Origin of the sequence: Psychrobacter sp. (assembly GCF_041554015.1) — a bacterium.
Classification (GTDB): domain Bacteria; phylum Pseudomonadota; class Gammaproteobacteria; order Pseudomonadales; family Moraxellaceae; genus Psychrobacter.
The window spans coordinates 1-55,783 of sequence record NZ_JBFFMS010000014.1 but is presented as its reverse complement, the minus strand read 5'-3'; the positions used below and the strand labels follow the sequence as shown (position 1 = coordinate 55,783).

The following is a 55,783-nucleotide window of genomic DNA, read 5'->3' as shown; positions in this document are numbered from 1 at the left end:
GTGGATCTCCTTGATGTCAGTCTTCCTGACCGACGAGTAGTGATTAATAAGTAAATTGACTGCACAGGTTATTGACTTGTTTATTCCGCTGTGCGAAACTTAGTTTCATAATTTAAATCTATTTAAGCAAAGTTTTACCGCGCTGTAAACCTTTATCAAAAAAAATGAGCATAAAATGACAAAAAATGTATCGGCAGCTCTGCCACTACTCGATCGAATGACCACTATTCTTGAGCAAAGTAAGGACGATAACGACCGGCAGTTTGTCACCGCACTGGGGCGTGGACTGACTTTATTGGCAGCCTTTGAACAGCATGAGCAGCTCAGTCATCAGCAATTGTGTCAAATGACCACATTGCCAAAAGCGACCATCACCCGTCTTATTCATACTTTGATGACGCTTGGATTTTTACGCATGACCGAGCATGGACAATATCAATTAGGCAGTAGCGCGGTGAGACTCAGCGCAACGGCGTGGAGTCGTCACGACATGGTGGCGGCAGCTGAGCCGTTGCTACGACAGTTTGCCAGTAGCAATGAAGTATCGGTGAATTTAGCAACCGAGGTCGAAGGAGAAATGCGCTATCACGCTTGTTGTCGTAGCCCTGCTCGCCTGTCAGTCAATTTGCAAGTTGGCTCGGCAGTGCCCGTCGCCCGTACTGCTATTGGGCGCGCTTTTTATGCCGCCAGCTCGCCAGCAAGACAGAGTGTGATTCTTAGTAATTTACAACAGCACTTATCTACAGAAGATTATAAGCACGCGCAGTTGGCTTTATCTGACGCTGCAGAGCATTATAGAGCGCATGGCTATACGGTATCAGATGGTGAGTTTTCTACCGATATATTGGCTGTGGCCGTTGGCGTCTTTGATGTTGCCACTGGACAGCATGCGTATTCGCTCAATGCCAGTGTGCCAAGTGCTAACTGGCAAGCAGATGAATATGCGGCGACGATTGTACCTAAATTACAAGCACTGGCAGAAAGGATCGGCAGTGGTGTTTAAGTGGGTATGGTCTTTCTAGAAAAAAATTCGCGTCAGCTGCTGAGAATACCTATCATTTTTGCGCAAGTACAAACTAGCTTAGCAGAGAAGATGCATACCTTGTATTCAAGTGGTTTGTATTAAAGGTTAACAAGCGTTAAACTTTAACGTAAATATCGATAATAATAAAAGTATTGGAGTCAACCATGAAACTCGCCGAAGCCCTACTGATCCGTAGCGATATGCAAAAAAAGCTCGCCCAAATCAAGGGACGCATTCGTAGCAATGTCAAAGTCCAAGAAGGTGATACGCCAAACGAAGACCCGAATACGCTGATGATTGAAGCCAGTCAAGTCATTACTGAATTGTCCAGTTTGATTGAACGTATCCACCGTACCAATGCCACTGCAATGACCGATAAAGGTCAATCGATGCTGACACTATTGGTTGAGCGTGATTCGCTTGAGATGCGCCATAAGCTATTGACTGAGGCGATTGCCGCCACTGATACCGAGGTTGACCGTTATAGCCCTCGCGAGATTAAATGGCATCTTATGGTTTCGGTTGCAAGCTTACAAAAGCAAGCGGATGACATCGCTATGAAGCTGCGCAAAATAAATATTGTCATTCAAGCCAATAACTGGCACATTGACCTTGTTGAATAATTGCTGTTGAACCATTAACATTAGAATTTTCTATGTGCTTTATATCAGCGCATAGACTGCCCCTTTGGAACCGATTGGGCGAGTATCAGACCCCGTACTCTCGCAGCAGGGGGTTGAAAACATACTGCAGCGGCTACTGTGCGTTGCGGGCAGACGCTTTTTTTACACCTTATGCCCCGTACATATCACAGCTTACAAGGTACTTTTTAGACTTTACCACCAGATACTGACAGTCGGTTTCAATCTTATAACCTATCTAATCAACCTCAAATCATCTTGATCGCCAAAATTTATGGTCAAGACGATGTTCTGCTTGGCATAAATGGACTCCATCTCTATCGTAATATGCTTTTTAGCCTTTAAATAGGTTAAAAGTGCGGTTACTCTGCGCTTATTAGCCCTTCGTTACTCAATTAATATGGAGCCGTGATATCATAGGCGTATGATACACACCTTAAACTTGAGCCCCGAAGTGCATTTGGTCTGCTTTTGTCATTTTAACGGCTAGCACCCTTAGCTTTTAGCACTTTTACTCATTTAAAAAAGTCTTACTTAATCACTCTATTTTGAATCATGAATAGCGGCAAAGTTACGAAATAACTTTCTGCCGCATTTTTTAATTCCTATGTTTTATTGTTGAGCCTTGCTATGCCCAAATCTAGAACCAATTTGAACCCTGAACCTGAACACAACTCCCCTTATATCACTGGTGTTTTGCTACGCTATAGCACCTTTGGCGCCGCGATTTTACTGTTTTTAGCAGGATTATTGCTCGTCAACTGGGTGCTAATCATTATCGGTGGTATCGCCGTCGGGCTAGGTATTTATGACTTATTGCAATCTAAGCACTCTATCCTAAGCAACTATCCAATCGCAGGTCATATCCGCTATGTACTAGAGGACTTCCGTCCTGAGATTCGCCAGTACTTGCTCGAAGATGACAAAGAACAAGTGCCGTTTTCGCGTCAGCAGCGAGCTTTGGTCTATCAGCGTGCCAAAAACGTTAGTGATACCAACGCCTTTGGTACGCTGGACAATTTGTATGCTCATGGCAAAGAGTGGTTTTTGCAATCTGCTGTCAGTGAGCCGCTAAAGAATAAAGACTTTCGTATCATTGTTGGCGGTGAGCGCTGTAAGCAGCCTCATGATATGTCGGTATTTAATATCTCAGCGATGAGCTTTGGCAGTTTGTCTGCCAATGCCATTATGGCGCTCAATCAAGGCGCAAAAATGGGCGGCTTTACCCATGATAGTGGCGAAGGTGCTATCAGTCCTTATCATCGCAAGTTTGGCGGCGATTTGATTTGGGAATTAGGAACAGGTTATTTTGGTTGCCGTGATGAAAACGGCAATTTTGACCCGCAGTCCTTTGCCGAAAAAGCGGTCGACCCGCAAGTGAAGATGATTGAAGTCAAACTCTCACAAGGCGCTAAACCTGGTCAAGGCGGCGTATTACCAGCAGAAAAAATCACCCCTGAAATCGCTGAAACCCGTCAAGTGCCTATGGGACAAGACTGCGTGTCACCTTCGTCACACTCAGCTTTTAGTACGCCTCGCGAACTGGTGACGTTTTTACAGCAGCTACGGGATTTATCAGAAGGTAAGCCTGTTGGCTTTAAGCTTTGTATCGGTCAGCCTTGGCAGTTTATGGCCATCGTCAAAGCCATGCTTGAGGCAGATAACTATCCTGATTTTATCGTTATCGATGGCGCAGAAGGCGGTACAGGTGCCGCGCCTGTTGAATTTATGGACAGCGTGGGTATGCCATTGGTCGATGGTTTTTTATTCGTTCATAACACCTTGGTTGGCGCAGGTATCCGTGATCAAATCAAGCTTGGCGTGAGCGGTAAAATCGTCTCAGGCTTTGATATTGCTCGCCTATTGGCGTTGGGCGCTGACTGGTGTAACTCGGCGCGCGGCTTTATGTTTGCTGTCGGCTGCATCCAATCACGCTCTTGTCATACCAACACCTGCCCGACTGGTGTGGCAACCCAAGACCCATATCGTCAAAAGGCGCTGGATGTACCTAGCAAAGCTGAGCGCGTGGCAAGTTATCATAAAAATACATTGAAATCGCTTGCCAGCATCGTTGGCGCAGTTGGCTTACAGCATCCAAGCCAATTGCAGCCTTACCACATTGCACGCCGTTTGGATGACGGGCAAATCAAACTGCTATCCAAGTTCTTTTATTTTACCGATAAAGGCGCTTTACTTGAGCAAAACGCGCGCTCAGAGGTCTTTAATCAGATGTGGGTCATGGCAGATCCGTCATCATTCTTAGCCAATAATGATGCACTGATTGCTTATAACAAAGACTCACGTGATATCGGCAAAGAAACCAGTGCACCCACAGAAAAAACAGTTGGAGAGGTAGACGTCAATATTGATGGTGGTAAAATGATTGGCAATGTCAATAATACCGTCCGAGATTTTATACCGCCTACTGTTTAACCATTTAACAGTGTTTGGCTATGACAATCACGTAATTTACTTCCTGATAAAAGATAGATGATTGATGCCAACCACTGTTTTCAAAAAATCGCCTCATGTATTGGCAATGATGCTTATAACGCTCATGGCACTTATGACTGTTGGTATAAGTGCCTGCCAGCAGACAGAGCGCCCGCAAATGGGTTCTGACAATGTATCATGTCAAACTCACAGCACACCATTTGCTTATAGTGCCTGTCATATTCAATCTGATTTGCTGACAGATAAGCGTTATTCATTAGCGTTATTTTGGCAATCCTCTGACAGTAGCGCGCCGCTATTAACTTTTGATAACTTATTAGCGGCACTACCTGCTGACCAAACGCTGCATTTTGCCATGAATGCCGGTATGTACAATGAGCATTACGCGCCCATTGGCTATACCGTTATCGACGGTGAAGAGATACGCGCATTAAATCTCAAAGAAGGTGGCGGCAACTTTCACTTATTACCAAACGGCGTACTGTGGTGGGATAAGTCTGGCAGGGTACAAATTACTGAAAGCAATGCCTTAGCTGAGCAGCTAAAAGATGGTAGCGCGAAGCCTTGGTACGCGACCCAGTCCGGTCCTATGCTGGTCATCAATAATGAGATACATCCACAATTTGACCCTGATAGCACCTCACTCAAGATTCGTAATGGCGCAGGTGTCTGTAGCGATGGCAGCGTACAGTTTGTCAGTAGCGATGCGCCTGTGACATTTTATCAATTTGCGGCGCTATTTAGGGATGACTTAAGCTGCCCGAATGCCCTGTTTTTAGATGGCGGTATTGCCTCTGCTTTATACGCACCTACGATCGATAAGCATGATAAAAAAGAGATGGGTGTGATGATCGGGCTGATTAAGTCGGCACAGTAGAGTAAGTATTCATCAAAAATTACAGGCACTATTATTCTTAATAATAGTGCTTTTTTTGTGCTTACTTAACCCTTCTTATAGCGTCTATAACTGGTAAATAACAACTCCAACAAGCTCAACTTACATCCTGCTTACTTTCCTGCGCTTTGATAATCATTGGTTAACAATAATGCCTATTAAAGCAGTATCGTTTACATAGCTGCTATACAGGTAGCAGCTATGTGCTACAGACTAGCTAAGCCCCTTAGGCTATATTACCTAGCAAGAAAAGCTTACTAGATTTCTTAGCGGTAATAGCAGTATGAAATATTAAAATATGTATTAAAAATGCAAGCGGCTACACAGTGTTGCGAGCAAGCGTCAATAGTAAGTAAATACACTGGTTTAGAGGACAGGCTAAGAGTTGATGGCAAAAATGATTTTTATTTTATTGTCATGTAGATTTTAGCAAATTATATCATTTAACAATAATATCAATAAGGATAATGGTTCATGGATAATATCAATCGTACAGTAGTAGTCAATGACAACGCTGACCCTATCACAGGTGAGCCAGGCTCACATCCAGTTGGTACCGCGCTTGGTGGCACAGGCGGTGCAGCAGCAGGCGCGGCGATCGGCGCTATTGGTGGGCCATTAGGTATGCTAATCGGCGGCGCTATTGGCGCTATCGTCGGCGGCGTCGCAGGTAGCTCAGTCGGTGAGATGCTAGACCCCACAGTAGAATATGAATACTGGCAAGAAACTCATACCACGCGCCCTTATTATCACGAGGATTATGATTACGATACCGATTATCATCCAGCTTATGCAGTAGGTTATGCAACCCGCGCGCATTACCCAAATACGACGCGCTTTGAGGAAGTGGAAGCTGAGCTTGAACAGCGCTGGTATGAGGTAAAAGGCGATTCTCGCATGACGTGGCTCCAAGCAAAAGATATGGTCCGTGATGGTTGGGATAAGACTCATGCCCGTATGAATGGTGAAAACTATGAGCCAAAAGAGTATATCCATTATGCAGGTCATAGAGAGCCTATTGAGCCTATCCATCACGATGCAGATAAGCCGCATCCAGTAGCGACTGGCACAGGCGCACTTGGTGGCGCAGCTGCAGGCGCTGCCGTCGGTACAGCTGTTGGCGGTCCAGTTGGTACCTTGGTTGGTGGCGCTGTTGGAGCTATCGCTGGTAGTAAAGTTGGACACGAAGCAGGTGAGATGGTCAACCCTACCGATAGTTTAGAAGCTCATGAAAAGCCGCATCCTATTGCTAGTGGTACTGGTGCCCTAGGCGGTGCAGCAGCAGGCGCTGCCGTCGGTACGGCAGTCGGTGGCCCTGTTGGTACTGTGGTAGGCGGATTAGCAGGTGCAGTTGCTGGTGGCGCTGGTGGTCAAGAGGTGGGCGAAGCCGTTAATCCTACTAATCATAATGAAGTACAACGAGAAGCCAATCCTGTCAGTAGTGGAACAGGCATGGTCGGCGGCGCAGCAGCAGGTGCTGCGATCGGGGCAGTTGGTGGTCCAGTCGGCTCAGTAGTAGGCGGGGCCGTTGGTGCCGTTGTCGGTGCTACAGCTGGTAACGCAGTTGCGAATGCCTTTGAAGGTAATATGCAAGAGGACACTTACTGGCGTACTCAGCATACGACAACCGATTACTATAACCCACAATATGACTACGATACCGACTATCGTAATGCCTATGGTTATGGTTATGCACAGCGCAAGCAGTATGGCAATGAGCAAACGTTTGAGTTAGTAGAGCAAGATCTGCAAAGAGACTGGGCGGCATCGCGTGGTCATTCACGTTTAGAATGGGCAGATGCTAGATTTGCAGTACGTGATGCATGGAACCGCCCTGTGATGTAAAAATGGGTTAAAAGCTACCATACCCCTTTCACAGATAACAAAAGGTAAGACAAAAACAGCCTCTATTAGATATGGAGGCTGTTTTTATTTTGACTTAAAAATCTAAGGTAACGATGATGCTATCGTGCTAGATAGTTGGTCATCTCCTCTACCCCATGTAAGGTCATCGGATACATTTTATTGTCGAATAGTTTCCTAATCTCAACGATGGTTTGGGTATATTGCCAGTACGCAGGGTTTTCAGGATTAAGCCACGCGACTTTATCAAAGTGCGCGAGCACCCTTTTTAACCATACAATACCCGCCTCATTGTTCATATACTCAACACTACCGCCGACCGTCATCAGCTCATAAGGCGACATTGATGCATCACCGAAGAAGATAACACGGTATTCGCGGCCGTATTTATTAAGCAGCTCAAAGGTTGGCATCGGTGCGCTATGGCGACGATTATTGTCTTTCCAAACATAGTCATATAAACAGTTATGAAAGTAAAAAAATTCCAAGGTTTTAAATTCATTTTTCGCCGCAGAAAATAGCTTTTCTAATGCTTCCACATGGATATCCATACTGCCGCCGACATCAAATAGCATCAGTACCTTGACGCGGTTACGGCGCTCAGCCTGCATATGAATATCGAGCACGCCTTTTTTGGCGGTGCGTTTAATAGTTTCATGAATGTCTAGCTCATCCGCGCTACCTGTACGGGCAAACTGGCGCAGGTTGCGTAGCGCCATTTGAATTTGACGGGTACCAAGCTGGCTGTCGTCATCAAGATTGCGATATTTACGCTGCTCCCAAACTTTTGCCGCGCTGCGTTTACGCGATTCACCGCCGACACGCACACCTTCAGGGTGATCGCCATAGGCACCAAATGGCGATGTCCCGCCTGTACCGACCCATTTACTACCCCCTTGATGGCGCTCTTTTTGCTCTTTTAGACGCTCTTCAAGCGCTTTCATCAGCTCCTCTAGCGAGCCGTATTTTTTGAGCAAGCGCCGCTGTTCTTCGGTCAGATTTTTTGGGTCGAGCTTTAGATCAAGCCATTCTTTTGGGACGTCCGTCAATTTAGCCAATAGCTCATCTAAATCAAGGCTGTCGACCCCTTCAAAATAATCTGCCATGGCGCGGTCAAACTTATCAAAATGGCGCTCGTCTTTGACCATACAGAGGCGAATCAGCCGGTACATATCCTCGCGACTGGCAAAGGTAGATAGCTCTGGATTTTCAGGGTGCGGCTGCATCATCAGCCCTTGATCTAGCGCGGCATTTAGGTCGAGTAGCTCACGGGTACTGACGGGCACACCGTAAGTACGCAAGGTATAGAATAATTTAATAAACATAAAAGTCGCATCGCTTATTGGCTGATAGGTGACGAATAAAGCCGTTTGTTTATTTAATCATAAGCTTCAATCATAAGCTTTAATCATAGTAAATACTCTGTTGCTTAACGACGCATCATATTAGCAAAGCGCTGAAGCAAGCTTACGTCAGCTTCATTTTTAAGCAATGCACCATATAATGGCGGAATAGACTTTTCACCGCGCAAGTTTTCTTCCAGTTCTTCTTGTGCCATGTCATCGGCTAATAATAGCGTTAACCAATCAACCAACTCTGACGTCGATGGTGGTTTTTTAAGCCCTTGTATATTGCGCAGCTTATAAAAGATATCTAACGCATCATTGACCAGCTTTTCTTGTATATTAGGAAAATGCACCTCAACGATTTGACGCATGGTTTCTTCTTCTGGGAAATCAATATAATGAAAGAAACAGCGACGTAAAAACGCATCCGGCAGCTCTTTTTCATTGTTTGAGGTGATAATCACTACAGGACGTTGCTCAGCTGTAATGGTCTCGCCGGTTTCATAAACATAAAACGACATCTTATCCAGCTCATGTAGCAAATCATTGGGGAACTCGATATCAGCTTTATCAATCTCATCAATCAGTAATACGCTACGCTCTTGACTGGTAAATGCCTCCCATAGCTTACCGGGCTTGATATAATTGCCAATCTCATAAACCTTGTCATCACCCAGTTGCGAGTCACGCAAGCGTGATACCGCATCGTACTCATACAACCCTTGTTCAGCTTTGGTGGTTGACTTGATATGCCACGTAATCAGCGGCATACCCAAACTCTCTGCTACTTCTTCAGCCAATAATGTCTTACCGGTGCCCGGCTCACCTTTGATAAGTAGCGGTTTTTGTAGCGTCATCGCCGCGTTGACTGCCAGTTGCAAGTCGTCAGTAGCGATATAGTTTTGCGTACCGGTAAAGCTGTTGGTTTTTTTATCAGTCATCATAAAATCTCAGTTATTGTTATATGCTAAAAAGAGTTATAAAAGGTGGAATAATAAGGAGCTCAATACTGCATTTAGGTTAGCACAGCTATATTGATTGGCAAAATACTCATGCGTTCGCAGTTATGTCTGACATAAAAAAAGACACGCAGGGTGTCTTTTATACTCATCAGAAAAGATATCAATCAACAATCAATGCGCTACAATAAAAAGCAAAGACCATAACATTGCGCGTTTAAAACATTAACGCTCATTTTTCTCAGAGATCGTGTTATCTTTTTTTAGATTAATAGCTGAGTCAGTATCTTCTATCGCTGCGGTCGCATCAGATTTTGTCGCCAAGTAATCGCCCGATGCTAGCTGTATATTGGCTTGGGTATCCTGTGCAGTACGACTGCGAGCTTTATGCAAACTTGACTCAAACGCACCGCGAATAAGCTGCCAAACAAAACCCACAAATAGACCGACGAACAATACTACCAATATTGGTAGCATATTGGCCACTGCACCCGCCATATCCTTCATCATAATCGCATAAACGACGCTAATACTAGCCGGTGCAATCACACTTGGATCACCAAGGGCAGTACCTGGGGCCAATAAAACTGCAAACAATATCATCCAACTCATACCACCGAGAGGTCGTGGTAGCATACGCGCGACCAGTAACCAAAGCACCAGCACGATAATGACCCCACCAAGATAAGCATACATTGGTAAGTCTGCAGGTGGTACATCCTTTACCAATTGCCCCCACCAAATCGCTAATTCACCGAGAATATCGCTGATAGCTTCTAATGGTAAGTTATGTAAGATATTTTTTAACCAGTCCATGCGTGTCTTATTACCTGCGTTTGTAAATAATGCGGAGCTTGGGTGATTGATAGAGCCAATTATGACTATAAACCGCTAGTTTATCACGACTATTTAGCAAAATGCATGACACCAATCATATCTGCATCTATCTACTCTATTTAAAAAAGCCCATTTCAACAAAGTAGACTCAGAATTTGGATATCATAAAAGGTATTTTATAGCCATTAAGTATTATAAATACTGTCTTGAGCTTCGCGGGCGCGCAACTCCGCTTGTCGGCGCATGACATCTTGCGGTGGAAGCTGCACAAAATACCCTTGCGACTGTAGCTTTGCGAGCACCTCTTCTTTATCTACTCGGGCAAGTGTCGGTGTCGCTGCCAAATCAAGATGCATCACAAACTGACTGCGACCAAGACCTGCGCGGAAGTCTTTGGGCAGCACACCCAGCCAATCCTTGATCTCGTCCGTATCATTTGGATAATCGGGACGGGCGATATAAACATACATATCATCGTGTTTGGGAAACTTATAAATATCGCAATGCATAACAATAACCTATCAGAAACTATCGCTATAGATTAGCATATTTCGAGCTATTATCAGTAGCGACTTTACGTTTGGCTATAGTAAATCCGCATATACCTGCCAAATAGACGCTAAAGGAAAACTGACATAAACATATCCTATATGCACCGTTTGGAAAAAGTAATGATTGCAGCCATTTATACACATTATTGCCATGCGTTTTTATAAAAACGTCAGCGCTCAAGTATGTCTTCTACAGAATTCCCCTTATAAATCATCGTTATGACTAACATTATTCACTTTAATGCGCTCGATGGCTTGTAAAAAAGCTGTGAACCTTTCATAATAAAAGCGTTTTTCAGGAGAGAGTCTTTAGCCAACCGTTTGTGATGCTCATGACAATGCGCATGCGCTGACCGCCGCTATATGACCACCGAAGGCGCATCCACCCTGCCAATCGCTCAGGTAAAAGGACTGAAAAACACATGTCACAACGGTTTATTTGTATCGCGCTGATTGGCGTATTGCCCTTTAAACCTTAGGCATAACAAATCTGGAGAGCGGTCAAGACGGGCGACGTCTTACCCACCGAAGGGGAGAAAACACAACTTCATTGTTCTTTTAAAGACGCAAAATGAGGGATTGTGTTGAAAATCTCAGGTCACAGGACAGATGGGGCTTTTATCCAAACTGACGTTTAGCGTTTGTTTGGCAAACAGTTCTGTCTTTTTTATGTACTACCCTTGGTTTCAATACTTGCACCCTGCAATATTGTTTCTCGCTACTATGATCAGGCACATCAGCCTTGATACTTTGATACTGGTTTTTACTACTGGTTATCGAATACAACTGATGTCCACATAAGGATTTGTTATGACCGACACTCAAAATATCACTACCCAAGCCCCTAAGCGTACACCCCTTTATCAGTCTCATGTCGATAGTGATGGCAAACTGGTGGATTTTTCTGGTTGGGAATTGCCAATCCATTACGGTTCACAAATCGAAGAGCACGAAGCGGTACGTACCGATGCTGGTATGTTTGATGTCTCACATATGGTCGTCGCTGACGTTAAAGGCGCTGACGCTAAAGCATGGCTACAAAAGCTGCTGGCCAATGATGTCGATAAACTCAAAACCGTCGGTAAAGCGTTATATTCTGGCATGCTCAATGAACAAGGCGGTGTCATTGATGATTTAATCGTTTACCTAATGAACGAAGACGCTACTGAATACCGTATTGTGTCAAACGCGGCGACCCGTGATAAAGACATGGCACAATTTGACAAAGTCGCTACCGGTTTTGACATCAGTATCACTGAGCGTCCAGAGCTTGCGATGATTGCCGTACAAGGTCCAAATGCGGTTGAAAAACTGGCGCAAACCAAACCTAGCTGGGCAGATACCTTGGCGGGACTTAAGCCTTTCGTCGGTGCTGATTTAACAGACATCGAAGGTACAGATTGGTTCGTTGCTCGTACTGGCTATACCGGTGAAGATGGCGTCGAAGTCATCATGCATGGTGATGATGCTCCAGCGTTCTTTGAGCAACTAAAAGCCAATGGCGTTAAGCCTGCTGGTCTTGGCGCGCGTGATACCTTGCGTATGGAAGCGGGCATGAACCTTTATGGTCATGACATGGATGAAGAGGTTAGCCCTTATGAGTGCAATATGGGCTGGACGCTGGCGCTAAAAGACGAGCGTGATTTTGTCGGTCGTGACGCTTTGGTTAGCAAGCGTCAGCAGTCAAAAGATGATAACACCGCTATGAAACAGGTCGGCTTATTGCTAACGACACGCGGCGTATTGCGTGAAGGCATGACAGTCACCATCAATCAGGGTACAGACAATGAGCAAATCGGTATTATTACCAGTGGCACCTTCTCCCCTAGCCTAAAAAATTCTATCGCCATTGCCCGTGTTCCTGCCAGCGTATCAGATGATGATAGCGTTCAGGTCGATTTGCGCGGCAAAGGTAAGTTTGTCGATGTACGCGTGCTTAAGTTACCGTTTGTCCGTAATGGCAAGCAGCAGTTTGACTCATAGGCATCATAAATTCTATTATTAGCTTTCCTTATTTTTATTAATTTCACTTATGTTTGTTAACCATCCTCTATCACTTAGGAGAGAGACCATGAGCAATATCCCAGCAGAATTAAAATACATCGCCAGCCACGAGTGGTTACGCTTAGAAGACGACGGTACTATCACTGTTGGTATCACTGACCATGCTCAAGACCTACTCGGCGACGTGGTATTTGTTGAATTACCAGATGTCGGCGACATCATCGCCGTTGATGACGAAATCTCTGTTGTTGAATCGGTAAAAGCGGCGTCTGACGTTTATGCGCCTATCTCAGGTGAAGTCGTTGCTATCAACGAAGCACTAGAAGATGATCCAGAAATCATCAACTCTGATCCATATGGCGAAGGTTGGTTCTTTAGAATGAAGCCTGACAATATCGCAGATTACGAAGCATTGCTCACCGCTGATGAGTATGAAAGCGAGCTGTAATATCAGCTTTATGCTCTCGCTGAAAAGTGGTATTTGACTAAAACAAAATATCGCTATCTGTACTCTTAAACAGTGTGGCTTATAAACAGTGTAGCTAAAAAATGCAACTTGCTATGACAGATATTGGCGTCAGCTGATATCTGTACGCTTTTTCCCAAAATGCTCATCGATCAACTTATTATGTCCAATTGATATCTGATATCTGATATCTGATGTATTTATATCAATGACTTATCAGGCGCTATTGAAAGACATACTAATACTGCCCCAAGGTGATCACTTAATCTCCAGCATGGATTCTCATATGCCCTCTGACACTGACAATCAAGCAAACCTTCAATCAAGCGCTCAAGCAAACCTTGCCACGCCTGATAGTACGCCGCAGCTGCAAGCGTTTCGTGAAGTGGTTGAATCACGTCGTTCTGTTCGTCGCTTTACCGACACAAAGATCCCTGATGAAGTGTTAGCAGACTGTTTGCGTTTGGCCATGCTTGCGCCAAACTCGAGCAATCTACAGCCGTGGGAATTTTATGTGATTGATGATGCGGATAAGCGCACGCGCGCGGTCAAAAACTGCATGAACCAAAATGCTGCAAAAACCGCCGCTCGCTTAATCGCAGTCGTTGCTCGCACCGATGTCTGGCATGACCATGCCAAGCAGATATTGCGTGAATACCCTGATAAACCAGTGCCTAAAAAGGTCAAGGATTATTATACCAAGGTTGTTACTCTGGACTTTTTACGAGGCCCTGCCAATGTAGTATCAGCAGCAAAATGGAGTGCCACTCAGGTCGTCAGACGCATAAAAGGTCCGATCAAATCGCCTTATTATACCTTCGAAGACACCAAAAACTGGGCCACCAACAATACCGCTCTTGCTGCCCAAAACCTGATGCTTGCCCTACGCGCGCATGGCTTTGATAGCTGTCCGATGGGCGGCTTCGATGAGCCTGCTATGAAACGCCTGCTTAATCTTAGTAATGAGCAACATATCATTATGATGATTGGTGCTGGTGAACGCGCTGATAATGGTGTTTACAATACCCAGTTCCGCTTTGAGCAAGAGCAATTTGTCCATTACGTATAAAATTGTCAACCGTCATTAATGATTATTACCCGCTATTTTAGCCATCCCTTTATTACTCCCTTAACCAAGGATTGTCATGACTATCTCGCAAAACCCAACGTTTGATACTTTTAAAGGTTTATTCAACGAAGCTGAATTTGTCTATCGTCACATAGGCTCAAATGAGACCAAGCAAGCTGACCTGCTCAGCGCCGTTGGTTATCAAGACATGGCAAGCTTTATTAATGATACTGTGCCTGAACCAGTACGTATGCACAAAGAGCTAGATTTACCAGTGGCCATGAGTGAGCATGCCGCGCTTGCCAAATTACGTACGATGGCAGATGACATCACCGTTAATAAGAGCTATATCGGCCAAGGCTACTCGCCTGTACGTATGCCAGCGGTGATTCAACGTAACGTGCTTGAAAATCCAGGTTGGTACACCGCTTATACCCCTTATCAAGCAGAGATTGCCCAAGGTCGCCTAGAAGCACTGCTAAACTTCCAGCAAGTGTGTATTGATTTGACTGGTTTAGAGATGGCTGGCGCGTCATTACTTGACGAAGCAACGGCGGCGGCAGAAGCGATGGCCATGTCAAAGCGTGTGAGCAAAAGCAAATCAAACCAGTTTTTTGTTGACGAGCGCATTTATCCACAAACGCTAGACGTGATTAATACCCGTGCCAAGTATTTCGGCTGGGATGTGGTGGTTGGTGATTTTGAACTGGCCAAATCAGGTGATTATTTCGGTGCCATTTTCCAATACGTTGGCGTTGAAGGCGACGTCAAAGACTTAACCGACGTTATCGCGGCGGTGAAGAAAAATAAAACTTATGTAAGTGTCGTCAGCGACATCATGAGCTTGGTGCTATTAAAATCACCAGCCGATATGGGCGCAGACGTGGCACTCGGTAGTACTCAGCGTTTTGGTATTCCGATGGGCTTTGGTGGTCCACATGCCGCCTACTTTGCGTTTTCTGATAAAGCCAAGCGCTCAGCACCTGGCCGTATCATTGGTGTCTCTAAAGACTCACAAGGCAATACTGCGCTACGTATGGCATTACAAACCCGCGAGCAGCATATCCGCCGCGAAAAAGCCAACTCAAACATTTGTACCTCTCAAGTCTTGCTAGCTAACCTAGCCGGTATGTACGCCGTTTATCATGGTCCAGGTGGCGTCAAGCGCATTGCGACGCGTATCCATGCCTTTGCCACTGCCTTTGCTGATGTTATTAAAGGTGCTAAGAATAGCAACTTAAACGTGGTACATGATCAGTTCTTTGATACCATCGTCGTTGACTGTGGTTCAGAAAAGCTGGCAACGCAGATTTTTGAAAACGCCGACAATGTTGGTTATAACTTATGGCGCTTAGGCGACAGTAAGCTTGGTGTTGCCTTCAGTGAAATCAGCGATCAAAAAGACTTTAGCGTTTTGACCCAATTGTTTGTTGATAAAGCACATGACCTACCGGAAGACGCACGCGTTTCTCTTGATAGCGCCCATCTGCGTACTGATGCTATCTTGACCCATCCAGTATTTAACTCGCATCATACCGAACATGAAATGCTACGTTATTTAAAATCGCTTGAAGATAAAGATTTGGCGATGAACCGTAGCATGATTTCACTTGGTAGCTGTACTATGAAACTGAACGCCACCAGTGAGATGCTACCGATTACTTGGCCTGAATTTGCTAACGTGCATCCATTTGCGCCGCGCGATCAAGTCACCGGCTACATTGCCATGATTGATAGCTTACAAGACCAGCTGAAAGCGATTACTGGTTTTGACGATGTATCTATGCAGCCAAACTCTGGTGCTTCAGGTGAATATGCTGGTCTCTTAGCCATCCGTCGTTACCATGAATCACTGGGTGAAACTGACCGTGATGTGTGTCTAATCCCTCAATCAGCGCACGGTACTAACCCTGCGACGGCTATGATGATGGGTATGAAAGTAATCGTGGTCAAAACCGATGACAATGGCAACGTTGATATCGATGACCTAACCACTAAGTGTGAAGAAAATAGCGCCAATCTAGGGGCTTTGATGATCACCTATCCATCGACGCATGGCGTGTTTGAAGAAGGCATCCGTAAAATCTGTGACCTTATCCATAAACATGGTGGTCAAGTTTATATGGATGGTGCCAATATGAACGCACAGGTTGGCATGATGCAGCCTGCCGATGTTGGCGCTGATGTACTGCACATGAACCTGCATAAAACCTTCTGTATCCCGCATGGCGGCGGCGGTCCTGGCATGGGCCCTATCGGCATGAAAGCGCACTTAGCACCCTTTATGGCCAACCATACGTTGAGCCCTGTGCATAATGCGCAAAACGACTGCTCGGCGGTATCAGCAGCCCCTTATGGTTCAGCAAGCATCCTACCTATCTCATGGATGTATATCGCCATGATGGGCCGTGATGGTCTGCTAAAAGCGACTGAGCTTGCACTATTAAATGCCAACTATGTTGCCAGTCAGCTGAAAGATCATTACCCTGTTCTTTACACCGGCAAAAACGGTCGCGTCGCGCACGAATGTATCATCGATATTCGTCCGCTAAAAGAAGAGACTGGCATCAGTGAAAGCGATATCGCTAAGCGCTTAATGGATTATGGTTTCCACTCACCAACCATGAGCTTCCCAGTAGCGGGCACCTTGATGATTGAACCTACTGAGTCTGAATCTAAAGAAGAATTGGATCGTTTTATCAGTGCGCTACAATCTATCAAAGCCGAGGCGATGAAAGCCAAAGCTGGTGAAGATGGTTGGACGTTAGAGGACAACCCATTGGTCAATGCGCCGCATACCGCTGCGATGGTCACCAACAGCGAATGGACACACCCATATAGCCGTGATACCGCGGCATTCCCACTGCCTTACATTCGTGCGCATAAGTTCTGGCCGAGTGTGGCACGTGTCGATGATGCTTATGGTGATAAGAACCTTATGTGCTCTTGCCCAAGTATCGAAAACTATATGTAGTTTTCAAACAAAGATAAACAGTTGATATAAAAACAAACCTCCAAGTCAGCAGCTGATTTGGAGGTTTTTATTTTACATATAGATTGTCAACGTTTTTCGCTGTTGCTTAGGCTTAACCACCCAACCAACCTTTATCTAAACCACATTCTATCCAGCTCACTTTTACCTGATCTGTAATGTTAGCATTAGGATAAGTAAATGCCCCGCCACCAAGATAAAGCTCATCGCCAATTTTATAGGGTTTTCCTTCAAACAACAGAATCTTTTTATCTACATCCCACGAAAATGAATCATCCGCTAATACCAATAAATATGTATTGTCTTTCGTCGTTAACTCTTCACTATCCCTAGTCAAAGCAAGACAGTTATTAACAACTGTTAAATATCCAGATACCATAGCTGTAAACCGACCGTTATATTTAGTTGGTGACCAAGTAGCAATTTGGAGAGGTGACTCAACTACTAACGGTTGGCTCACTATTGGTACGCTTGCCAGAACAGACACAGGTTTTTCTAACTCTTGACTAACGCATCCTGATAGCGATAGAACCGCGAATATAAAGAAAAAACACCCTAGATAATTTGACAACCTTTACCCCTAAAGAGTTAATATAAAAGAACCTGTCTGCCCGTTTATTTTAATAAACAAGTATCGATGATAGATCTTATCATATTACTGATTTGGACATTTCTATGCAACAAAAAGCTTCGAGTCAAAAAAGCCGCGTCATTCTGCTCCATGGTCTACATCAAACCGCTTGGATCATGCGACCACTTGCCAAACGCTTACAAGCAGCAGGTTTTGATACCTATCAATTCGGTTATCGCAGTATGCGTGACGGCATCAAAACCAATAGCGCACGCCTTAATAAATGGCTTGAAAAAAACCATCATCCTGATGAACCGATACATTTAATCGGTCATAGTCTAGGCGGTTTGATAATTCGTGATTTTGTCACGGCATATCCTAAGTGGCAGATAGGACGCTGCGTAACGCTTGGGACACCGCATGTAGGAAGTATTTGTGCAGATTATATTTGGCGCTTAAGCCCTGCTATCGTTGGACGCTCATATATCGATGCCCTTGATGGCACGGTCGCACCGTTACCGGAGCATATTAGTTTAGGCGTGATTGCCGGTAATCGTCCTTATGGCTTAGGGCAGTTGTTTTTGCAGTATCATAATCGCAAACTGTGTAAGACAAATAATATGCCATCAGCAGAACACCTACTACACGATGGCACAGTATATATAGCAGAAACCAAAATAGAGGCAGCCACTGATCATATAGTTTTACCAGTGTCGCACACTGGCATGCTGATCGATAAAACAGTAGCTGCACAAACCAGATATTTCTTACAACATGGACAGTTTGACCATAGCGAGCTTCAACACTTATAAACATTAAGCACTAAGCACTTATAAACGTTACTTTTTATCGCTTAGCGAACATTGATACCCATACCCTGCTGCAACTCGGTTTTATGTTTTTTGATAACAGGAATCAAGGTTTGAGTGATCCACTCATGGCGCCAACCTTTTAAACCTTCTGGCAGCTCGCTTAACGCTTTATCAAAGGCAATCACTTCATATAATTGCCCAAGCCACTTCTTACGCATCAAAACATTGTCAGGTACACCGATAGCGCGTGCCTGCTCATCTATCGCTTGCTGCACCGCTTTTGACAATACTTTATTTTTTGAGCGATACGGTGGTAATAGGCAGTCGGGATACTCAGCAGGGTGCAAGTTTTTGGCTTCCTTAATCACCTTGAGCAGCTCTTCGCCATACAGTCGCAGCATACTACGGTGCATGGTGGTCTTGTGCGCAAGCTCTCGCATACTACTTGGTTTTTCCGTGATAATCTCACGTACCGCTTGTTTTTTTATCACAAAGGTGCGGGGCTGATTGGTCGCCCGCGCCAGCTCCTCACGCCATGTTGCTACTGCCTTCAGTATCGCCATTTGCTCAGAGGTATAGCGGTAATCTGCCATGGTTAGATACATTTCCTCGTCTGCAACATGCTGCGCATCATATAAATCGCTGGCATAAAGCTGACAATCTTCCCAGACATATTCATAGAGACCTTGCTTTTTTAACTCGTATTCAAGACTTAAATAAAGCGCTGGCAAAAATCGCACGTCATCAATCGCATACTGCTCTTGCTCATCTGATAATGGGCGCTGCAACCAATCGGACTGGCTTTGTTCTTTATCAATATGCATGTCTAGCTGCTCATCAAGCGCCTGCTGATAGCCCATTTGCAATTGACCCGTTAAGTAAGATAACGCAATTTGCGTATCAAATATATTGGTCAGCGGTGGGCAGCCTGATAACAGATAAAAAATCCCTAAGTCTTCACCACAGGCATGCCAAATAGCGACATCAACTTTACGTAACGCTTGCCAAAAATCCTCTAACTGCAATTGCGGCGCATCTAATAGATAAATATGATTGCCCGTATTCAGCTGCACCAATGCCAAACGCGGATAATAAGTATCACGTTTGATAAACTCAGTATCTAACGCCACCCGACCGCATGTCGCCAAGGCATCGATAACTGCTTTTAGACCATCTTGCTCACGAACCCAGGTGACAGCAGCAGCATCCGCACTATCTAGTAATGCTTCGATATCTGGCTCTATTGGCAGATCTGTGGCAGCTATCTCGGTACTGTTCGGCTTTGATGATCGAGCGTCACTAGCCGGCATACTTTTTGAATGGTTTGAAGGATTTGATTGGATGGCAGTCGTTGAAGCGGTTTGAGCATGGTTGGACACGGGCAGATACCTGCATAAATAGGAGAAAATAAAACGCTAAATTACGTCTTAATAAAAGTAGATAAGAGAGCAATTATAACAATTCCATCAAATAAAATGGACAAGACTTGGTTTTTATAGAGAATTTATGAAATTGCTATAGGTACTACTACAAGAAAGAGCGATTCTGCATCGCTTGCCCAAGGGTCATACTGTCTAAGTACTCAAGCTCGCCGCCCATCGGTACGCCTTGCGCTAGACGTGTGACTTTCTTGACATGGCGACTGACCGCCTCACTGATAAAGTGGGCAGTGGTTTGCCCTTCAACTGTTGTACCGGTTGCCAATATCAGCTCCTCAACAGGCTCTTGCTTGACCCGCCAAACCAGCTGATCGATATTTAAATCATCGGCGCTAATACCGTCTATCGGCGACAAATGACCACCTAGCACAAAATAGCGCCCGCGATAGCCTGCGGTCTGCTCTATTGCCATCACGTCTGCTGCGGTTTCGACCACACACAGCAAGGCATCATCACGCCTTGGGTCTTGACATAAGGGACAAATCGCATCATCGCTAAAGCTGTGGCAACGCTGACATTCGACGATATCACGCATGGCCTCATCAAGCGCTTGGGCGAGCGCCATACCTTGTGGACGTTTTTTGGTAAGCAAATGCAACGCCATACGTTGGGCGCTTTTTTGACCAACACCTGGCAAGATACGCAACTGTTTGACCAGCTGATCAAATTTGGCTGTCAGCAAAATGATGTCCTTTATTTATAAATTCAAGCTATAAAAATGGGGTCGTATCGCGTCGATAACAACCCCATTTTATCTTTAATATGTCGACTTTAGCGTTTAAAAACCAACGACTTAGAACATACCTTGCATACCTGGTGGCAGACCCATACCTGAGGTCGCGCCAGCCATCGTTGACTCATATAGCTCATCTGCTTGACGTACCGCATCATTGATGGCGGCAGCGATAAGGTCTTCAATCATATCCGGCTCATCTTCTAATAAGCTTGGGTCAATGGTCAAGCGCTTGACCACATGACGACCGGTCATAGTTACTTTTACCAAACCGCTGCCCGCTTCTGCATGTACTTCTTTATTGGCAAGCTCTTTTTTGGCATTTTCGACATTTGCTTCGACTTTCTTTTGCATGGTTTGTGCTTGTTGCATCAATGCTTGAATATTCATAGTTGCCTCTTAGTTTTTAATAATAAAGGTTTTAATAATAGGGATTTTGATAAAAAGAAAATAAAATGCTAATAGCAATTATACCGTTATCTTTACAGACTGTCTAAACCACGCGCCAAATCTTTGATGATATCTTCTACATCTTCTAAACCGACCGACAAACGAATCAGACCGTCTTTGACGCCTGCTTCTGCCCGCTCTTGGGCGCTCAGACGAAAATGAGTGGTGGTTGCAGGATGGGTAATAGTGGTTTTGGCATCGCCCAAATTATTGGTGATAGAAACCATTTGGGTCGAGTCAATCACATGCCAAGCAGCAGCTTTTGCATCGAGCGTCTCTGATGGCTGCACCTCAAAACCCATGATCGCCCCAAAGCCGTCTGGCATATGATGCTGACGCTTGGTTAATTCATGCGATGGATGGTCGCTCAAGCCTGAAAAGTGTACAGTACTGACATTAGGATGATTGACCAAAAATTCAGCTACTTGATTGGCATTATTACAATGCGCTTGCATACGTAACTTAAGCGTTTCAAGCCCCTTGGTAAAGACCCAAGCATTAAACGGGCTCATGCTGATGCCGCCTGAACGTATGACGGTAAACGCCTCTTGCATCAGTTTATCGCTACCAACCAACGCGCCACCAAGTACACGACCTTGACCGTCTAAGTATTTGGTTGCAGAATGAATCACCACATCGGCACCCAAATCAAGCGGACGCTGCAAAGCTGGGGTAGCAAAGCAGTTGTCAACGACCAAGAGTATGTCATTGGCTTTACATAGCTGGCTTAAAAAGCCGATATCACAAATCTGTGCCAATGGATTGCTCGGGCTTTCGCAATAAATGACCTTGGTGTTTGGTTGCACAGCATTTGCCCATGCGTCATTATCAAAACAATCAACGTAACTGACCTCAACGCCAAACTTTGCCATGTAGTTATTAAACAAGCCGATCGATGAGCCAAAGAGCTGATTGGCAGCGAGCAAATGGTCGCCGGCTTTTAGGTACGCCAAGCACATGGTCAAAATCGCGCCCATACCGGAAGCGGTCGCCACTGCCCGCTCGCCGTTCTCAAGCGCGGCTAAACGGCGCTCAAAGGTACGTACGCTTGGATTGGTATGGCGTGAGTAGACATTGCCCGTCTTAGTACCATCGAAATGACCGGCGGCATCCGCTGCTGATTGATAAACATAGGAGCTGGTGGTAAAAATAGCTTCTGAATGCTCGCCCTCATCAGTACGATGCTGCCCTGCACGCACGGCAATGGTTTGCATACCATAATCAAGTTCTAAATCCAGCGCATCATCACACCAGTTTGCATCCAAGCCATTCATATTGTCTTTATTTTGCGATTGCGATTGACTCATAAATTTTCCATTGCCTTGATTGTTATTTACAGACCCATTTATTTTTGATTATAAACCTCATGCATTCGCGTTATCATATCATGATAAATTATTCCAAGCAGCAGCTTCAAAACAGCAGGGTTGGGCGCTAGCTGTATATGCTGTTGCCTAGCGCATAACCCTTACTAAAACAAAAAGCAAAACTGTGCTGCTGGTATCCCTGAAGAACGATAGCTAATACAGGCAAGATTTTGTAAAAGTAACGTATTTATAATAGGCACAGATGCCGACACCTGATAAGCTTAGCGGCGATTGAGACTTTGCCTTAGGTGATATTATCATATGCCTTATAATCAGTGTTATCATCTGCAAAACCACCAAAAAATCCTGACATATTTTTTGGTAACTTCTCCATTATATAAAGGCTCACCAAGGTAATTTATTTATGTCGATGTTCAGTATAGAACCTAGCAACTTATCGTTGAGCCTGACACTCGGTCTCACCTTAGGTCTTAGTGGATGCCAAAGCTTACCCAAACAGCCGCACTTGCCTGAAAGCCAAGCACTATCCGCACGGGTCGATGCTTTATACCAATCTGACAAAAGCGAACAAGCCGAAATAGAAAAAGACGCTCAAGAAGAGAGCGACCTTATAAGTACCACGACTGTCAGCACCGACACTGCTACCCCCAATACGGATAATCTTGATTTGGTGGCTGCTATCAGTCAACAGAGCGAGATTCACCCTGATTTATCGGGCTATCATCCAATCGTAACGGGTGCCAATGCTTTTGCCTCACGCAGTATATTGACAGGTATGGCGACGCGCAATATCGATGCCCAGTACTATATCTGGCACGATGACCAAGCCGGTCAGCTGATGCTCAAAGACTTGTGGGATGCAGCGGAGCGCGGCGTGATTGTACGTTTACTGCTCGATGATTTTAATAATAATGCTAAATTTGATCAGCATTTACTGCGTTTTGCCAGTCACCCTAATATCGCGGTGCGTATCATTAATCCACTTATGCATCGTAAATTTCAGACATTAAATTTTGTCACCGGCTTGCCGCGTATCAATAGACGCATGCACAATAAAAGCATGATTTTTGATAAGCAAATCACCATCATCGGTGGGCGTAATATCGGTGATGAGTACCTAAGCAATGATAAAAACAGTCAGTTTGCAGATTTGGATGTACTTCTGATTGGTAAAGTTGTGGCAGATATTGATAATAGTTTTGCCAGCTACTGGTCAGCACCCATATCATTTGACATCCAAACCTTAGCGACCCTTGATGAAGGAGAGACAACTGACTTTATACAAGGGCTCGATAAGTTACAAGCCGATGAGAAAAGTAGCAGCAGTGGCAGTTTATCAGTATATAAAGCAGCCATTGAAGACTCCTCTATCGATACGGATTTGATTAATAAACGCGTGCCGTTTCGCTGGACGGATATGCAATTCTTAAGTGATGACGTTGGCAAATTGACCAAAACCGTGCCAGCAGACACCAATTTGGTGCATCAGCTGCGTACTTTGCTTGGTAGTCCATCAAAGAAACTGACTATTATCTCTTCCTACTTTGTACCGACCAAAGACGGTGTTAATACGCTGATTGCATTAGCAGAGTCTGGTATCGACATAAAAATCCTCACCAACTCATTCGATGCAACCGATGTAACGGCGGTCCATTCTGGCTATAGCCAATGGCGTCCTAGCTTGCTTCGGGCAGGCGTTAAGATTTATGAGCTAAAATCAACTGCTTCTGAAGAAAAGCGTGAAAACAAACTCTGGAAAGCGCGTAGCCAATCTTCAACGAGTCTACATGCAAAAGCTTTTGCCGTTGATGACTATCAAGTCTTCATTGGCTCATATAATGTTGACCCTCGCTCAGCTAATATCAATACTGAGATGGGCGTGATTATCAATGATGATGAGCTTGCCACTCAGTTGCATGGTGCATTAAGCGATGACTTATTAAATCAGGCGTATGAAGTGAAGTTACTAGAAAACGGTGATTTACAATGGCACACCATGGAAAAAGATAAAAAAGTCATTTATGATTCAGAGCCGCGCGTTGATATCAGTGACCATGTTTGGCTGACCATTATGTCATGGTTACCTATTGATTGGCTGTTATAGTTGGCTCAGTATCAAAGGATTAGACGTTGCATGCCCTTTGCTCAATTTCAGCCCAATTTTGTTTCATACAACCTTATTTGACATACACGTCTTTATTTTGACGATAAATCATTAGCAATGATGATTTATCGTTTTTTATTATAGGCAGTTATTTAGATAGTGACTGCCTTAACGAATACCCTAATGTCTGGATGCGTGACCTAATATGCCTTCTCGTTCTCAATATGCACTGATGTCTTCTAAAGATAAAAATACGGTACTGTTCACTTGTTATAGCAGTGCAATAGCGTTTTTCGACTTTTTAATATACCTATATCTTGCAGATATGTTGGCAGCGACTCTATTTCCTGTTAGCTCAGACCCCAGTCTTATGAAGATACAGGGACTGTCATTATTTGCAATTGGTTATGTGGCACGCCCACTTGGCGGTGTTATCTTTGGACGTTATGGCGATATAAAAGGTCGTAAACCGCTGCTACTTATCAGTATCTTGGTTACGGCAGCAAGCTTGTTGGCGATGGGATTTTTGCCAACTTATGCACAATGGGGCTTGGCAGCGCCTGCATTGTTTATTTTCTTACGCATCATACATGGCATGGCTTATGGTCTTTATGTACCACTGTCTTGGGTGTTTGTTGCAGAGCATGTGCCGCGCCAATATCTGTCAGTAGGCTGTAGCTATGTGACTGCCAGTTTTTTTGTGGGCGTTTTATTCTCTAATGGCTTTTTTCTGTGGTTAAGCGGTACGTTGACCACTGAGCAATTGGCAGATTATGGCTGGCGTTTGCCCTTCTTTATCGCAGCTATCCTGACGCTCTTGCCGCTTCTTGGGTGGCGATGGATCGAGGAAACACCGTTTTTCACTCAGATGAAGAAATCAAAACCTAGTAATTATGTGGCTAAGCCTTTTACAACCCTATTTAAGCATTGCAAGCATGCCATCTTTATCGGTCTGGTTCTGACGTTAATTGTCTCAAGTATTACCACAGTTGTCGTTATTTTACTGCCTGACTTGATTGAATTACGCTTTACACTCGATACTGATTTGTTTGGGTTCTCGCACAGTCTTGGTATTGTTTTTATGATTTTTGGCTGTATTTTTTATGGCATTATCTCCAACCATGAAAACTTTGGTAAGATTTTGGCAATCGGCTCTATTATCTTAATCGCTCAAATGCTTGCCTTTTTCTATCACTTAGAATCAAGTGGCGACTATATCCTTATTATGTATGCGCTTTTAGGCTTTTGTGCTGGTGTTATCGGCATGATACCTGCCATCTTAATTCAGCTATTCCCCACCAATGTGCGACTCACCGGAATGGCTTTTTGCTACAATGTCACTTATGGTATCGTTGGGGTACTGGTGCCGTTTGGACTGGGCTATGCTACTTTATATGTCAGCTTCTCACCTGCACTCTATATTACTTTCATCGGTTTTATTGCCATCATCATGGGTATTTATTTTTATAATTTGCCTGAGTTCAAAAAGATCGATCAGGTTATTTAGCGATATCATACCCAAATATAATCCGTTTAAAATAAAGATGATATAAAAGCTGATACATAGACCATCAGCATATACATTTTCAAAATCTTTAAAAAATTAAGGCTTAACCATTATGGTTGATATGACCAACAAACGTCTTTCCGTTGCCCCTATGATCGATTGGACAACGACAGACTATCGTTATTTTGCTCGTCTATTTAATCCGCATGTTTATCTATATACCGAGATGATTAGTACAGGCGCGCTGATACATGGCAATCGCGCGCGGCACTTGCGCTTTGATGCCCTTGAGCATCCGCTGGTACTACAACTTGGCGGCGCAGATATCACTGAGATGACGCAGTGTGCAGAATTTGCCCAGCAACATGGCTACGATGAGGTCAATATTAATGTAGGCTGCCCCTCTGACCGTGTACAACACAATAAAATCGGTGCCTGCCTGATGGCAGAGCCCGATACCGTTGCCGACTTGGTCAAGCATATGCAAGCGGCAGTCGATATCCCAGTCACGGTCAAGCATCGTATTGGTATTGACGACTTTGACAGTTATGAGTTTATGGCAGATTTTGTACAAAAAGTGGCAGCTGGTGGTTGTACACGCTTTATCGTCCATGCGCGTACAGCATGGCTACAGGGCTTGAGCCCAAAGCAAAACCGTGAGATACCGCCACTGCGCTACGATGACGTGTATCGTTTAAAGCAAGATTTCCCAACGCTTGATATCGAGATGAATGGCGGGATTGAGAGTATTGCTGACATTGAGTCACACCTTGAGCATATCGACGGCGTCATGATTGGACGCGCCTTTTATCATAATCCGTACTTGCTTGCTGAAGCCAATAGCTTATGGGGCGACCCTATTCCTAAGCGTTCAGAGATACTGGCGCAGCTATATCCTTATTTAGAAGAGCAGATTGCCAAAGGTGAAGCATTGCCAACGATGACTCGGCATTATTTGGGGTTATTTCAAGGATTAATGGGCGCACGAAAGTGGCGTCAAGCTTTAAGCGGTAAGCCTCATTTAACTATCGATGATATCAAGCAGGCAGCGACTGAGGTATTAACCCTTAATCCTGACGCCTAATATCTGAGGTCTTAACCCTAAGAAAATCAGCTATTCAATAACAGTGAGTACGGCGTCAGTATTCATTATCAAATATTCACTGTTATTTTTATGCTACTTGCGACATATACTGCCACATAGCCGCGCCGTTATTTATAATATGTAATAGCATGGGCAATATCAGCGAACCTGACTTGATACGCGCATAGCAAAATAATAACGCCAGTACCACGATGGTACTGATCTCATACATGCCATATTGCAAATGAATAACCGCAAATATAGCACTGGTCACCAGACTTGCTACGATTGCTCCGCGATGCCCTACATCAGATGTCGAGGTAAACTGCTCTGCAATCGCTGACCACAACAATCCGCGAAATATCAGCTCCTCATAAATGGGTGCGACGATAACCATTGCCAAAACAAGTAGCCATACTGAGCTGACAGACTGATATAAAGGGTCAACAAAGTCTAGTGGTGTCTTATCAAGCGCATACGTCAATGCCTGACTGCCAATCATAAATATCAGTAGCAGCCCTATCATGGCCATACCGACTGCCAACGAAAACGGTCTTAGTGCCAAATACTGCGTTAAATTGCCGCCTCTTAAACGAACAATCAAAGCGCTAATAGCTATTAAAAGCATACAGCCTATCATGATAGAAATACTGACAACCGTTCCATCATTGCTACCAAAAAAGAAAATATTGCTTACGGTTGCGCTTTTTACAGTCGGTAATACCAGCTTGCCAGCGATATAAATACTGATTAACTGACTGATAAAGAAAAAGACCACCATGCCGATGATAAGTAGCAAAGCCCCTAAGCGTGTGAATAAAGGCTGAGGAGATAGGGTCACTATATTGTTTTTAATGGCGCTCTTATTTAACATTGGCATGATAGATTTACTCAAAACGGTACGGAGGCATTGCTGAGATATTACTAAAATATCACTAAGGCATTACAGATGCACTGCCTCAAAACCGCTCATAGAGACAGTCAATTAAATATAAAAAATAACTTAAAAACAAAGATTATTTGGCAGGTAACTGTTTTTCAATCAATGCTAATACCTGCTGTGACACAGACTCTGGATGCTCAAGTGGAAACATATGACCGCCTGCATGAGTAATATAAGGTATACGTAAGCGCGACTTTATTTGTTGCGGGAATCGACGTTTTAAAAAAATACTGTCTTCACCGATAATCAAGGTGACTGGCACTTTAGGCGCTTTATTTGGGGTCAACCAATACCAAGAAGGGTTGGTGCGAAATACCGCAACCTCACTGGCTTTTGGAATCGCCAAGGTAACTTTACCATCGGCACGTGTATGCAAGCCATGCTCAATGTAGCCCTGAAAACTGCGCTCAGTAAAATTCTTAAAAAATCCTTTATGACGCAGCTTATCATACGCATCTTCTCGGCTATCCCATACATCACGGCGATGCTTAGATACCCCAGATGGCGATAGCTTATCCATCAACCGATTATTCATCAGTGGCAATCGGTCCGCTGTCTTAGCCAGATGCCACAGTAAACTAACCTTGCCATAAATCCATGGCGGATCCATCAAAACCGCTTGCGAGAAGTACTGCGGCGCGCGGTATATTGCTTGCATCGTACACATAGCCCCAAGCGAGTGCCCAACGGCGATAACTTGCTTAATCCCGTGCTTCTCGCAGGTATTTTTGACACTATCTATAATCTGCTGCGTAAGGCTGCGCCAATGATTATCTACCGGATAATTAGGCGTATCACCCAACATCGAGATATATTCAATGGTAAAAAATGGCGCCAATTTTTCAAAAAATGGCTCATAGACAGGACTTGGCATGCCGTTAGCATGCGCAAAATGGATGACTGGCTTTTGGGTTATTTTCGATTTAGGTAAGGATGCAAAAGACTGTAAATTGACTTCACTCATACTACATTCTCATTAGTTGTTATAATGGTTTGTACGGTATTTAGGGTTTCAAATTCTAGGTGGCAACACATAAATAAGGCTGAGCATAATCCTACGCTCAGCCCTAACAATCATACAGGGTAACGCTAAAAATTAAAGTCCATTAACGCATCTGCGCATTGCCTTCTTCTTGTGGCAAGAGATCAAGATTGATACTTGAACCTACCCCTGCACCCAATTTGACGGCGAAGCGATCCATAAATAACTGGAACGGATCACTTGGCGTATAATTGACCACGTTATTTAATTTAAGCTCTTTCTCTAGGCTTGAGATACTGCCTTTTTTGTCCGCCAAGCCAAGTTCAATAGATTGCTCGCCTGTCCAAAACAGTCCCGAAAACAGCTTGTTTTGCTCAGGATTTTTTAGACGCTCGCCGCGACCTGCTTTTACAGCGTTAATAAAGTGCTTATGAGTATTGTCTAATACCTTTTCGACATGCTGCTCTTCATAATCCGTTAAGGGACGCGACAAACTCAAAATATCTTTGTACTCACCTGCTGTAATAGTACGATCTTCTACGCCGACTTTATCCATCAAGCCTTTTACGTTATAGCTTGGCATAATGACACCAATTGAACCGACTAAGCTTGATGGGTTGACATAAATCTCATCAGCCGCTGATGCAATATAATATGCGCCAGAAGCACCCATATCGCCAATCACCGCATAAAGCTTTTTATCTGGATATTGTTTACGTAGATCCATCATGGTTTGCCAGATTTCATCTGACTGTACAGGCGAGCCGCCCGGTGAGTTGATATCAAGCGCCACTGCCTTTGAGTTACTGTTTTTAAAGGCGCGTGTGAGCGCATCGTTGACATCATAAGCGTTGGCAACATCACCACTGCTAATAGTACCTTGAAGCTCAACCACTGCCAAATGCGGCTTACTGGTATCGATACCATCAAGCGCAGTGGGCGCTTCAGTACTACAGCTACGACCAATCGTCAAAAATATCAATAAAATATAACCAAAGGTCAAGAGTTTAAAGAAAATACTCCAACGACGGGCACGGCGTTGCTCGATCACGCTGGCCAATAAAGTATTTTCGATCAATCGCCATTCTTGCCCGCTCGGCTGGTTTGAATGCTGCGTCGGTGCTGGCTGATTTGCCGAATTATCAGGACGTTTGTTAGGGTCTGGCGGCCAGTTGGGCATATAACTTCCTAAGTCAGAAACAATGTAAAACGATAAAAGACAGCGTATATAAATTTACGACAGAAAAATTCGATATTTTGCTGTTTGAGTCTTCTATATGAATAGGGTGTTAAGTATGGTGCCATTTCACTTATGGTTCAATAGTGTCTCTGTGAAATACGTATATTTTGTAAAGGTGATATCACCAATAAGACATCAAGGCTAAATTATCAATAGGCCGTTTTGATAAGCGTATCAGAAGATAATGTCACTTCTAACGGTTTATCATCGTAAGTGATTACCTCATTTATTTGTTGCTGACTGATTGCTTCATTTGAGATATGCGATGCGCTATGACCAAGCCATGTGCTATGTTTCATGGCGATATTGCGATTGGCTGTGTCAGCTGAGCACAGCAGTGACCACATTTGCCAAACACGCTCATGGGTGTCTACATTCAAAATCAGGCGTGACTGCAAGGTATTTGCTGGCGTAGGTCGTGATTGGCTTTTTGTCATGAGTGCTTGTGAATGAGCAAAGGATGACTTGAGGGGATCGTTTGCTTGATACTTGAGCACTTGTATAGGCGTGCTGCTATCAATAGTCATTGTACAATCCCAAACACTGGCATCCTCTATCTTGCTCCAGCCTGTGATTGCTTGCAAGGTTAAGTGACCATTTGGTAGCTGCCAAATTTTACCAGATTCACAGCGTTGGGCACCGATAGTTGCCATCTTTTTCGAGTCCGTAGTGACTCTATAAGCCTGCTGCCGCCCAGACCAGCGCTCACTACGCCCTGCTTGCCAGTATTGGCTTACAGGCAATCTTTGACTTAACTGAGCGACTACCATGGGCAACAGCTCTGAATCATTAGGATTCAATGCACGGCTATTTTTATCATAGATATGGGTATCAGTCACACCTTTACTACTGCTTTGGACAATGATGCCCTCTAGTTTATCGACAGATAAGCTGCCCAATTGCTGCGCTAATATGGCAGAGAATTTATCTGCCGTTAGATTGCTAGGTCTAGTTTTATTTTTAGGGCTACTTGGTCTATGATCTGCCAAAAACAGCCAGCTGCTATTTTCGCTATTGATAATAGGATATTGTAATAAAGCTGCACTTATATAGTGATCACCCGTTGGCAAAATATATAAAGTGGCTGTCGTGGTCAGTAATTGCTGATTGGCATATACCGTCATGAGCAAAAGACTGAGCGGTGGTAATACCAACCAACGACTGATCAGGCCGCGAGGTAGTAACCAAGGCAATATACTCATTAATGCCATGAGTAAAATAGCGGCATTAACGGGCGTATAAAGCCACGCATCTGCTAGCGCAGGCATTGATGTCAGCCATGCTATAAGCTCATGCAAATGACTGACGATTGCCGTGACTACTGTCCATATCATATCAGCGACAGACGGCAATATAAGATAGCAAAGCCCAGCCAATAAATTCAGCGGTACAATAATCCAGCCAAATAAGCCAATGGCAAAAAGATTGACGATTAGCCCCCATAGGGACGCTTTGCCAAAGAGCAACAAAGTCACAGGTAATAAAGCAAGAAACAGCCAACACTGCAGCTTAAATAGGCGCTTAGTATGTAGGTATAGACGTCTGACTAATTTGTCATAGGAAGTCGAGGGTTGGTTTGAGATTAGTGGCTGCTTTTGTGAGGTATCTTCATGTTTAAGTAATAACGCCACAGCAATAAACGACAACCAATAACCTGCTTGCCACAATACATACGGGTCATGCCACGCCATCAGTATTGCCAAAGCAAATAACACGCGCATGGTACTGATGGGTAATAAAGTGAGCCTTGCCAGACCGACTGCCAGTAGCATCCATGCGGTACGTGCCGCAGGTACATCAAACCCCGTAAATAACGCATAAATAAATGCCGCACTCATCATCACCCACCAGCGTACGTGCCAGCGCGGAATATAGCGATATAGGGCGGGATACAGACGATTGATGAATAGTATAACGATACCCGCCAGCACAATCGCTAAAAACAAAACATGCGTGCCAGATATCGCTAGTAAGTGTGAAATACCAGCCAGCTGATACAGATCTTTGGTCTCACGATTGATTAAGCTGCGATCACCAGTTAGCAAACTTAACGTGACCGCTTTTGCTTGTTGCTCTGCAGCAGACTTCGTAGCCCAATCTTGATAAAAGTGCTGACGTAACTGCCAGCGCCCTTGGTCAATAATAGTACGCAACCGTGTTACATAAGCATCAGAGAATGATGAATGTGGCTGTGAATATGACTGTAACTGTGGGTGACTTGATGGCACAACTAGGCTACTGGTAGCCAATATAGTGGCAACGCCATCAATATGCCGACCACGTAGCCAGCGATAGCTATCAAACCCTGATGGGTTACTTGATACTTGCTCAGACGTAGCAAGGGGCGCAAGCGTCAAAGTCATCCATAGCCTATCACCCGATCGCAAATGGTTTAAATCAGTAATCTGACTGTGTTTTTCTGCTTTTTTCTGCAAGTTAGGCTTGGATGAGGGGTTAGCGGGCTGTTTGGGGTAAGCATTGAGTAGTACACGATACACTTTATCTTGAGCAGCATTTTCAGTGAGTGAATTTTGATATGAAAACACTGGATACGAAGATTGGTATTTAATCTCGTTATTGCTTAGGCTATTATTTATCCTTCTTCTATATTCTGCTGTTACTTTATCCAAGTCTTGTGCTGTCAGCTCAGAAACCAGTGGCGATATTTGACTGATGGTCGCAACTTGCCGATAGCCAGTATCAGTCGTAGCATCATAGACACTATCACTGATTCCCTCTATATGCACCAAAGCCTGTACCCGCATAGGCTCAGTGATTTTTTGAATATCTGCCTGTTGGTGACTGACCAGCGCCCTGAGACCACCGCTGATAAGCAGAGCTATTCCCAGTATCGTGATAGATATAACATAGAGGAAACGAGAAGCAAACGTAGCATGATAAGAAGTATTTTTTACAGAATTGACAGGATTGGCTGATGGGGTAGCCAACTGGCTAAGCAAAATTAAGATAAAGGCAAAAAGTAAAAATAAGATAGTCAGAACAGGCGTGCTGACGCTATCCATCAATAGCGGCATTGTTGGCATGGGCGTACTATCAGCAATGGCCAAAACGCCCATCATAGCAAGGATAATAAAGCTACCTATTAACCAATACACCAGCGCTCCTTGCTTGATCGCTAAAATGATCAATGGCAGTGAATAAAAACGTTCCAAGTGCTTGCTATATGACCTTGGCACTACATACTGCCATATCAAGCCATGGTATTTACTCGGATATTATCCTATACTAATTACAAACACTAGGATGATGATTGTCTAACGTTCGTTTTACGTTTTTCTGATAGAATTCTTCTCTATATTTTCATCAACAACATGCCTGCTTATCAGCTATTATTATGATCGAGCTGGTAACAGACAATGAGTAAAGGCAATTCTGTGCCAAAAAAACGTTTAAAAGACCTACTACCCACCTCCGAAAAACTATTAGAAAATCGCACCTTAAAACTGTTTGGGCCACAACTTGCTGACCCACGTTTATGGCATTTTAATCGCCATAGCTTAAATAAAGCCGTTTATATTGGCGTGCTGAGTGCCTTTTTCCCATTGCCAGGTCAGATGTTACTGGCACTCATTGGTGCGCTTATTTTTCGCGCTAATGTCCCGATGGCGCTTGGTCTGACATGGATTACCAATCCGCTCACTACCCTACCGGTATTTTATGCAGGTTATTATATCGGCGCGAAAATCCTTGATGTGCCCATGATTAGTCTGCGTACGATTGGCAGAATGATCTCTGACTTGAGCTTATGGATTATCTCTGATGGTGCCAACCCCTTTATTACTTTTAAAGGTACGGTTTCGTTGACCGCATTCTGTCTAGGTCTGACTATCTTGGCCATCATCACAAGCATCGTCTGCGGCTTAGCCTTTAAAGCCATTTGGCGCTATAAGACGGTGACCAGCTGGCAAAAAAGGCAGCTTGGTTCTTTAGATGAGCCGCCCGAATCTTAACCCTCTCTCTTAACTAACTCTCTCAATCATCGTCTTTATTTTCTTCAATCGCATTAAGGATGTTGTCAGTCAGCTTATTATCCATCACAAAAACTTCAACCACCTCTTCGTTTTTGAGCAATACATAACGCTTACCTGTCGCACTGTCTTGAACCTTTAAATCAAAATCAGCGCCTGCCAAAGTAATACGATCGAAAACGGGCGTCAGTAAATCTATTTGCCCCTGTTTATCGAGCGTATCAAATAACGCGGTATCCATATAAGATTTTAATGGCTCATCGCCTTCTTCAATGCTGCCAAAAGCAGCAATCGGATCATCATCTTTATCTATCATCTTTATCCTCATTCGCTCAATGGGCTGCTATTTTGCAGCCTGATCCTATTACCTTTTAATACTCTTCCCAATGACCATTACGTAGTAACAACTGACGATCAGCAAGCGCCGCTAGGCTGCGATCATGGGTGACCATCAATAATGCCGTTTGCATGGTGCTTTGTAGCTCAGATAATAATCCAAAAACGCTTTGAGCATTGTCATAATCTAAGTTACCTGTTGGCTCATCCGCTAAGATAAGCGACGGCTTAGTAACCAGCGCACGCGCAATCGCCACACGCTGACGCTCACCGCCTGATAACTCACCAGGTCTATGCGCCAAACGGTGTTCAAGACCAACACTGTTTAAAATATCAATGGCTTGTTGACGCGCATCCGCTGTCGATACTTCTGTACGCATCAATAATGGCATAGCAACGTTTTCAATAGCTGTAAATTCAGCTAACAGATGATGGAACTGATAAATAAATCCTAAATACTTATTACGCATCGCCCCGCGCTCAGTCTCATTCATGGTATTTAACAGCTGCCCATGTAGCCAGACTTCACCGCTGGTTGGCGTATCAAGACCCCCAAGCAAATGCAGCAAGGTACTTTTCCCTGAGCCACTCGTGCCGACAATCGCAATGCGCTCACCAGCATTGACCGTCAAATCCAAACCGGTCAAGACTTGGGTGCTCACCGCACCCTCATCATATATCTTATTAATATTGGTCGCTTTTAAGATAGCAGACATAATGCTTCCTTTATTTTATTTATAACGGCATTAACGCCTGTCAATTACTCGTAACGTAACGTCTGTGCAGGCTGAATTTTAGCTGCGCGGCGCGCTGGATAAATGGTTGCCAAAAAGCTCAATATAAATGATGCACTGGTAATCAGTACCACATCCGCCAAACGCAGCTGCGATGGCAAATAGTTTACAAAGTAAGCATCAAATAGATTTAGACCAAAGCTTTGATTGATAAAACTCAAAATATCACTGACCGTCAATGCAAAGATCACGCCCAATATCGTACCTGCAATCGTACCAATAAAGCCGATAACCACACCTTGCACCATAAAGATCTGAGTAATCAGACGCGGTGAAGCACCAAAGGTTTTTAGGATAGCGATGTCTGCTTTTTTGTCCGTCACGAGCATCACTAAACTTGAAACAATATTAAAAGCTGCCACAAGGATGATTAAGAACAGTAGCAAGCCAACCATGGCTTTTTCCATTTGGATAGCACCAAACAGATTGCCGTGCGTCTGCGTCCAATCACTAGGATATAATTGCTCTGGCGCTATCGCCGCCGCTTTTTGTGCCGCCATAGGCGCTGTAAAGATATCATGAAGCTTCATACGGATACCTTGCGCGCCCTCTGGTAAACGCAGCAATTTTGCCGCATCGCCCATGGGAATAAATGCCATCAGACTGTCAACTTCTGGACTGATGGAAAATATACCCGTCAAGGTAAAGCGCTTAAAGCGTGGTATCACGCCTGCCGGCGATGGCGACGCCTCTGGCAGCACGAGAGTGACTTTATCACCCAATTGCAGACCTAGTGATTGCACCATACCTTCACCAAGCACAATACCGAACTCGCCATTTTTTAGCGTATCAATATCCCCTTCCACCATATGCTCATTGATGATAGAAACGTTTTTCTCGTACTCAGGATCCACGCCAGTCACCATGATGCCAGCTACCTGACCGTTCGACGTCAGCATACCTTGCAGCTGGATAAACGGCGCAACCGCTGTAACCTCGGGGTCTTCTTTAATCTTATCAGCGACTTGTTTCCAATCGCCAATAATCTCGGTTGAGGTAACCGTCGCTTGCGGCACCATACCCAAAATACGAGTTTTAAGCTCACGATCAAAGCCGTTCATGACCGACAGCACGGTAATTAATACTGCCACGCCAAGCGTGAGACCTATCATTGAGATCAGTGATATAAAGGAGATAAAACCATTACTACGTTCTGCTCGGGTGTACCGTAAGCCGATAAATAACGCTAAAGGACGAAACATATTCAAACTCTTTATCTTATCTACGTGCGACTTTATGTAGGTTACAAAACAAATAGCGGCAACTGCATCACACTTTTGCAGCTGCCACAAAAACATATCAATCGAACACAAAAACAGGGTATAAGACAAGCCAAATATGGCTGTCAAAAGGGAGCTAGTTTGACACAATTTGGCTGGCAGGTGCCAGTCATTAGCGAAAACTGCCCAGATTTTATAATAAAAAGGCCGGTTTTATGATTATTTTTTATAACAGACTTGCTATTCTCTGTGTCTATACCTATATATTGTATGCTAAGGACAATTGTCATTAACCCCTCATTGTTGTTTGTTGCCTCTTTACTGACGGCATTGCTGATCATCATAACCCCCTCTTTCGTAGCGGCTCATGATACTCAGCGATCACAGTTTCAGACCCAAACCTCATGGCTGACTTAAGTTTGAGTATCTTCATGACCATTAATTATCAATATAAAAACATCCAATCTCCTACCAAAATCACTTTAACTGATGAGCAATCCGCTGGTCACGGTGACCATTGGCGCATTTTGACTGACGACATGAGTCATGATGTACCTGAATGGTTACAACAGATGATTGAAAAAGCCGCAATGCCTAAAGGCCTTAATACCAGTGTCAGTGCCAAAGACAGCTGTTTATTGCTATCTGAAAACCAGCCTTGTCATATCAATCAAGTACTGGCAATGAAAGACGGCAAGCCTGAATGCTTTATCAATGCTTACCCTTGTATCGATAGCCCCTATGGACTGCATGGTAAAATCGAGCGTATGATTGTCAATGATAGCTCACATGATGCCGTATTACGCTTACGTACCACCGATGGCAGCATCATCTACGCTTTTGATCAGCTCTATACCGCTAATCGCCATCTGTATCAACGTGATACCACCTATTTTGTCAATTTTAGCGCCTGGGCACATGAGATCAAGATCAGTGAACAAAATGAAGTCATCAAGGTAGAAGACCAAGAAGCGATACGTTATCACCGTGCTTTTAATGATATCGTGGCGGCAAACGATGGAAAGATGCCGGATGACTTACAAGAACAGATCAAAGCATGGCAGCCAGAAACCGATGAGCAAATGGCGCCGGTCGAGATTAATTTAGGTCATATGTGTGCGTATTTATTTGGCGATACGTTAGGCCAAGAAGATGAAGCTTGGTGTCAAGGTCAAGTACTTGGCAAGCAAGAAACCCTATTTAATGGTAAAACGATTATCTTATTTGATGTGGTGGTGCTACGTGAGCAAGATGCTGACCCGTTTGTGATACGTATTGGTGCGCTTAAAACCGCTGAGACAGATGCAATTCAGGTACATGACTATGTACAAGCAAACATCTGGTTACAAGCAGCTATTTATAAAGAAAATCAGCAAGCTGCACAGTCAAAAGTAAGTTGATTTAACCCAGTCTTTTACTATCAAATTTACCAAAAAAAGCCCTTAATTAAGATTAAGGGCTTTTTTGTGTGACACGTTATATCTTCTAAAAGCTCAAACGCGGATGATTAAGCCATGGTGGTCATTGACTTAATGCGACTATAAAGCTCTTTTTGCTCGGCACTTGGGCGAGCTGTCTGTACTGCCATCAACTGTGACATATCACCTTCGACACGAATCTTACCGCCCATAAAGGCACCCATGATTTCATTGGTATCAAAATCAGTGATGATAGACTGTAAAATACTACGATCAAGCAATAAGGTGGTGGTCGCAGCATCGTTTAAACCGCGATGTAATAATCCGTTTGCAAAGTTAGCTTCAATGTCTTGCTCGCTATCAGATACTTTTAGATTAACAATCATATTTGCCAGTGCTGGCGGCAAGTTTAACTCGCCCGCTTCTTGACCCATCTGTTCTACTTGCTCAAACCACTCATCTGTCAAAAAAACTGCCATATTATTATCCTTAATACCTATTGTTATTTATCAGTGCTAAGTCAGCATCTTTTTTATGCCGACCTGACAGCCAGTTACATGCTAAAAAATTACTACCAAAAGCCGACTATCTTAGTGACTAGCTTAGTGAATATCTTATAAGCATTTTATTATGCATGCAGCTCAGGTGCATTATAAGATGTGACCTTACAATAAGTAAAACTTATTTGTAGCGCAAATAATACGATTGTTACAAAACCTTATTGAGCATTTATTGCTACAAACTTGTTAATACTATCTTTTTTCACCTATAGAATAGTCATGAAATTGGGTATAAAATACGTGGATAACCCAGCAGAAACACGCTGCTTGTTCAGATTTTTACCAAAGAGTTTGTATTTTGGCGCAGAGTTCTGATGATATTTGATTAGGTTTGCGTTACAATACCCTTAAACAGAGTCGGGAGTTTTAACTAAACATTACGTAAATATGTTTTTTTGTCAGCTATCGCTAGCATACATTGACGGTCGATACCTTCTTATCACCGGTTGAACATCAGTATCTATCTTGGTTTGTACGGCATTTAGCAGTGACAATTAAGATAAATACTCAGCCTCAATAGATGTTTGATGCTAGATAACGACACATTTTCTTATTAAACCTGACAATATATTAACAATCCTACTATCAATCAGCTTTGCGGGCAGTCCGCTTTCGTACTGCTCTCTATCCGTCAGCAATCACTGATACCTAGACCATGCTTAGCTTGATAGTTAATACCGTCAGCCTGATAAGACGAGTGAAAACAGCCTTTACCAAAGCCACTTTGTGCTTATGATCATTCTCATGATCTCAAGGACATGGCATGTTAGTTAATTCTGTTGATAATTCGGGCTGTAAAGGAATCATCCAATGAGTTTACAAAACACAGCACTCGCCCCCATTGACCGTGAATATGAAATTACTGTCGTAAGATTCTTTACGGTTATGGCCGTGGTATGGGGCATCGTCGGCATGAGTATTGGTGTGTTCATTGCTTCTCAGTTAGCATGGCCAGCACTCAATTTTGACATTCCATGGCTGACATTTAGTCGTTTAAGACCACTGCACACCAATGCGGTAATTTTTGCGTTCGGTGGCTCAGCCCTGTTCGCAACGTCTTATTACATCGTTCAGCGTACTTGTAAGACAAGGTTGTTTGCGCCATATCTGGCTTGGTTTACCTTTTGGGGTTGGCAGACGGTTATCATAGCGGCTGTTATCACTTTACCATTAGGTTTGACCTCAACCAAGGAATACGCTGAGCTTGAGTGGCCGATTGATATCCTTATCGCATTGGTATGGATATCTTATGCTATCGTGTTCTTTGGCACCTTAATTAAGCGTAAAACCTCACATATCTATGTGGCTAACTGGTTCTTTGCTGCTTTTATTATTACGATTGCGCTACTGCATATCGTAAATAGTATGGCGATACCTGTCAGTGCGTTTAAGTCTTACTCGCTGTTTGGCGGTGCAACTGATGCCATGGTGCAGTGGTGGTACGGACATAACGCGGTAGGCTTTTATTTGACGGCAGCTTTCTTGGGCATGATGTACTATTTCGTGCCAGTACAGATTGGTCGTCCTATTTATTCTTACCGTTTGTCTATCGTTCACTTTTGGGCATTGATTGCTTCATACATGTGGGCGGGTGGTCACCATTTGCATTATTCAGCACTGCCAGATTGGACGCAGTCGCTTGCTATGGTCTTCTCTATCATCCTATTTGCACCATCTTGGGGTGGTATGATTAACGGTGTACTAACGCTATCAGGTAGTTGGGATAAGCTACGTACCGATCCGATCATTCGCTTTATGATTGTGGCATTGTCGTTCTACGCGATGTCGACGTTTGAAGGGCCAATGATGTCTATTAAGACCGTCAACGCGCTATCGCATAATACGGATTGGACAGTCGGTCACGTACACTCAGGTGCGCTTGGCTGGGTTGGTATGATTACCATTGGTTCGCTATATGTACTGTTACCACGTATTTATAACAAACCAAAAATGTACTCGATCAGCTTAATCACCACGCATTTCTGGCTTGCAACAGCAGGTACCATCTTCTATATCGTCTCTATGTGGATTTCAGGTATTGGTCAAGGCATGATGTGGCTTGCAACTAACCCTGACGGTACTTTGGTATACAGCTTTGTTGATACCGTTGAGTTCTCGCATTTCCCATATATTGGTCGTGCATTTGGTGGTTTCCTCTATGTATCTGGTATGTTTGTGATGGCATATAATGTCTATAGAACCATCAAGATGCCAGAGGGTAAGCCAGTAGACATTGCTGATCCGACTGATCATGAACCTAGTGTCGATAAAATCTCGACAGCTAAAGTATAAGGAGCGATCATGGCTGGTACACCGCATGAAATTATTGAAAAAAATACAGGCTTGTTGGTCATCGGTATCGTTATCGCTATTAGCTTTGCAACGCTTGTTGAGATTGTGCCGCTGATATACGATTATAGAGGCGCTGAAGAAGGTGGTGTGAATACTCCATTGCCTTCTATGGAGCCTTGGACTGCGCTTGAATTTGAAGGTCGTGATATCTATATTCGTGAAGGTTGTCACGTCTGTCATACCCAAATGGTGCGTCCATTACGTGCCGAAGTCGAGCGCTATGGCCCCTACTCGCGTGCTGCAGAATCAACGTGGGACCATCCATTCTTATGGGGTTCAAAACGTACTGGTCCTGATTTAGCGCGTGTTGGTGGACGCTATTCTGAAGATTGGCAAAAACAACATCTGATTGATCCACGTTCATTAGTGCCTGAGTCAGTCATGCCTGGTTTCCCATGGCTTGCAACCAATGAAGTTAATGGTAGCAATGTACAAGCAAAGATGCGTCTGTTCCGTGATCGCTTCGGTGTGCCTTATACTGAAGAAGATATCGAAGGCGCTCCAGATGCGGTGCTTGGTGCTACTGAACTTGATGCTTTGGTTGCCTACCTGCAGCAGTTAGGTACCGCAATGGAAGGGCAGCGCTAATGGGTATTGGTGAATTACAAACAATTGCGACCGTTTCTGCCTTTATTGCCTTCGTAGGTGTTGCATGGTGGGCGTATTCGCCAAAAAACAAAAAACGCTTCGAAGAAGATGCACAACTTGCGCTTGATGACGAGGATATCAAATCTCTGTCTGACGAGCAGCGCGATAAGGATAAATGATGACATTCTTTTGGAGTTCTTGGATAACCATATTTAGTATCATGTGCTGGGCATTTATCCTCGGTATTCTACTAATGGTATTGAAATACAAACCAGAATTAGAAGAAGACGGTACCACAGGCCATGAATACGATGGTGTTCGAGAATATGACAAAGCGCTGCCTAAATGGTGGCTAGTGATATTTTTTGGCTCAATCATTTGGGGTGTTGCTTACTGGGTATTTTTCCCAGGTATTTTCCCCTCAAAATGGGAAGGCATCACAACCGTAGAAGTCGATGGCAAAACCTTGCCATGGACCTCTAAAAATGAGCTTTATAGCGAGCTTGAGAGCAACAACAAAGTATTTACCGATAACTTTGAGAAAAACATTTTGGCGAAAGCAGATGCCAGCGGTGCTACTAAAACCCTAGCCAGCTTATCTGAGATGCAAGCAACTATGCGTCACAGTGAAAAGCCACCTGCAGATCTGCAAGCTCAAATTGATGAGAAAGTTGCAGAACTGTCGCCTTATGTAGAAAAGCTAGCTGAAAATCCAAATGCGTTAAAAGTCGGTAGTCGCCTATTCTTACAGAACTGTGCGGTCTGTCATGGCTCAAACGCTAAAGGTGCTACAGGCTACCCAAATCTAACTGATAATGATTGGTTATATGGTGGCGAAGCAGCAAACATCTTGACGACGTTGCATAATGGTCGCGTCGGCGGTATGGCTGCATGGCGTGATCAGCTTGGTGAAGATGGTATTCGTGCCGTGTCTGAATATGTGCTATCGATCTCTGGCAACCAACCTGGTTACGAGCTTGATAAAGCCCAAGTTGCTCAAGGTGAAGCTATCTTTAAAGAACCTACCAACTGTGTGCTTTGTCATGGCCCAGATGGTAAAGGTATGATTTCAGCTGGTGCACCAAACTTAACCGATAATATCTGGTTATATGGTGGTGATCGCGAGACTATCCGAGAAACATTACGTTATGGTCGTGCAGGCGTGATGCCTGAGTGGCAAACCAAGCTAGGTAATGAGCGTATTATGTTGCTTGCTGCCTACGTCTATTCGTTATCAGATAGAACGGCTAAACCAGTTGCTAAAACGACCACTGCGGTTGCTACTATGCCAAAACCAGTGGCAAGTACAGAGAAAACCGTTAACTAATACTGTCAATTTTAACGACAGTCATTTGATTAGCAGCTATCTCATTGATGAGTAGAGTTAGATAAAGGGAGGTCTGTTATTACAGTCCTCCCTTTTTTTAAAATGAAATATGATAGGTATGAAGATTCAAGTCCTATTGATTATTGAGGTTTAGTCAACTCAAGAAAATTGCGAATATTCATTGTACAAGCTCAATTTTTTAATAAAAATATTTAGGCTTTATGAGTAATGATGGCTTTTAGCAAGCTTATGATTTATAGCGTAATAGCGCTCATAAAGGTGTTGCTTTTTGGCACTTTTACCCCATTTAGAGTAGGGAGAATGTTAGAATAGCTCGACCCTAAAACATTGATGACAGAATTATTTGAGCTTTTTGCCTATTATTGATAATCCCTCATTTAATAGGCGTTTCTTGTTTTAGTTTTGCTCTCTCTACTTACTGACATTGATAACACCGCACATCCACCTATCTTATGTTTTTAATAGATGTTTGTTACCCATGCCAGCAGACTGATTCTTTTTTTAAAGAGGCACGTTTATGTCAGCACCACAATCCAATAAAATCCCTGTACAGCAAGTAGATCTTGATGCCACAAAGCATCGTGTCCATCCACGATTTGTGACTGGCTTTTATCAAAACATTCGTATTGTTACGATGTATGCCCTTTTGGCGGCGTTTTTACTGTTGCCGTGGTTGCGCTATAACGGGCGACAAGCTATTTGGTTTGATGTGCCATCGCAGCATTATTATGTTTTTGGCATGACATTCTTGACCCAAGATTTTTATTTTATTGCAGCCTTTGCTATCATTGCCGCCTTCACCTTATTCATGGTAACAGTCTATGCAGGTCGTGTTTGGTGTGGCTATGCGTGCCCCCAGACCATTTGGACGCACTTGTTTCAATATGTCGAAAAACTGGTGATTGGCGATCGCAATAAACGTATCAAGTTTGATAAAGCGCCGTTGAGCGCAACTAAGGTGTTTAAACGCTTTCTAATATATTTTATCTGGTTTGTGTTTTCCATGATTACCGCCACAACCTTTGTAAGCTATGTATCAGGTACAGATGCTCTATACAATAGCTGGCAGATGATTGGTTTTATCCCCTTCCCTGATTGGGCGACGTGGATTTGGGTGTCCGTATTTATCTTTGCGTTTTCGACCTACGTCAATGCAGGCTATATGCGCGAGCAGATGTGTATCCAAATCTGTCCTTATGGGCGTTTTCAAAGTGTGATGTTTGATAAAGATACCTTGGTGGTATCATATGACTATGATCGCGGCGAGCCTCGCGGTGCTCGCAAAAAAGGCACCAATCCTGAGAATTTAGGCGATTGTATCGAGTGCCAAATGTGTGTGCAGGTCTGCCCGACTGGGATTGATATTCGTGATGGATTACAAGTTGCTTGTATTCAGTGCGCCGCCTGTGTCGATGCTTGTAATGAGATTATGGACAAGGTTGGCTATCCACGCGGATTGATCCGCTATACCACAGAGCGTCAATTGGCTGAAAAAGAGAAGAGCCGTGTCTTTCGCCCCCGCTTCTTTGCTTACTTGACACTGTTAACGATACTTTGTGGCGGTGTTTTATATGCTTTAAATGATCGCGTGCCGTTAGAGATTGATATACGCCGTGACCGAAATCAGCTGTCTTCATTGAATCAGCAAGGCATGATTGAAAACAGTTATATTGTTAAGCTGACCAATAAAACCCAAGAAGCCCATACTTATAAGATAACGCTTGCGCCGCAAGAGGGTTTAAGCTTAGAGATTCGCTTTAATGATGTGCCATTAGAGGCTGGTGAAAGCTTTGATATGCCAGTTAGTATCTATGGCGACCCTGATGTGATTGAATTTGGTCAAACACCAGTGACCTTGAATGTCAGTAGCGAAGATGGCAAATATCAGGTCAGTAAACAGAACGTTTTTACCACTCAAGGTCAGTGAGTCTCATATTCATTGTAAATAATACCTCCCAGTGAGTTAGCGCTTGATAGCTCACTGGTTATTGAATTACCTTACCTTGGCAGCTATTGGCTGTCAGCTTTATCCGTTGATACGGTTACCAGATATCTGATTAATAGGTATGTTATGTCCAGTCCCGTCCCAAACTTTAAGCATCAAGACAGCCAGCCATGGTACAAAAATTACATGGTAGTGATCTTTGTCATTGGTATGCCAGCTTTTGTCGTCATTGCTTGCATCTGGTTTGTTTATTACTCTTATCAGATTCGTGATAGCGTGGTGCGCGACGACTGGTATATGGATGGCAAAACCCTTTATCATGATGTCTCACGTGATAAATTGACTTATGATTTAGACCTACATGGGCAAATGCAGTTCGCCGATAATGGCGATGTTGTGTTTTATCTCAATTATCCTGAGCAAAGTTTGCAGTCAGGTAAACTCAAGAATGGTAGTCCGCTTAGCTATCCTGAAACATTGGACTTGTCTATCTCTCATGCTACTGACATCAAAAAAGACCGTGATGTGGTCCTAAAGCACTTAGAAGGCAATAAATATAGTGCACAAGTAGATATTGATCCTTTTAAAGCCAAATATTATTTGCAAGTAAGCCATGAGGGCAAAGACGACTGGCGCATGCAGGATGTTGCCAAGTTACCGCGCTCAGAGGTGAGTTTTAACCCTCTACCCGTGTTTGGCGAAAGCTAAACTGTTAAAAAAAACCAGCCATGAATCTATCATGAGCTGGTTTTTTTATTTAAAGCGCAAAATTCACAACGGCCTCATCCCGACATTAAATCACCGGATTAATCGTTGGAATAATGGTTGAGGCTCGGCTGCCCTTTACTGTATCAGTAAAGTCTGGATTGAATTTCTGGGTTTCTGGCGATACGGGTAGACCAATCTCAGCCAGACTCTCAACTTGCCCTGCTTGGATATTATCCCCTTCAAACAAACGCTCGTTGTTATCACGCTCCAAGCTCAAAGTTTCAAAATCAAACAGCTCTCTATCTGCCAATTGTGAGGGTGCAACATTTTGCATCGCTTTAAAAATAGAAGCTAAGCGCTGAGGATGAGCATTGTCCCATTCGCGCAGCATGTCATTGATGATGGCCCGTTGCAGATTGGTCTGACTGCCACAAAGATTACATGGAATAATCGGGAACTCTTTGAGGCTTGCATATTCAATGATGTCTTTTTCTTCCACATAAGCCAGTGGGCGGATGAGCATATTTTGCTTGTCATCACTGAGCAGCTTAGGCGGCATCGATTTTAGCGCGCCACCATGGAATAAGTTCAAAAAGAACGTCGCGAGCATATCGTCACGATGATGACCAAGTGCAATCTTGGTTGCACCGATTTGTTTGGCAAAACCATACAATGAACCACGGCGCAGACGTGAACACGCCGAGCAATAAGTCTTTCCTTCTGGCACCACACTTTTGACAATACTATATGTATCTTTTTCCAAAATATAATGCGCAATGCACTGCTCGTTTAGATAGGCAGGGAGTACGTCTTCTGGGTAGCCAGGCTGTTTTTGGTCAAGATTGACAGCAACGATATCAAAATGAATCGGTGCAATGCGTTTTAATAGCAGCAAGATATCGAGTAACGTATAGCTGTCCTTACCGCCTGATACGCATACCATGACCACATCGCCATCTTCAATCATATTAAAGTCGCGAATCGCCCATGATACTTGGCGGCGCAGTTTCTTTTGTAATTTACGAAACTGAGCCGATTCGGTCAGTGACTGCGCCTCATCCGTAAAATCCTCATTTTCGTCGTCGCTATCGTCATATAACATCGTACTGATATCAGGTGTTTTCGCCTGATGCTTTATGTCAGTATCGATAGAATCCTTATCAAACTGAGGCGTGATTGATGGTGTAAATAGGGTTGCTGCAGTCATAAGTTACTCAATATCTGGACAAAAATGATTTTACTTTAAAGGGGTGAATCGATCTATTTAAAAGGCTGCAATAAAAGCTAACTGCGTATAGCTAGCAATGAAACATCATAAGGCAGCGCTTTAAACAGTAATCTTAAAAAGGGGATTTTAGACAGCAGCGATTATAACAAAATTTGCTAACAGATTGAAAAGATGACATTAAATTATTGTCTTAAATGGTGACTATTAGCTCAAGCAGCTAACGAGTAATGTGCGCAAATTTATCCTATTACTTGCCTAGTGTTTTAATGCTGCTCCCAAGGTTCTGCAATGGTAGAATTTTTGCTAAAATAGACGTTTTCGCCAACCAATAATAGACACCATTATGACAAATACTGCTCTGCCAACCTCTTTTGCTGATCAAGAAAACGCTAACCAATTAAATGAGCTTTATAAAAGCCAAAATGCGGTCGTACTGCTATCAGGTGGGCTTGATTCGGTGACGTGTTTATATTGGGCAAAGGCGCGATATGCGTCAGTAACCGCAGTCAGCTTTGATTACGGTCAACGTCATAATAGTGAGCTGATCGCTGCCAAAGCAATCGCTGAAACCGCAGGCGTTAATCATAGAATCATTGATATCGATATCGCCCAACTTGGCGGCTCCTCGTTGACTGATCACAGTATGATTGTGCCTGATGGCGATACTGATAAATTCCCAGATAAAAAGCGCGATGAGATTGATAATGACGCGATTCCCAACACTTATGTGCCCGCGCGCAATACCATTTTCTTATCGTATGCGTTGGCAGTCGCTGAAGTCACTGACTCAAACCATATCGTCATTGGTGTCAGCTCAGTCGATTATTCTGGATATCCTGATTGCCGTCCTGAGTATATCGCCGCTTTCCAACACATGGCAAACCTTGCTACCAAAGCGGGCGTTACCGGTCACCATTTATCAATCCAAACCCCACTACAGCAATTATCGAAAGCCCAGACCATTGAGCTTGGTCTGTCGCTTGGTGTCGACTATGGACAGACAATTTCTTGTTATCAAGCAGATGCCAATGGTCTTGCCTGCGGCGTTTGTGACAGTTGCGCGCTACGTCGTCAAGGCTTTGCTCAAGCAGGCGTTGCCGATCCTACCCACTATCAGTCGTGATTTTGCGGATGTTGCCTTAAAACAGCAATAGTTGGTCTTTAAATAAAGACATTTATAAAGCTACTTATAAATTTACTTAAACATTGGCGAAACATTCGCTTGCATTAACACAGCACGCTGCCATTGTATTTTAAATACAATCATTGCTATGGTATGAGCCACTTTAGCTAGCACAAGATATAACGGTACAGCAAAGTAGCCATGTGTTGTGTTGTCAGAAGCCATATTTTATAGAAAATTTAAGTTATCGTTGCCACCTGTAAAAGGATATTTATGAAATTTTTGCCAGTATTACCCCTAGCCCTTGCTGCACTATTTGCCATGCCACAAGCGAATGCTGTTGATATCAAACAAAATAATATCAATACTTGCGTCAACGGCGCGGTCAAATACAAAGTCGCTGACAAGAGCACCGCAACTAAGCTTTGTAACTGCACCATTGATGTCCGTAGCAATATGACCATAGGTCAGATGTGGGAGATTGAGAGCTATGCACAAAGCAAAAAAGACCCATCAAGCCTCTCATATGTGAAAAAAATGCAAAAAGATTTGCAGCAATGCACCGTTGGTTTGGACTTAAAGCAACCACAAAAACCAGCTTAAAGCTTACGTTTTGAGATGTCTAAAAGACTGGCTATTGCCAGTCTTTTTTGTTGCTCATCCATAAGTGATGTGTAAAATCGAGGACTTATTTCTACGAATCTGCCTATAATAGGACGACCAATAATCGCATAACCCCAATCAAAATACATAAGGACTTTATAATGGCAAAGCCAACCACAGAAACCATTGCTCTACCTGATTTTCCGGTCACTATCGTACGTGAATTAGATGGTCATTTTATCCATGATGATATCAGCCTAAAAGAGCTGGTCGCCAACACTAGTAAAGGTCTTATCCTGTATTTTTACCCGAAAGACAATACCCCTGGCTGTACCACGCAAGCGACAGAGTTCACCGCCCATCTGAACCAATTTGATGACTTGGGCTATGACATCATTGGCGTCTCACGTGATAGCGTTGAATCCCATCAAAACTTTATCAGCAAATACAATCTACAGATCCCGCTTATCAGTGATACTGATGAAAAACTGTGCCAATACTTTGATGTGATTAAAGAAAAGAACATGTATGGCAATATCACTTTGGGTCTTGTACGCTCAGCATTTGTCTTTAATAACAGTGGCACGCTCACTCATGCACAGCGTAACCTTAAAGCAAAGGACTACACTAAGCGCTTATTAACCACGCTTGCGCCTTAGTCTTTTGATAGAGCTAATGACAAACCTTAAAATCATTTTTATTTGAGAATACTATGAATAAACGGCCCGATACCGCCTCTAACACTTCTGCCCTCGATGATTCTAGCACGCATCAAAACGTGACTCGCAAGGTATCTGTTGCGGTTATTGGGGCTGGGACTGCCGGACAAAACGCTTTTCGCCAAGCAAAAAAATCTGTAGAAGATGTGATTATTATCAACGATGGCTTTTGGACAACCACTTGTATTGCAGTAGGTTGCATGCCAAGCAAATTACTCATTGCAGCTGCTGACCGTGCTCATGAGGCCAATCATTCTGCTGAGTTTGGCGTACATGCTACTGCTCGCATAGATGGCAAACAGGTGATGGAACGCGTGCGTGCTGAGCGCAATCACTTTGCAAGCTATGTCGAAAAACAGGTAGAAAGCTGGCCTAAAGACAGCAAAATAGCGGGACGGGCTTATATTAATAAGCAAGGCTTGATTGAGGTCAATGAGCATTTAATACAAGCGGATAAAATCATTGTCGCCACTGGCAGCACGACTTTTATCCCAGATGGCTGGGCTGATAAGCTTGGCGATACTATGCTCACCTCAGATACTGTTTTTGATTTAGTTGATTTGCCAAAATCTATGGCGGTTATTGGCGCAGGTTCGATAGGTTTAGAGCTTGCCCAAGCGTTCACGCGTTTGGGCGTTGAGGTTACGGTATTCAATCGTGCCAAACGCGTGGCGGGTCTAAAAGATGAGGATATCAATAATAAAGCTATTGACTGCTTAAGTCGTGAGCTGACCATGCATTTGGGCAGTAAGATTATCGAGGTCGGTCAAAAATCAGATAAAAGTATCAATGAAAACAGCACTACGGCTTTTGTGGACTACGAAGACAGCGCTGGTAAAATGCAACAGTGGCAAGGAGACTATGTACTGGTTGCCACAGGTCGACGTAATAATATAGACGAGCTTGGCGTTGAAAACCTAGGCGTTGAGCTCGATGAAAAAAACCGCCCACAACAGCTAGATAAAAAAACTGGTCAAATTGCTGATTTAGAGGTTTATATTGTAGGTGATGCCAATGCCCATATTCCACTGCTTCATGTCGCAAGCGATGAAGGTTTTAGCGCTGGCAGTATGGTCTGCGGCAACAAAAAGGATGCGTATATTCGTCCACCGGCAACGCCGTTTTCTATCGTGTTTAGTTCACCACAAATTGTCAATGTCGGTATGTCTTTACCAGAAATTCAAGCAGATTCAACGCTTGAATATGTGATTGGAAAGGTCAGTTTTGACAATCAAGGTCGTAGCCGCGTTATGGGCGTCAACTGTGGTTTACTGCATATTTATGGCTGCAAAAAAACCGATAGAATACTGGGTGCAAGTATGTTTGGTCCGGATGCTGAATACATTGGGCATATATTGGCAATGGCGATTACCAATGATTTGAGTATCAAGGAGATGCTCGATACGCCTTTTTATCACCCTACCATTTTAGAGGGCTTGCGTACGGCTTTGCGCGACGTTCAAAATCTGATGGAAATACCGTATCAGTCGCTCGATATTCATAAAAACAATTCTTAATCCGCTGTTAAACTGCTATATTTTAAAACTCATGCTAAGATTAAAACCTTAGTAAGGCGTGTCCTCATGTAGAGCGTCATCGGTTGAATTGAGGACACGCCCTAGTGCAGCGCACTATTTTTTAGAACCACCCCTTTCATGGATAAGATAATGGCAATCGCTAGTATTACTGAATTTTTTCAAGAGATTGCTCGTGATCTACATACCAGCCTTTTTCTTGCTATTGGCGGCTCTATCGAGGAAGGTACCTTAGATTGGTCGTCTAAATCAGTAGAACTGGTGAGCACTGGCATCAAAATCCTGATACTGCTTGCAATATCGGGGTTTATGTATTGGCTTGCTATTTATATACTCAAAAAAAGCAAAGCGCGTATTCGCCTAAATGAGCGCCGCGCTAAAATTGCGCGCTCAATCTTGCGTTATGTATGGGTTGTGACCAGTGTTATTGCCATCATGAGTCAGCTGAATTTTGAGCCAGATACCATTAAAGCCACGGCCAAAGCCTGTACATGGGCGGGCATCTATTACGTACTATGGACCTCATCTGGACAAATTGTTCACAAAATCCTGCAGCACTATGGCCTAAACGCTTCGATTGAGCAGCTGCTTAAAAACATCTTATCCGTGCTGTTACTAGTATTAGGGCTTGCTAGCGTCATGGCGCAGTTTGGCTTTGATATTGTCTCTTTGGTCGCAGGTTTAGGTATCGCTGGTTTGGCAGTTGGCTTTGCCGCGCAGTCAACGCTTGCCAATTTTATCGCCGGTATTACTATTTTGCTTGAGCAATCCTTTCAAGTCGGTGACTGGGTTAATATCAATGACAATGAAGGGCGCGTGGTAGTGATTGCCCTACGGACGACCCATGTCTTAACGCGTGACAATATCACGGTCATCATACCCAACTCCAATGTCGCCTCCTCTGTCGTTACCAATCTCACCTCCAAAAACTTTATCCGCTTTGATATCCAGATGCGTATTGCCTTTGAAGATGATATCGATAAGGCACGTGATGAGATTTTACGAGTACTGTCCGATAGTGAGGCGGTCTTAAACCGACCTGAGTCGTCTGCGACGGTGGCGGAGATTGGCGAGTATGGCATATATTTTATTGTCCGCTTTTGGGTCAAACCAGCGGCAGTTGCGCGTATGCCCAAAATCAAGGAAGATTTGCGCGAGAGTATCAAACGCGCTTTTGATGCTGCTGATATCTCAACCCCTTATCCTCATATGCGCCTACTGATGCCAAGAGAGGAGGTTTATCCGATTGTGACCAAGCCCAAACCATTGGCAACGACGGCGCAAACTGTATCCGAGTCATTGCCACTGAATAAAAACCAGTCATAGTACCATTGCTGGCTATAGCCAATTTTAAATCAAACAGATAGCTTATAGCTCAATGCGGAATGCGGAATGCGGATGAATTTTAAAAACTTCTCTCAAATAGCACTCTTTTAACCCTTGTCCTCTTAAACCGCAGTGCTTTAAACCATCCGCTATAGAATTATGGTAAAATTAGCGGTTAAACATCTTATTTTATGATGTGCATTATTTATCAATTGAGCCCACAGGTATCCGTATGACCGAAACAACCACGCCCACCTCTCCATCAGCCGCTTCAGCAGAGTTGTCGCTTGACCTTATTATTACCTGTGCTGATGGGCTTGAAGCACCATTACAAACTGAGCTAACCAGTTTCGGTATTGCAAGCGAGATAAAAAGTACTGGTCGCCTTGCGGTTACTGGTACTTTGCGTGATCTATATACGATTTGCCTGTGGTCACGGGTGGCATCGCGGGTATTGATGCTGATTAAACGCAAAAATATCAATGCTGAATATGATGTGGCTGAGCAGCTGTATGGTTTGGCAAAATCGGTCAATTGGACTGAGCAGTTTAGTTTAGAGCAAACCTTTGCGATTCGCTTGTCTGTCGATAAACGGGTTGCCGTCAGCCAGCAGTTTGCCATGCTACGTATCAAAGATGCGATTGCGGATACGTTTAACGAGGTGTATGAGAGCCGCCCTAACGTTGATAGTAAGAATCCCGACTTTTCTGTTTTTGCGACCGTCAATGACAAACAAGCTGAGCTATATCTGGATTTATCAGGTACTAGCTTGCATCGCCGTGGCTATCGCGTCGCCATGACAGAAGCGCCACTAAAGGAGAACTTAGCAGCTGCCCTACTGTATAGCGCAGGCTGGCATAAGAAAAACGCGGCAGGTGATGCGCCTTTTTATAACGCGCTCATCGACCCTATGTGTGGCTCTGGTACCTTTATCATTGAAGCACTACTGATGCATTGCGATTATGCCGTCGGTATCGATAAAGCCGCCAATCAGTTTGGTTTTTATGAGTGGCAGCATCACGACGCTGTACTCTGGCAAGAGATGATCGATGACGCACAAACGCGCTTTCGTGAAGCTTTAGAGATTGCCAATGAGCAGCCGGATACTTTGCCGCTTATCTTTGGATTCGATGCCGATAGCGGCGCGATTTTGGCAACAGAGAAAAACCTGATTGCCGCAGGTTTACAAGACTTATTACCGCTGCTTGATATCGAAACCCGCGCCCTTGATCAGCTAAGCACGCTATTAAAACCTTTAGTCGCTGACGGTCGATTGAGCAATCCGCTAATCATCACCAACCCGCCTTATGGTGAGCGTTTGGGTGATGAAGAGATGATTAAGCCGCTGTATCAAGCGATTGGGCTTATCTTACAAGACAGCTTTGCCGGTAGTGGTATTGACCCGATGCTTGGTATATTGGCATCTCACGTTGAGCAAGTTGATATTTTGCCAATTAAAGAGCCAAAAACCTTGCGTTGTCATAACGGTGCTATTACCGTATATTTCCGTTATGGCACCTTGATTGCTGGTCAAACGGGCAATCTTGTTAGCCGCTTTGAGAAGCGTGACATTGAAGTTGAAGACGGTCAAGACTTTATCAATCGTTTGCAAAAAAACCTGACCCGACTGAAGAAATTGGCTAAAAAAGATAACGTAAGTAATATCCGCGTTTACAATGCCGACTTACCTGATTTCAAAGTGGCCATCGACCTATATGGCGATTATGCTCATGTCCAAGAGTACGCGCCGCCGAAGACCATTCCACCCGAAACTGCCAAAAAACGCTTTAATTTGGCACTCATGGGTATACGTGAAGTGTTCGGTATTAACCGCGAACAAATCTTTATTAAAACCCGTGCTCGTCAATCTGGTAATGACCAGTATAGTAAGCAAGGCAGTAGCGAAAAGCGTGGCAAGTTCTATATTGCCCGCGAAGATGGCGCTTATCTATATGTCAATTTCACCGATTATCTTGATACAGGTCTGTTTATCGATCATCGCAATATGCGAGCGCGTATCAAAGACAACAGTCGTAATAAGTCGGTATTGAACTTGTTCGCTTATACTTGTACGGCGAGTGTACACGCTGCATTGGCAGGCGCTAAAAAAGTCACCAGCGTGGATTTATCCCAGAACTATCTTGATTGGGGCAAACAAAACTTTGCTTTAAACGGTTTAAATGTCAATGGTCAAAAATATCAATTCGTAGCAGCCGATATTTTTGAGTGGATCAAAGACAATACGGAACAATTTGATATTATCTTTATTGATCCACCGACCTTTTCCAACTCTAAAAAGTTTCAGGGTACTTTTGATGTCCAGCGTGATCATGCTGCCCTGATCAATCGGGCGATGAACCGCTTGACGGCAGATGGTATTTTATACTTCTCTAATAACTTTACCCGCTTTGAGCTCGATGAGCAGTTGACTGAGCGTTATGACATCGTCGATATTACCCAAAAAACCATTGGCTTTGATTTTGATATCAAAAAACCGATTCATCAAAGTTTTGAGATTCGTCATCGTTAGAGTCTATAAAACACCAACTCTTGGCTTTGACGCCTAACTTGCTATAAAACACAACAATGACCCAATCCGCTTTGATTGGGTCATTTTTTGTTGGTATGATAGAGCGCTACTAGCGATTTTTTTACCTTTATTCAATCCCTATATTGCTGGTATAGCGTATCTCATTAAGAAGCAACACTGCACTGTTTTGAACTGACGGTCTTGAAATAGTGGCTACTTTTACTGTTATAAATGTGCACTCCACCCTACTCCAATAAATAATAAGGACCATTCCATGGCATTATCTCTAAATAAAGGCGGCAATTTATCGCTCACCAAAACGGATCCAAATCTCACCAAACTACTTATCGGTCTAGGCTGGGATGAGCGCGCCACCTCTGGTGCCGAATTCGATCTTGATGCAAGCGTTTTCTTATTAAATGCCGCTGGCAAAGTACGCGGCGACCATGATTTTATCTTTTACAACCAGCTAAAGTCCGACAATGGTGCTGTTGAGCATACCGGCGACAACCGTACGGGCGAAGGCGATGGTGATGACGAAGTAATCAAAGTCAACCTAACACAAGTCCCTGCTGATGTTGATAAAATCGTTGTTACAGTGACCATTCATGATGCAGCGGCGCGTAGCCAAAACTTCGGACAAGTTGCCAACGCTTTTATCCGTGTCGTTAACGAAGAAACTGGCACTGAGGTGGTACGTTTTGATTTGGCAGAAGATTACTCTGTTGAGACAGCCATGGTATTTGGTGAAGTGTATCGTCATAATGGCGAATGGAAATTCCGTGCGGTAGGTCAAGGATACTCTGGCGGCTTACAAGCCATGTGTCATCAATATGGCGTTGATATCTAAGTCAGAGTTAGCCCGCGCTAAAACTATCCATTAAGCGATAAAGATTTTCAAAACATTACGCTATTATGAAAGACTATAGGTCATAAAAATGGCCTTAAAAGCTAATTGCAAATAGTCACAACTTTTGATAGCCAAATGTCTGATAATCTTTTGTATTTCGTTTAAAATTGCGCATAAGAAGTGGCTAGCAATAGCCACTTTTTTTATACCCGACCTTTCAAGTAAATGCCCATCGCTTTACGCAACCAGACAGGATGTGTCATGAGACATTTTTATTTAGACTTCATCTTCACAGCCATCGCCTTGATGATAGCTGC

The 55,783-nt window shown here is 43.8% G+C and carries 45 protein-coding genes, 2 pseudogenes and 2 riboswitches; of the genes and pseudogenes, 29 read left to right on the top strand and 18 right to left on the bottom strand.

Annotated elements, in window-relative coordinates:
• Positions 1-175 precede the first annotated feature (175 nt).
• The 6 genes and pseudogenes from ABYU67_RS05795 to ABYU67_RS05770 all read left to right on the top strand — a co-directional run.
• A complete protein-coding gene (locus ABYU67_RS05795; protein ID WP_372844054.1) occupies positions 176-1,003 on the top strand; it encodes an IclR family transcriptional regulator in 828 nt (275 codons plus the stop codon).
• Positions 1,004-1,188: 185 nt separating this feature from the next.
• Positions 1,189-1,647, top strand: a complete 459-nt coding sequence (locus tag ABYU67_RS05790; RefSeq protein WP_372844053.1) for a DIP1984 family protein — start codon at positions 1,189-1,191, stop codon at positions 1,645-1,647.
• A 648-nt stretch (positions 1,648-2,295) separates the two neighbouring features.
• Positions 2,296-4,098 carry an FMN-binding glutamate synthase family protein gene (locus tag ABYU67_RS05785; protein WP_372844052.1) on the top strand — a complete coding sequence of 601 codons (1,803 nt, stop codon included), beginning with the start codon at positions 2,296-2,298 and terminating at the stop codon, positions 4,096-4,098.
• 64 nt (positions 4,099-4,162) lie between these two features.
• Complete coding sequence (locus ABYU67_RS05780; RefSeq protein WP_372844051.1) at positions 4,163-4,996, top strand: phosphodiester glycosidase family protein; 834 nt, start codon at positions 4,163-4,165, stop codon at positions 4,994-4,996.
• 492 nt (positions 4,997-5,488) lie between these two features.
• A pseudogene (locus ABYU67_RS05775) lies at positions 5,489-5,959 on the top strand (hypothetical protein); the annotation flags it as partial.
• A gap of 105 nt (positions 5,960-6,064) precedes the next feature.
• Positions 6,065-6,229: pseudogene (locus ABYU67_RS05770) on the top strand (glycine zipper domain-containing protein); the annotation flags it as partial.
• A 749-nt stretch (positions 6,230-6,978) separates the two neighbouring features.
• Here the strand turns inward: ABYU67_RS05770 and ABYU67_RS05765 are convergent.
• The 4 genes from ABYU67_RS05765 to ABYU67_RS05750 all read right to left on the bottom strand — a co-directional run bounded on the left by ABYU67_RS05765 (position 6,979) and on the right by ABYU67_RS05750 (position 10,528).
• Positions 6,979-8,202 carry a VWA domain-containing protein gene (locus ABYU67_RS05765; protein WP_372844050.1) on the bottom strand — a complete coding sequence of 408 codons (1,224 nt, stop codon included), beginning with the start codon at positions 8,200-8,202 and terminating at the stop codon, positions 6,979-6,981.
• Positions 8,203-8,306: 104 nt separating this feature from the next.
• On the bottom strand, positions 8,307-9,164 hold the full coding sequence (locus ABYU67_RS05760) for an AAA family ATPase (RefSeq protein ID WP_372844059.1): 858 nt from the start codon (positions 9,162-9,164) through the stop codon (positions 8,307-8,309).
• 243 nt (positions 9,165-9,407) lie between these two features.
• Positions 9,408-9,998 (bottom strand): hypothetical protein, encoded by a 591-nt coding sequence (locus ABYU67_RS05755; protein ID WP_372844049.1) that lies wholly within the window; start codon positions 9,996-9,998, stop codon positions 9,408-9,410.
• 206 nt (positions 9,999-10,204) lie between these two features.
• The gene (locus ABYU67_RS05750; protein WP_372844048.1) at positions 10,205-10,528 is read right to left on the bottom strand and encodes a YcgL domain-containing protein; all 324 of its coding nucleotides are present in this window, start codon (positions 10,526-10,528) and stop codon (positions 10,205-10,207) included.
• Positions 10,529-10,856: 328 nt separating this feature from the next.
• Positions 10,857-10,994, top strand: a riboswitch (glycine riboswitch).
• Between the two features lie 56 nt (positions 10,995-11,050).
• Positions 11,051-11,189, top strand: a riboswitch (glycine riboswitch).
• Positions 11,190-11,380: 191 nt separating this feature from the next.
• Here ABYU67_RS05750 and gcvT point away from each other — a divergent pair.
• From gcvT to gcvP, 4 genes are all read left to right on the top strand, one after another.
• On the top strand, positions 11,381-12,553 hold the full coding sequence (gcvT, locus tag ABYU67_RS05745) for a glycine cleavage system aminomethyltransferase GcvT (RefSeq protein ID WP_372844047.1): 1,173 nt from the start codon (positions 11,381-11,383) through the stop codon (positions 12,551-12,553).
• 88 nt (positions 12,554-12,641) lie between these two features.
• Positions 12,642-13,022: a glycine cleavage system protein GcvH gene (gcvH, locus tag ABYU67_RS05740; protein ID WP_198330513.1), complete on the top strand. Its 381-nt coding sequence runs from the start codon at positions 12,642-12,644 to the stop codon at positions 13,020-13,022.
• A gap of 304 nt (positions 13,023-13,326) precedes the next feature.
• Positions 13,327-14,109: a nitroreductase family protein gene (locus tag ABYU67_RS05735; protein ID WP_372844046.1), complete on the top strand. Its 783-nt coding sequence runs from the start codon at positions 13,327-13,329 to the stop codon at positions 14,107-14,109.
• Positions 14,110-14,185: 76 nt separating this feature from the next.
• The gene (gcvP, locus tag ABYU67_RS05730; protein ID WP_372844045.1) at positions 14,186-17,083 is read left to right on the top strand and encodes an aminomethyl-transferring glycine dehydrogenase; all 2,898 of its coding nucleotides are present in this window, start codon (positions 14,186-14,188) and stop codon (positions 17,081-17,083) included.
• Positions 17,084-17,195: 112 nt separating this feature from the next.
• Here the strand turns inward: gcvP and ABYU67_RS05725 are convergent, their stop codons facing one another.
• Positions 17,196-17,672: a hypothetical protein gene (locus ABYU67_RS05725; protein WP_372844044.1), complete on the bottom strand. Its 477-nt coding sequence runs from the start codon at positions 17,670-17,672 to the stop codon at positions 17,196-17,198.
• A 104-nt stretch (positions 17,673-17,776) separates the two neighbouring features.
• Here ABYU67_RS05725 and ABYU67_RS05720 point away from each other — a divergent pair, with 104 nt between their 5' ends.
• Complete coding sequence (locus tag ABYU67_RS05720) at positions 17,777-18,484, top strand: esterase/lipase family protein (RefSeq protein ID WP_372844043.1); 708 nt, start codon at positions 17,777-17,779, stop codon at positions 18,482-18,484.
• Positions 18,485-18,525: 41 nt separating this feature from the next.
• On the opposite strand, the gene ABYU67_RS05715 is transcribed toward ABYU67_RS05720, so the two are convergent.
• From ABYU67_RS05715 to ABYU67_RS05700, 4 genes are all read right to left on the bottom strand, one after another.
• On the bottom strand, positions 18,526-19,794 hold the full coding sequence (locus tag ABYU67_RS05715) for a ribonuclease D (protein WP_372844058.1): 1,269 nt from the start codon (positions 19,792-19,794) through the stop codon (positions 18,526-18,528).
• A 217-nt stretch (positions 19,795-20,011) separates the two neighbouring features.
• Entirely contained in the window at positions 20,012-20,605 is a 594-nt protein-coding gene (gene recR, locus ABYU67_RS05710) for a recombination mediator RecR (protein WP_372844042.1), read from the bottom strand.
• 111 nt (positions 20,606-20,716) lie between these two features.
• Positions 20,717-21,046 (bottom strand): YbaB/EbfC family nucleoid-associated protein, encoded by a 330-nt coding sequence (locus ABYU67_RS05705; protein WP_325246078.1) that lies wholly within the window; start codon positions 21,044-21,046, stop codon positions 20,717-20,719.
• A 92-nt stretch (positions 21,047-21,138) separates the two neighbouring features.
• Positions 21,139-22,380 (bottom strand): O-succinylhomoserine sulfhydrylase, encoded by a 1,242-nt coding sequence (locus ABYU67_RS05700; RefSeq protein ID WP_372844057.1) that lies wholly within the window; start codon positions 22,378-22,380, stop codon positions 21,139-21,141.
• Positions 22,381-22,837: 457 nt separating this feature from the next.
• Here ABYU67_RS05700 and ABYU67_RS05695 point away from each other — a divergent pair, with 457 nt between their 5' ends.
• The 3 genes from ABYU67_RS05695 to dusA all read left to right on the top strand — a co-directional run bounded on the left by ABYU67_RS05695 (position 22,838) and on the right by dusA (position 27,129).
• Entirely contained in the window at positions 22,838-24,538 is a 1,701-nt protein-coding gene (locus ABYU67_RS05695; RefSeq protein WP_372844041.1) for a phospholipase D family protein, read from the top strand.
• Between the two features lie 205 nt (positions 24,539-24,743).
• Positions 24,744-26,045, top strand: a complete 1,302-nt coding sequence (locus ABYU67_RS05690) for an MFS transporter (RefSeq protein WP_372844040.1) — start codon at positions 24,744-24,746, stop codon at positions 26,043-26,045.
• Between the two features lie 112 nt (positions 26,046-26,157).
• Positions 26,158-27,129, top strand: coding sequence for a tRNA dihydrouridine(20/20a) synthase DusA (gene dusA, locus ABYU67_RS05685; protein WP_372844039.1), 972 nt, complete (start codon positions 26,158-26,160; stop codon positions 27,127-27,129).
• 88 nt (positions 27,130-27,217) lie between these two features.
• Here the strand turns inward: dusA and ABYU67_RS05680 are convergent, their stop codons facing one another.
• The 4 genes from ABYU67_RS05680 to ABYU67_RS05665 all read right to left on the bottom strand — a co-directional run bounded on the left by ABYU67_RS05680 (position 27,218) and on the right by ABYU67_RS05665 (position 33,410).
• Positions 27,218-28,003, bottom strand: coding sequence for a lysostaphin resistance A-like protein (locus ABYU67_RS05680; RefSeq protein WP_372844056.1), 786 nt, complete (start codon positions 28,001-28,003; stop codon positions 27,218-27,220).
• A gap of 142 nt (positions 28,004-28,145) precedes the next feature.
• A complete protein-coding gene (locus tag ABYU67_RS05675; protein ID WP_372844038.1) occupies positions 28,146-29,036 on the bottom strand; it encodes an alpha/beta fold hydrolase in 891 nt (296 codons plus the stop codon).
• Positions 29,037-29,178: 142 nt separating this feature from the next.
• Complete coding sequence (gene sppA / locus ABYU67_RS05670) at positions 29,179-30,234, bottom strand: signal peptide peptidase SppA (RefSeq protein ID WP_372844037.1); 1,056 nt, start codon at positions 30,232-30,234, stop codon at positions 29,179-29,181.
• 209 nt (positions 30,235-30,443) lie between these two features.
• Positions 30,444-33,410, bottom strand: a complete 2,967-nt coding sequence (locus ABYU67_RS05665; RefSeq protein ID WP_372844036.1) for a ComEC/Rec2 family competence protein — start codon at positions 33,408-33,410, stop codon at positions 30,444-30,446.
• 261 nt (positions 33,411-33,671) lie between these two features.
• On the opposite strand from ABYU67_RS05665, the gene ABYU67_RS05660 reads away from it, so the two are divergent.
• On the top strand, positions 33,672-34,265 hold the full coding sequence (locus ABYU67_RS05660) for a DUF2062 domain-containing protein (protein WP_372844035.1): 594 nt from the start codon (positions 33,672-33,674) through the stop codon (positions 34,263-34,265).
• A 22-nt stretch (positions 34,266-34,287) separates the two neighbouring features.
• Here the strand turns inward: ABYU67_RS05660 and ABYU67_RS05655 are convergent, their stop codons facing one another.
• Genes ABYU67_RS05655 through ABYU67_RS05645 form a run of 3 tightly spaced genes read right to left on the bottom strand, consistent with a single transcriptional unit; the run spans position 34,288 to position 36,615 of the window.
• The gene (locus ABYU67_RS05655; protein ID WP_372844034.1) at positions 34,288-34,599 is read right to left on the bottom strand and encodes a hypothetical protein; all 312 of its coding nucleotides are present in this window, start codon (positions 34,597-34,599) and stop codon (positions 34,288-34,290) included.
• Between the two features lie 55 nt (positions 34,600-34,654).
• Positions 34,655-35,335 (bottom strand): lipoprotein-releasing ABC transporter ATP-binding protein LolD, encoded by a 681-nt coding sequence (lolD, locus tag ABYU67_RS05650; RefSeq protein WP_372844033.1) that lies wholly within the window; start codon positions 35,333-35,335, stop codon positions 34,655-34,657.
• A 44-nt stretch (positions 35,336-35,379) separates the two neighbouring features.
• The gene (locus tag ABYU67_RS05645; protein ID WP_372844032.1) at positions 35,380-36,615 is read right to left on the bottom strand and encodes a lipoprotein-releasing ABC transporter permease subunit; all 1,236 of its coding nucleotides are present in this window, start codon (positions 36,613-36,615) and stop codon (positions 35,380-35,382) included.
• A 449-nt stretch (positions 36,616-37,064) separates the two neighbouring features.
• Here ABYU67_RS05645 and ABYU67_RS05640 point away from each other — a divergent pair, with 449 nt between their 5' ends.
• Positions 37,065-38,033: a hypothetical protein gene (locus tag ABYU67_RS05640; protein WP_372844031.1), complete on the top strand. Its 969-nt coding sequence runs from the start codon at positions 37,065-37,067 to the stop codon at positions 38,031-38,033.
• Between the two features lie 107 nt (positions 38,034-38,140).
• Here ABYU67_RS05640 and ABYU67_RS05635 read toward each other — a convergent pair whose 3' ends face one another.
• Positions 38,141-38,530: an SCP-2 sterol transfer family protein gene (locus ABYU67_RS05635; protein WP_372844030.1), complete on the bottom strand. Its 390-nt coding sequence runs from the start codon at positions 38,528-38,530 to the stop codon at positions 38,141-38,143.
• 891 nt (positions 38,531-39,421) lie between these two features.
• Between ABYU67_RS05635 and ccoN the strand changes: the two genes are divergently transcribed.
• The 6 genes from ccoN (at position 39,422) to ABYU67_RS05605 (ending at position 45,552) form a co-directional block, all read left to right on the top strand.
• Positions 39,422-40,903, top strand: coding sequence for a cytochrome-c oxidase, cbb3-type subunit I (gene ccoN, locus ABYU67_RS05630; protein ID WP_372844029.1), 1,482 nt, complete (start codon positions 39,422-39,424; stop codon positions 40,901-40,903).
• A 9-nt stretch (positions 40,904-40,912) separates the two neighbouring features.
• Entirely contained in the window at positions 40,913-41,551 is a 639-nt protein-coding gene (gene ccoO, locus ABYU67_RS05625) for a cytochrome-c oxidase, cbb3-type subunit II (RefSeq protein ID WP_372844028.1), read from the top strand.
• Positions 41,551-41,730: a CcoQ/FixQ family Cbb3-type cytochrome c oxidase assembly chaperone gene (locus tag ABYU67_RS05620; RefSeq protein WP_011513129.1), complete on the top strand. Its 180-nt coding sequence runs from the start codon at positions 41,551-41,553 to the stop codon at positions 41,728-41,730. The genes ccoO and ABYU67_RS05620 overlap by 1 nt, the downstream gene beginning before the upstream one ends.
• Positions 41,730-42,878, top strand: a complete 1,149-nt coding sequence (gene ccoP, locus ABYU67_RS05615; protein WP_372844055.1) for a cytochrome-c oxidase, cbb3-type subunit III — start codon at positions 41,730-41,732, stop codon at positions 42,876-42,878. The genes ABYU67_RS05620 and ccoP overlap by 1 nt, the downstream gene beginning before the upstream one ends.
• 538 nt (positions 42,879-43,416) lie before the next feature.
• Entirely contained in the window at positions 43,417-44,826 is a 1,410-nt protein-coding gene (ccoG, locus tag ABYU67_RS05610; RefSeq protein WP_372844027.1) for a cytochrome c oxidase accessory protein CcoG, read from the top strand.
• Positions 44,827-44,970: 144 nt separating this feature from the next.
• Complete coding sequence (locus ABYU67_RS05605) at positions 44,971-45,552, top strand: FixH family protein (protein WP_372844026.1); 582 nt, start codon at positions 44,971-44,973, stop codon at positions 45,550-45,552.
• An 85-nt stretch (positions 45,553-45,637) separates the two neighbouring features.
• Here ABYU67_RS05605 and ttcA read toward each other — a convergent pair whose 3' ends face one another.
• Positions 45,638-46,759 carry a tRNA 2-thiocytidine(32) synthetase TtcA gene (gene ttcA / locus ABYU67_RS05600; RefSeq protein WP_372844025.1) on the bottom strand — a complete coding sequence of 374 codons (1,122 nt, stop codon included), beginning with the start codon at positions 46,757-46,759 and terminating at the stop codon, positions 45,638-45,640.
• 364 nt (positions 46,760-47,123) lie between these two features.
• Here ttcA and queC point away from each other — a divergent pair, with 364 nt between their 5' ends.
• The 7 genes from queC to ABYU67_RS05565 all read left to right on the top strand — a co-directional run bounded on the left by queC (position 47,124) and on the right by ABYU67_RS05565 (position 55,466).
• The gene (gene queC, locus ABYU67_RS05595; RefSeq protein WP_372844024.1) at positions 47,124-47,903 is read left to right on the top strand and encodes a 7-cyano-7-deazaguanine synthase QueC; all 780 of its coding nucleotides are present in this window, start codon (positions 47,124-47,126) and stop codon (positions 47,901-47,903) included.
• A 273-nt stretch (positions 47,904-48,176) separates the two neighbouring features.
• Positions 48,177-48,506: a hypothetical protein gene (locus tag ABYU67_RS05590; protein ID WP_372844023.1), complete on the top strand. Its 330-nt coding sequence runs from the start codon at positions 48,177-48,179 to the stop codon at positions 48,504-48,506.
• Positions 48,507-48,667: 161 nt separating this feature from the next.
• Entirely contained in the window at positions 48,668-49,165 is a 498-nt protein-coding gene (locus ABYU67_RS05585; protein ID WP_372844022.1) for a peroxiredoxin, read from the top strand.
• A gap of 53 nt (positions 49,166-49,218) precedes the next feature.
• On the top strand, positions 49,219-50,742 hold the full coding sequence (locus tag ABYU67_RS05580) for a dihydrolipoyl dehydrogenase (RefSeq protein WP_372844021.1): 1,524 nt from the start codon (positions 49,219-49,221) through the stop codon (positions 50,740-50,742).
• A 150-nt stretch (positions 50,743-50,892) separates the two neighbouring features.
• Complete coding sequence (locus ABYU67_RS05575) at positions 50,893-52,086, top strand: mechanosensitive ion channel family protein (protein ID WP_372844020.1); 1,194 nt, start codon at positions 50,893-50,895, stop codon at positions 52,084-52,086.
• Positions 52,087-52,318: 232 nt separating this feature from the next.
• On the top strand, positions 52,319-54,616 hold the full coding sequence (gene rlmKL / locus ABYU67_RS05570) for a bifunctional 23S rRNA (guanine(2069)-N(7))-methyltransferase RlmK/23S rRNA (guanine(2445)-N(2))-methyltransferase RlmL (RefSeq protein ID WP_372844019.1): 2,298 nt from the start codon (positions 52,319-52,321) through the stop codon (positions 54,614-54,616).
• Positions 54,617-54,890: 274 nt separating this feature from the next.
• Positions 54,891-55,466 carry a TerD family protein gene (locus ABYU67_RS05565; RefSeq protein WP_372844018.1) on the top strand — a complete coding sequence of 192 codons (576 nt, stop codon included), beginning with the start codon at positions 54,891-54,893 and terminating at the stop codon, positions 55,464-55,466.
• Positions 55,467-55,783 lie beyond the last annotated feature (317 nt).

What these genes read in the sequence shown, in the direction of transcription:
- gcvP (WP_372844045.1), top strand. Translation starts at nt 14,186, where the DNA reads ATGACTATCTCGCAAAACCCAACGTTTGATACTTTTAAAGGTTTATTC.
- ccoO (WP_372844028.1), top strand. Translation starts at nt 40,913, where the DNA reads ATGGCTGGTACACCGCATGAAATTATTGAAAAAAATACAGGCTTGTTG.
- ABYU67_RS05705 (WP_325246078.1), bottom strand. Translation starts at nt 21,046, where the DNA reads ATGAATATTCAAGCATTGATGCAACAAGCACAAACCATGCAAAAGAAA.
- ABYU67_RS05690 (WP_372844040.1), top strand. Translation starts at nt 24,744, where the DNA reads ATGCCTTCTCGTTCTCAATATGCACTGATGTCTTCTAAAGATAAAAAT.
- gcvT (WP_372844047.1), top strand. Translation starts at nt 11,381, where the DNA reads ATGACCGACACTCAAAATATCACTACCCAAGCCCCTAAGCGTACACCC.
- ABYU67_RS05640 (WP_372844031.1), top strand. Translation starts at nt 37,065, where the DNA reads ATGACCATTAATTATCAATATAAAAACATCCAATCTCCTACCAAAATC.
- dusA (WP_372844039.1), top strand. Translation starts at nt 26,158, where the DNA reads ATGGTTGATATGACCAACAAACGTCTTTCCGTTGCCCCTATGATCGAT.
- ABYU67_RS05735 (WP_372844046.1), top strand. Translation starts at nt 13,327, where the DNA reads ATGCCCTCTGACACTGACAATCAAGCAAACCTTCAATCAAGCGCTCAA.
- ABYU67_RS05795 (WP_372844054.1), top strand. Translation starts at nt 176, where the DNA reads ATGACAAAAAATGTATCGGCAGCTCTGCCACTACTCGATCGAATGACC.
- gcvH (WP_198330513.1), top strand. Translation starts at nt 12,642, where the DNA reads ATGAGCAATATCCCAGCAGAATTAAAATACATCGCCAGCCACGAGTGG.
- ABYU67_RS05785 (WP_372844052.1), top strand. Translation starts at nt 2,296, where the DNA reads ATGCCCAAATCTAGAACCAATTTGAACCCTGAACCTGAACACAACTCC.
- rlmKL (WP_372844019.1), top strand. Translation starts at nt 52,319, where the DNA reads ATGACCGAAACAACCACGCCCACCTCTCCATCAGCCGCTTCAGCAGAG.
- ABYU67_RS05585 (WP_372844022.1), top strand. Translation starts at nt 48,668, where the DNA reads ATGGCAAAGCCAACCACAGAAACCATTGCTCTACCTGATTTTCCGGTC.
- ABYU67_RS05645 (WP_372844032.1), bottom strand. Translation starts at nt 36,615, where the DNA reads ATGTTTCGTCCTTTAGCGTTATTTATCGGCTTACGGTACACCCGAGCA.
- ABYU67_RS05760 (WP_372844059.1), bottom strand. Translation starts at nt 9,164, where the DNA reads ATGACTGATAAAAAAACCAACAGCTTTACCGGTACGCAAAACTATATC.
- ABYU67_RS05765 (WP_372844050.1), bottom strand. Translation starts at nt 8,202, where the DNA reads ATGTTTATTAAATTATTCTATACCTTGCGTACTTACGGTGTGCCCGTC.
- ccoP (WP_372844055.1), top strand. Translation starts at nt 41,730, where the DNA reads ATGACATTCTTTTGGAGTTCTTGGATAACCATATTTAGTATCATGTGC.
- ABYU67_RS05715 (WP_372844058.1), bottom strand. Translation starts at nt 19,794, where the DNA reads ATGCCGGCTAGTGACGCTCGATCATCAAAGCCGAACAGTACCGAGATA.
- lolD (WP_372844033.1), bottom strand. Translation starts at nt 35,335, where the DNA reads ATGTCTGCTATCTTAAAAGCGACCAATATTAATAAGATATATGATGAG.
- queC (WP_372844024.1), top strand. Translation starts at nt 47,124, where the DNA reads ATGACAAATACTGCTCTGCCAACCTCTTTTGCTGATCAAGAAAACGCT.
- ABYU67_RS05605 (WP_372844026.1), top strand. Translation starts at nt 44,971, where the DNA reads ATGTCCAGTCCCGTCCCAAACTTTAAGCATCAAGACAGCCAGCCATGG.
- ttcA (WP_372844025.1), bottom strand. Translation starts at nt 46,759, where the DNA reads ATGACTGCAGCAACCCTATTTACACCATCAATCACGCCTCAGTTTGAT.
- sppA (WP_372844037.1), bottom strand. Translation starts at nt 30,234, where the DNA reads ATGCCCAACTGGCCGCCAGACCCTAACAAACGTCCTGATAATTCGGCA.
- ABYU67_RS05755 (WP_372844049.1), bottom strand. Translation starts at nt 9,998, where the DNA reads ATGGACTGGTTAAAAAATATCTTACATAACTTACCATTAGAAGCTATC.
- ABYU67_RS05635 (WP_372844030.1), bottom strand. Translation starts at nt 38,530, where the DNA reads ATGGCAGTTTTTTTGACAGATGAGTGGTTTGAGCAAGTAGAACAGATG.
- ABYU67_RS05565 (WP_372844018.1), top strand. Translation starts at nt 54,891, where the DNA reads ATGGCATTATCTCTAAATAAAGGCGGCAATTTATCGCTCACCAAAACG.
- ABYU67_RS05620 (WP_011513129.1), top strand. Translation starts at nt 41,551, where the DNA reads ATGGGTATTGGTGAATTACAAACAATTGCGACCGTTTCTGCCTTTATT.
- ABYU67_RS05780 (WP_372844051.1), top strand. Translation starts at nt 4,163, where the DNA reads ATGCCAACCACTGTTTTCAAAAAATCGCCTCATGTATTGGCAATGATG.
- ABYU67_RS05750 (WP_372844048.1), bottom strand. Translation starts at nt 10,528, where the DNA reads ATGCATTGCGATATTTATAAGTTTCCCAAACACGATGATATGTATGTT.
- ABYU67_RS05695 (WP_372844041.1), top strand. Translation starts at nt 22,838, where the DNA reads ATGTCGATGTTCAGTATAGAACCTAGCAACTTATCGTTGAGCCTGACA.
- ABYU67_RS05675 (WP_372844038.1), bottom strand. Translation starts at nt 29,036, where the DNA reads ATGAGTGAAGTCAATTTACAGTCTTTTGCATCCTTACCTAAATCGAAA.
- ABYU67_RS05590 (WP_372844023.1), top strand. Translation starts at nt 48,177, where the DNA reads ATGAAATTTTTGCCAGTATTACCCCTAGCCCTTGCTGCACTATTTGCC.
- ABYU67_RS05700 (WP_372844057.1), bottom strand. Translation starts at nt 22,380, where the DNA reads ATGAATGGCTTGGATGCAAACTGGTGTGATGATGCGCTGGATTTAGAA.
- ABYU67_RS05660 (WP_372844035.1), top strand. Translation starts at nt 33,672, where the DNA reads ATGAGTAAAGGCAATTCTGTGCCAAAAAAACGTTTAAAAGACCTACTA.
- ABYU67_RS05655 (WP_372844034.1), bottom strand. Translation starts at nt 34,599, where the DNA reads ATGATAGATAAAGATGATGATCCGATTGCTGCTTTTGGCAGCATTGAA.
- ABYU67_RS05575 (WP_372844020.1), top strand. Translation starts at nt 50,893, where the DNA reads ATGGCAATCGCTAGTATTACTGAATTTTTTCAAGAGATTGCTCGTGAT.
- ccoG (WP_372844027.1), top strand. Translation starts at nt 43,417, where the DNA reads ATGTCAGCACCACAATCCAATAAAATCCCTGTACAGCAAGTAGATCTT.
- ABYU67_RS05580 (WP_372844021.1), top strand. Translation starts at nt 49,219, where the DNA reads ATGAATAAACGGCCCGATACCGCCTCTAACACTTCTGCCCTCGATGAT.
- ABYU67_RS05790 (WP_372844053.1), top strand. Translation starts at nt 1,189, where the DNA reads ATGAAACTCGCCGAAGCCCTACTGATCCGTAGCGATATGCAAAAAAAG.
- ccoN (WP_372844029.1), top strand. Translation starts at nt 39,422, where the DNA reads ATGAGTTTACAAAACACAGCACTCGCCCCCATTGACCGTGAATATGAA.
- ABYU67_RS05720 (WP_372844043.1), top strand. Translation starts at nt 17,777, where the DNA reads ATGCAACAAAAAGCTTCGAGTCAAAAAAGCCGCGTCATTCTGCTCCAT.
- ABYU67_RS05680 (WP_372844056.1), bottom strand. Translation starts at nt 28,003, where the DNA reads ATGTTAAATAAGAGCGCCATTAAAAACAATATAGTGACCCTATCTCCT.